Source organism: Rhizobacter sp. (assembly GCF_046595475.1).
Lineage (GTDB): Bacteria > Pseudomonadota > Gammaproteobacteria > Burkholderiales > Burkholderiaceae_C > Rhizobacter.
In genome coordinates this window covers 1-55411 of sequence record NZ_JBKJOQ010000115.1, presented here as the reverse complement: position 1 = coordinate 55411, position 55411 = coordinate 1, and the positions used below count along the sequence as shown (strand labels likewise).

General features: G+C 64.6%; 59 protein-coding genes and 2 tRNA genes (1 of these 61 cut by a window edge). 43 read left to right on the top strand and 18 right to left on the bottom strand.

The features are described from left to right. A protein-coding gene (locus AC30QB_RS21365) for an MFS transporter (RefSeq protein ID WP_489548290.1) crosses the window boundary here: on the top strand, positions 1-838 show its 3' portion. It extends 449 nt beyond the left edge of the window; 838 of the gene's 1287 nt are visible here — the last part of the coding sequence; the start codon falls outside the window, past its left edge; its stop codon occupies positions 836-838. A gap of 24 nt (positions 839-862) precedes the next feature. Here AC30QB_RS21365 and AC30QB_RS21360 read toward each other — a convergent pair whose 3' ends face one another. The 3 genes from AC30QB_RS21360 to AC30QB_RS21350 form a co-directional block, all read right to left on the bottom strand. Then, positions 863-1264 (bottom strand): FKBP-type peptidyl-prolyl cis-trans isomerase, encoded by a 402-nt coding sequence (locus AC30QB_RS21360; protein WP_489548296.1) that lies wholly within the window; start codon positions 1262-1264, stop codon positions 863-865. Positions 1265-1356: 92 nt separating this feature from the next. Then, positions 1357-1899 carry a methylated-DNA--[protein]-cysteine S-methyltransferase gene (locus tag AC30QB_RS21355; RefSeq protein ID WP_489548289.1) on the bottom strand — a complete coding sequence of 181 codons (543 nt, stop codon included), beginning with the start codon at positions 1897-1899 and terminating at the stop codon, positions 1357-1359. After that, complete coding sequence (locus tag AC30QB_RS21350) at positions 1892-2431, bottom strand: DUF1697 domain-containing protein (RefSeq protein WP_489548288.1); 540 nt, start codon at positions 2429-2431, stop codon at positions 1892-1894. The genes AC30QB_RS21355 and AC30QB_RS21350 overlap by 8 nt, the downstream gene beginning before the upstream one ends. Before the next feature lie 46 nt (positions 2432-2477). Between AC30QB_RS21350 and AC30QB_RS21345 the strand changes: the two genes are divergently transcribed. Further along, positions 2478-3443, top strand: a complete 966-nt coding sequence (locus AC30QB_RS21345; protein WP_489548287.1) for a tRNA dihydrouridine synthase — start codon at positions 2478-2480, stop codon at positions 3441-3443. Here the strand turns inward: AC30QB_RS21345 and AC30QB_RS21340 are convergent. Beyond that, positions 3417-3890, bottom strand: coding sequence for an SRPBCC family protein (locus AC30QB_RS21340; protein WP_489548286.1), 474 nt, complete (start codon positions 3888-3890; stop codon positions 3417-3419). The two genes, AC30QB_RS21345 and AC30QB_RS21340, sit on opposite strands and share 27 nt — an antisense overlap. A 70-nt stretch (positions 3891-3960) precedes the next feature. Here AC30QB_RS21340 and AC30QB_RS21335 point away from each other — a divergent pair, with 70 nt between their 5' ends. After that, complete coding sequence (locus tag AC30QB_RS21335; RefSeq protein WP_489548285.1) at positions 3961-4554, top strand: TetR/AcrR family transcriptional regulator; 594 nt, start codon at positions 3961-3963, stop codon at positions 4552-4554. A gap of 23 nt (positions 4555-4577) precedes the next feature. Here AC30QB_RS21335 and AC30QB_RS21330 read toward each other — a convergent pair whose 3' ends face one another. Together AC30QB_RS21330 and AC30QB_RS21325 are read right to left on the bottom strand one after the other, a co-directional pair. Continuing rightward, entirely contained in the window at positions 4578-5549 is a 972-nt protein-coding gene (locus AC30QB_RS21330) for a Bug family tripartite tricarboxylate transporter substrate binding protein (RefSeq protein WP_489548284.1), read from the bottom strand. 104 nt (positions 5550-5653) lie between these two features. Further along, positions 5654-6289: a DsbA family protein gene (locus AC30QB_RS21325; RefSeq protein WP_489548283.1), complete on the bottom strand. Its 636-nt coding sequence runs from the start codon at positions 6287-6289 to the stop codon at positions 5654-5656. Positions 6290-6435: 146 nt separating this feature from the next. Here AC30QB_RS21325 and AC30QB_RS21320 point away from each other — a divergent pair, with 146 nt between their 5' ends. The 8 genes from AC30QB_RS21320 (at position 6436) to ylqF (ending at position 13658) form a co-directional block, all read left to right on the top strand. After that, a complete protein-coding gene (locus AC30QB_RS21320; protein ID WP_489548282.1) occupies positions 6436-6660 on the top strand; it encodes a hypothetical protein in 225 nt (74 codons plus the stop codon). A 42-nt stretch (positions 6661-6702) separates the two neighbouring features. Then, complete coding sequence (locus AC30QB_RS21315; RefSeq protein ID WP_489548281.1) at positions 6703-8037, top strand: CaiB/BaiF CoA transferase family protein; 1335 nt, start codon at positions 6703-6705, stop codon at positions 8035-8037. Positions 8038-8240: 203 nt separating this feature from the next. After that, positions 8241-8732, top strand: coding sequence for a Cache 3/Cache 2 fusion domain-containing protein (locus tag AC30QB_RS21310; protein ID WP_489548280.1), 492 nt, complete (start codon positions 8241-8243; stop codon positions 8730-8732). A 40-nt stretch (positions 8733-8772) separates the two neighbouring features. Next, positions 8773-10359, top strand: coding sequence for a methyl-accepting chemotaxis protein (locus AC30QB_RS21305; RefSeq protein ID WP_489548279.1), 1587 nt, complete (start codon positions 8773-8775; stop codon positions 10357-10359). A gap of 65 nt (positions 10360-10424) precedes the next feature. Then, entirely contained in the window at positions 10425-11375 is a 951-nt protein-coding gene (locus AC30QB_RS21300) for a hypothetical protein (protein ID WP_489548278.1), read from the top strand. 247 nt (positions 11376-11622) lie between these two features. Then, positions 11623-11844, top strand: coding sequence for a hypothetical protein (locus AC30QB_RS21295; protein WP_489548277.1), 222 nt, complete (start codon positions 11623-11625; stop codon positions 11842-11844). Positions 11845-11918: 74 nt separating this feature from the next. Then, positions 11919-12731 carry a hypothetical protein gene (locus AC30QB_RS21290; RefSeq protein WP_489548276.1) on the top strand — a complete coding sequence of 271 codons (813 nt, stop codon included), beginning with the start codon at positions 11919-11921 and terminating at the stop codon, positions 12729-12731. A 9-nt stretch (positions 12732-12740) separates the two neighbouring features. Continuing rightward, a complete protein-coding gene (gene ylqF, locus AC30QB_RS21285) occupies positions 12741-13658 on the top strand; it encodes a ribosome biogenesis GTPase YlqF (RefSeq protein ID WP_489548275.1) in 918 nt (305 codons plus the stop codon). A 13-nt stretch (positions 13659-13671) separates the two neighbouring features. Here ylqF and AC30QB_RS21280 read toward each other — a convergent pair whose 3' ends face one another. Further along, the gene (locus AC30QB_RS21280) at positions 13672-15465 is read right to left on the bottom strand and encodes a glutamine--tRNA ligase/YqeY domain fusion protein (RefSeq protein WP_489548274.1); all 1794 of its coding nucleotides are present in this window, start codon (positions 15463-15465) and stop codon (positions 13672-13674) included. Between the two features lie 210 nt (positions 15466-15675). Between AC30QB_RS21280 and AC30QB_RS21275 the strand changes: the two genes are divergently transcribed. Both AC30QB_RS21275 and AC30QB_RS21270 read left to right on the top strand, forming a co-directional pair. Next, positions 15676-16086, top strand: a complete 411-nt coding sequence (locus AC30QB_RS21275) for a hypothetical protein (RefSeq protein ID WP_489548273.1) — start codon at positions 15676-15678, stop codon at positions 16084-16086. Positions 16087-16212: 126 nt separating this feature from the next. Continuing rightward, positions 16213-16692, top strand: coding sequence for a hypothetical protein (locus tag AC30QB_RS21270; RefSeq protein WP_489548272.1), 480 nt, complete (start codon positions 16213-16215; stop codon positions 16690-16692). A 59-nt stretch (positions 16693-16751) separates the two neighbouring features. On the opposite strand, the gene AC30QB_RS21265 is transcribed toward AC30QB_RS21270, so the two are convergent. The 4 genes from AC30QB_RS21265 to AC30QB_RS21250 form a co-directional block, all read right to left on the bottom strand. Continuing rightward, positions 16752-17048 carry a 2TM domain-containing protein gene (locus AC30QB_RS21265; RefSeq protein ID WP_489548271.1) on the bottom strand — a complete coding sequence of 99 codons (297 nt, stop codon included), beginning with the start codon at positions 17046-17048 and terminating at the stop codon, positions 16752-16754. Beyond that, positions 17048-17848 carry a LytR/AlgR family response regulator transcription factor gene (locus AC30QB_RS21260; RefSeq protein WP_489548270.1) on the bottom strand — a complete coding sequence of 267 codons (801 nt, stop codon included), beginning with the start codon at positions 17846-17848 and terminating at the stop codon, positions 17048-17050. The genes AC30QB_RS21265 and AC30QB_RS21260 overlap by 1 nt, the downstream gene beginning before the upstream one ends. Before the next feature lie 8 nt (positions 17849-17856). After that, positions 17857-18918, bottom strand: a complete 1062-nt coding sequence (locus AC30QB_RS21255; protein ID WP_489548269.1) for a sensor histidine kinase — start codon at positions 18916-18918, stop codon at positions 17857-17859. Positions 18919-18989: 71 nt separating this feature from the next. After that, positions 18990-19523 carry a DUF6622 family protein gene (locus AC30QB_RS21250; protein WP_489548268.1) on the bottom strand — a complete coding sequence of 178 codons (534 nt, stop codon included), beginning with the start codon at positions 19521-19523 and terminating at the stop codon, positions 18990-18992. A gap of 179 nt (positions 19524-19702) precedes the next feature. Between AC30QB_RS21250 and AC30QB_RS21245 the strand changes: the two genes are divergently transcribed. Next, the gene (locus AC30QB_RS21245; protein WP_489548267.1) at positions 19703-21403 is read left to right on the top strand and encodes a M14 family metallopeptidase; all 1701 of its coding nucleotides are present in this window, start codon (positions 19703-19705) and stop codon (positions 21401-21403) included. A 14-nt stretch (positions 21404-21417) separates the two neighbouring features. Here AC30QB_RS21245 and AC30QB_RS21240 read toward each other — a convergent pair whose 3' ends face one another. Next, on the bottom strand, positions 21418-22977 hold the full coding sequence (locus tag AC30QB_RS21240; RefSeq protein ID WP_489548266.1) for a helicase HerA-like domain-containing protein: 1560 nt from the start codon (positions 22975-22977) through the stop codon (positions 21418-21420). Positions 22978-23092: 115 nt separating this feature from the next. Here AC30QB_RS21240 and AC30QB_RS21235 point away from each other — a divergent pair, with 115 nt between their 5' ends. The 19 genes from AC30QB_RS21235 (at position 23093) to AC30QB_RS21145 (ending at position 40396) form a co-directional block, all read left to right on the top strand. Next, the gene (locus AC30QB_RS21235) at positions 23093-24511 is read left to right on the top strand and encodes an ethanolamine ammonia-lyase subunit EutB (protein ID WP_489548265.1); all 1419 of its coding nucleotides are present in this window, start codon (positions 23093-23095) and stop codon (positions 24509-24511) included. After that, on the top strand, positions 24508-25281 hold the full coding sequence (eutC, locus tag AC30QB_RS21230; RefSeq protein ID WP_489548264.1) for an ethanolamine ammonia-lyase subunit EutC: 774 nt from the start codon (positions 24508-24510) through the stop codon (positions 25279-25281). The genes AC30QB_RS21235 and eutC overlap by 4 nt, the downstream gene beginning before the upstream one ends. Positions 25282-25346: 65 nt before the next feature. After that, positions 25347-26072: a YebC/PmpR family DNA-binding transcriptional regulator gene (locus AC30QB_RS21225; protein ID WP_489548263.1), complete on the top strand. Its 726-nt coding sequence runs from the start codon at positions 25347-25349 to the stop codon at positions 26070-26072. After that, positions 26069-27361, top strand: coding sequence for a phosphoribosylamine--glycine ligase (gene purD, locus AC30QB_RS21220; RefSeq protein WP_489548262.1), 1293 nt, complete (start codon positions 26069-26071; stop codon positions 27359-27361). The genes AC30QB_RS21225 and purD overlap by 4 nt, the downstream gene beginning before the upstream one ends. Before the next feature lie 23 nt (positions 27362-27384). Continuing rightward, positions 27385-27987 carry a 1-acyl-sn-glycerol-3-phosphate acyltransferase gene (locus AC30QB_RS21215; RefSeq protein ID WP_489548261.1) on the top strand — a complete coding sequence of 201 codons (603 nt, stop codon included), beginning with the start codon at positions 27385-27387 and terminating at the stop codon, positions 27985-27987. After that, positions 27984-28901, top strand: a complete 918-nt coding sequence (gene hemF / locus AC30QB_RS21210; protein WP_489548260.1) for an oxygen-dependent coproporphyrinogen oxidase — start codon at positions 27984-27986, stop codon at positions 28899-28901. The genes AC30QB_RS21215 and hemF overlap by 4 nt, the downstream gene beginning before the upstream one ends. A 93-nt stretch (positions 28902-28994) precedes the next feature. Then, complete coding sequence (nadD, locus tag AC30QB_RS21205) at positions 28995-29588, top strand: nicotinate-nucleotide adenylyltransferase (protein ID WP_489548259.1); 594 nt, start codon at positions 28995-28997, stop codon at positions 29586-29588. Beyond that, complete coding sequence (gene rsfS, locus AC30QB_RS21200) at positions 29589-30299, top strand: ribosome silencing factor (RefSeq protein ID WP_489548258.1); 711 nt, start codon at positions 29589-29591, stop codon at positions 30297-30299. It begins immediately after the preceding gene. Then, positions 30296-30763 carry a 23S rRNA (pseudouridine(1915)-N(3))-methyltransferase RlmH gene (gene rlmH, locus AC30QB_RS21195; RefSeq protein ID WP_489548257.1) on the top strand — a complete coding sequence of 156 codons (468 nt, stop codon included), beginning with the start codon at positions 30296-30298 and terminating at the stop codon, positions 30761-30763. The genes rsfS and rlmH overlap by 4 nt, the downstream gene beginning before the upstream one ends. Positions 30764-30768: 5 nt before the next feature. Continuing rightward, a complete protein-coding gene (locus AC30QB_RS21190) occupies positions 30769-31371 on the top strand; it encodes a Maf family protein (RefSeq protein WP_489548295.1) in 603 nt (200 codons plus the stop codon). A gap of 37 nt (positions 31372-31408) precedes the next feature. Continuing rightward, positions 31409-32911, top strand: a complete 1503-nt coding sequence (gene rng / locus AC30QB_RS21185) for a ribonuclease G (RefSeq protein ID WP_489548256.1) — start codon at positions 31409-31411, stop codon at positions 32909-32911. Positions 32912-32931: 20 nt separating this feature from the next. Continuing rightward, positions 32932-33702 (top strand): glucose-1-phosphate cytidylyltransferase, encoded by a 771-nt coding sequence (gene rfbF, locus AC30QB_RS21180; protein ID WP_489548255.1) that lies wholly within the window; start codon positions 32932-32934, stop codon positions 33700-33702. Further along, positions 33702-34760, top strand: a complete 1059-nt coding sequence (rfbG, locus tag AC30QB_RS21175; protein WP_489548254.1) for a CDP-glucose 4,6-dehydratase — start codon at positions 33702-33704, stop codon at positions 34758-34760. Before rfbF ends, rfbG begins: the two co-directional genes overlap by 1 nt. Further along, a complete protein-coding gene (locus AC30QB_RS21170) occupies positions 34757-35317 on the top strand; it encodes a dTDP-4-dehydrorhamnose 3,5-epimerase family protein (protein WP_489548253.1) in 561 nt (186 codons plus the stop codon). The genes rfbG and AC30QB_RS21170 overlap by 4 nt, the downstream gene beginning before the upstream one ends. Continuing rightward, the gene (locus AC30QB_RS21165) at positions 35314-36543 is read left to right on the top strand and encodes a methyltransferase domain-containing protein (protein WP_489548252.1); all 1230 of its coding nucleotides are present in this window, start codon (positions 35314-35316) and stop codon (positions 36541-36543) included. Before AC30QB_RS21170 ends, AC30QB_RS21165 begins: the two co-directional genes overlap by 4 nt. Further along, positions 36540-37370, top strand: coding sequence for an NAD-dependent epimerase/dehydratase family protein (locus tag AC30QB_RS21160; protein WP_489548251.1), 831 nt, complete (start codon positions 36540-36542; stop codon positions 37368-37370). The genes AC30QB_RS21165 and AC30QB_RS21160 overlap by 4 nt, the downstream gene beginning before the upstream one ends. 152 nt (positions 37371-37522) lie before the next feature. After that, on the top strand, positions 37523-38263 hold the full coding sequence (locus AC30QB_RS21155) for a cephalosporin hydroxylase family protein (RefSeq protein ID WP_489548250.1): 741 nt from the start codon (positions 37523-37525) through the stop codon (positions 38261-38263). A gap of 1 nt (position 38264) precedes the next feature. Beyond that, complete coding sequence (locus tag AC30QB_RS21150) at positions 38265-39173, top strand: hypothetical protein (RefSeq protein WP_489548249.1); 909 nt, start codon at positions 38265-38267, stop codon at positions 39171-39173. 110 nt (positions 39174-39283) lie between these two features. Beyond that, positions 39284-40396 carry a glycosyltransferase family 9 protein gene (locus AC30QB_RS21145; protein WP_489548248.1) on the top strand — a complete coding sequence of 371 codons (1113 nt, stop codon included), beginning with the start codon at positions 39284-39286 and terminating at the stop codon, positions 40394-40396. A gap of 39 nt (positions 40397-40435) precedes the next feature. Here AC30QB_RS21145 and AC30QB_RS21140 read toward each other — a convergent pair whose 3' ends face one another. Genes AC30QB_RS21140 through msbA form a run of 5 tightly spaced genes read right to left on the bottom strand, consistent with a single transcriptional unit; the run spans position 40436 to position 45680 of the window. Next, a complete protein-coding gene (locus AC30QB_RS21140) occupies positions 40436-41239 on the bottom strand; it encodes a hypothetical protein (RefSeq protein WP_489548247.1) in 804 nt (267 codons plus the stop codon). A 23-nt stretch (positions 41240-41262) separates the two neighbouring features. Next, positions 41263-42144, bottom strand: a complete 882-nt coding sequence (locus AC30QB_RS21135; RefSeq protein WP_489548246.1) for a glycosyltransferase family protein — start codon at positions 42142-42144, stop codon at positions 41263-41265. After that, positions 42128-43090, bottom strand: a complete 963-nt coding sequence (locus AC30QB_RS21130; RefSeq protein ID WP_489548245.1) for a glycosyltransferase family 2 protein — start codon at positions 43088-43090, stop codon at positions 42128-42130. The genes AC30QB_RS21135 and AC30QB_RS21130 overlap by 17 nt, the downstream gene beginning before the upstream one ends. 5 nt (positions 43091-43095) lie before the next feature. Continuing rightward, positions 43096-43902, bottom strand: coding sequence for a glycosyltransferase family 2 protein (locus AC30QB_RS21125; RefSeq protein WP_489548244.1), 807 nt, complete (start codon positions 43900-43902; stop codon positions 43096-43098). Further along, entirely contained in the window at positions 43899-45680 is a 1782-nt protein-coding gene (msbA, locus tag AC30QB_RS21120) for a lipid A export permease/ATP-binding protein MsbA (protein WP_489548243.1), read from the bottom strand. Before msbA ends, AC30QB_RS21125 begins: the two co-directional genes overlap by 4 nt. A 72-nt stretch (positions 45681-45752) precedes the next feature. On the opposite strand from msbA, the gene AC30QB_RS21115 reads away from it, so the two are divergent. From AC30QB_RS21115 to AC30QB_RS21075, 9 genes are all read left to right on the top strand, one after another. Continuing rightward, a complete protein-coding gene (locus AC30QB_RS21115) occupies positions 45753-46532 on the top strand; it encodes a glycosyltransferase family 2 protein (RefSeq protein WP_489548242.1) in 780 nt (259 codons plus the stop codon). Positions 46533-46554: 22 nt separating this feature from the next. After that, positions 46555-47838: a Tol-Pal system beta propeller repeat protein TolB gene (tolB, locus tag AC30QB_RS21110; protein WP_489548241.1), complete on the top strand. Its 1284-nt coding sequence runs from the start codon at positions 46555-46557 to the stop codon at positions 47836-47838. Between the two features lie 56 nt (positions 47839-47894). Next, the gene (pal, locus tag AC30QB_RS21105; protein WP_489548240.1) at positions 47895-48428 is read left to right on the top strand and encodes a peptidoglycan-associated lipoprotein Pal; all 534 of its coding nucleotides are present in this window, start codon (positions 47895-47897) and stop codon (positions 48426-48428) included. Positions 48429-48438: 10 nt separating this feature from the next. Next, positions 48439-49230 (top strand): tol-pal system protein YbgF, encoded by a 792-nt coding sequence (gene ybgF, locus AC30QB_RS21100; RefSeq protein WP_489548239.1) that lies wholly within the window; start codon positions 48439-48441, stop codon positions 49228-49230. Positions 49231-49237: 7 nt separating this feature from the next. Beyond that, complete coding sequence (locus AC30QB_RS21095; protein ID WP_489548238.1) at positions 49238-50008, top strand: tRNA threonylcarbamoyladenosine dehydratase; 771 nt, start codon at positions 49238-49240, stop codon at positions 50006-50008. 38 nt (positions 50009-50046) lie between these two features. Further along, a tRNA-Lys gene (locus AC30QB_RS21090) sits at positions 50047-50122 on the top strand. Between the two features lie 24 nt (positions 50123-50146). Then, positions 50147-50222, top strand: a tRNA-Lys gene (locus tag AC30QB_RS21085). A gap of 178 nt (positions 50223-50400) precedes the next feature. After that, positions 50401-50898 (top strand): hypothetical protein, encoded by a 498-nt coding sequence (locus AC30QB_RS21080; RefSeq protein WP_489548237.1) that lies wholly within the window; start codon positions 50401-50403, stop codon positions 50896-50898. 5 nt (positions 50899-50903) lie between these two features. Further along, a complete protein-coding gene (locus AC30QB_RS21075; RefSeq protein ID WP_489548236.1) occupies positions 50904-51257 on the top strand; it encodes an ArsC family reductase in 354 nt (117 codons plus the stop codon). Between the two features lie 6 nt (positions 51258-51263). On the opposite strand, the gene acnA is transcribed toward AC30QB_RS21075, so the two are convergent. After that, positions 51264-53984, bottom strand: a complete 2721-nt coding sequence (gene acnA / locus AC30QB_RS21070) for an aconitate hydratase AcnA (RefSeq protein ID WP_489548235.1) — start codon at positions 53982-53984, stop codon at positions 51264-51266. Between the two features lie 233 nt (positions 53985-54217). On the opposite strand from acnA, the gene AC30QB_RS21065 reads away from it, so the two are divergent. Beyond that, positions 54218-55411 (top strand): O-linked N-acetylglucosamine transferase, SPINDLY family protein (locus AC30QB_RS21065; protein ID WP_489548234.1); only part of this gene is annotated, 1194 nt, incomplete at its 3' end.

The window sequence follows — 55411 nt, the reverse complement described above, 5'->3', positions numbered from 1 at the left end:
GCAGGCCCTGGGGCGGCTGTTCGGGCCGGTGATCGGGGGCGCGTTGCTGGCGCTTGCCGGCACAGCCAACGCGCTGTCGGTGAATGCGGGGCTGCTGCTGCTCGCCTGCTTGCTGGCCTCGCGCATTGCGCTGCCTGCGCGAGCGCATGGGTCGCGCTCACTCGCCAGCTGGGTGGCCGATCTGCGCGCCGGCTTGGCCGCCAAATGGAAGATCCCGACCGAGCGGGGCTGGACCTTCGTTTCGTTTCTGGTGATGGTCTTCTTCGGCCCCGGCATCGGCATGCTGGTGCCGTTGAAAGTGCAGTCTCTTTCCTTGTCGGGCGCGTGGCTGGGCGCCTGCGAGGCCGGGCTCTCGGTGGGCATGCTGGTGGGCTCGCTCGGCGGCTCGGGCTGGGTGGCCGACAAGGTGGGGCGCTTTCGGGCGAGCTTCGGCGCCATCTTGTGCGAAGGGCTGATGCTGGCGCTGCTGGGCTTCACCCATCAACCGTGGCTGATGGTGGCCGCGCTGACCGTGATCGGGGGCTGCGTGATGACGGTTCAAACCGTTGGCCACACGCAGCGCATGTTGGCGATCCCGCAAGACTTTCGGGCCCGCATGATCTCGGTGAACATGATGGTGATGCAAGTGGCCGCGGTGCTGGGGCCAGGGCTGGCTGGCGTGGGCCTGGCCCGCCTGCATGTCGACCAGCTGTACATGGCGTTTGGCGCGGGGCTGTTTCTCGTGGGGCTGGGCTACCAACGCGTGCCGGGCTACAGGCGCTTTCTTGAGCTGCCGCACAACGAAGCGGCCGGCTTCTATGGCCGCGAGCACCCTGACTTGTTCAAGCCAGGGGCTTAGGGGCTAGGGGCCGGGTGCGCTGATTCAGCGCTTGGGCGCGATGTCGAGCAGCTCGACTTCGAATTGCAGGGTGGCGTTGGGTGGGATCAATCCGCCGCCCGCCCCGCGCTCGCCATAGGCGATAGACGACGGGCAGGTGAGCTTTGCTTTGCCGCCAACCTTCATCTTCTGCACGCCTTCGGTCCAGCACTTGATCACGCCGTTGAGCGGGAACGAGATCGGCTCGCCGCGCTTGTACGAGCTGTCGAATTCCTTGCCGTCAAGGAAGGTGCCACGGTAATGCACTTTCACCGTGTCGGTGGCGCTGGGGCTTGCGCCTTTGCCGTCTTTCAGCGAGCGGTAGACCAAGCCGCTGGGCGTGACCACGGCGCCGGCTTCCTTGGCAGCCGAGGCCGCGGCGTCGGCTTGTGCTTGCGCCAGCGGCAGGGCCAGGGCGGTGAGGGATGCCAGCGCGATGGCGCAGACCACGTTTGTTTTCAAGAGCGTCTCCGATGAAGTGAAGGAAAAACCGGCCGATCCTAGAACAAGCCCGGCTCGTTGCCGAATTGAGCCCGCTCGATGAGCAAAATGCGCAGCTTGGTCGACACCCCGCCGCCGGCCGAGAAGCCACCCGAGCGGCCACCCGCGGCCAGCACGCGGTGGCAGGGCACGATGATGGCAAAAGGGTTGGCGCCCAGCGCCTGGCCCACCGCACGCGATACATTCATGTCACCCATTTCAGTGGCGATCTCGCCGTAGGTGCGCGTCTGGCCCGCCAGGATCTCGCGCGAGATGTCGTACACGCGGCGGTGAAACGCGGGGGTGTCGCTGAAGTCGAGCGCCACGTCGCGCAGGTCGGCGGCTTCGCCTTGCAGCAGCGCCACGATGCGGGCCATGGCATCTTGCACGGCGGGTGGCGGCGTGCCCTGCAGCATGACGGAGCCTTGGCGGAACATGCGGCGCAGCGTGCCTGCGTCGGTGTGCTCGGGCAGCTGAAAAGCCGTGATGCCGCGTGGGCCCCAGGCGATGCCGCAGCGGCCGATGGGGGTGTCGAACAGCGCGCAAGCGGTGGTTTCAGGCATGTTTTTCGACCAGGCGGACCACGGTCTTCCAGGCGCGCGTGCTGGCGGGTTGGCCCAGCAGCTTCTCCAGAAATGCATTGGGGCTGCCTGGCGAGCCGCCAAGCTTGCGGCTCACGCTCAAGGCTTCACCGTCGGTGAACATCAAGACCTCTACATCGCCACGCTTCGATTCGAGCGGCAAAGCCGGCAAACACCTGTTATCGGTTTGCAGGAAGGTGATGCAACGCTCGTACACGCTGTCGGGGTCTACGCACGAGAAAGGGCCTGCCTCCACCAGCTCGCCCAAATAGTCGAGCGTGCGCAGAAAAGCCGGCTCGACGAGGCCGCAGCTCTTGTGCATGCGTTGGCTGGCGCCGGCAAGCACCTTGTGCGCCCGGGCGGCTGAGCCAGCCTCGAACACCAGGGTGCCGTTGGTGAGAAAGGAGCTTGCCGACGCGGCGCCGGCCTCCATGAACGCCACTTCGAACTGCGCCTTGCTGGGGCTCTTGGGCCGACCCAAGTTGAGGTTGCGGAAGAAGGCGGCGTATTTCACAGGTCGAAAGAATACCGACAATGCGCGACCTGCACTGCACTTCACCATGACGCTCCTGCTCGCTCCGATGGAAGGCCTGCTCGACTACACCTTGCGCGACATCCTCACGCGCGTGGGGGGCATCGACCGTTGCGTTTCCGAGTTCATCCGCGTCACCGGTACCTTGCTTCCCGACCGCGCCTTCCTGCGCGTGGTGCCTGAGCTGCGCAACGGTGGGCGCACGCCCGCGGGTGTGCCGGTGCGGGCGCAGCTGATGGGCTCCGACCCGGTGTGCCTGGCAGAAAACGCGGCCAAACTGGCGGCACTCGGCCCTGCCGGCATAGACCTCAACTTCGGCTGCCCGGCCAAGGTGGTGAACCGCCACGGGGGAGGTGCTGCGCTGCTGGTCGACCCGCCGCTGTTGCACGCCATCATGTCAGCCGTGCGCCGCGCGGTGCCCGCCGGCATGCCGGTGTCGGCCAAGATGCGGTTGGGCTTCAACGACGCCTCGTTGGCGCTCGAATGCGCGCAGGCGTTGCACCGCGGCGGCGCCGAAGAGCTGGTGGTGCATGCGCGGACGCGAGCCGACGGCTACCGCCCGCCGGCCTACTGGGACCGCATTCAGCAGATACGCGAGGCGCTGCCCATCCCCGTCATCGCCAATGGCGAAATCTGGAATGCCGACGACGCGCGCCGCTGCCGTGAAGCGTCGGGTTGCCACATGCTGATGCTTGGCCGCGGCATGGTGAGCGACCCGGGGTTGGCCCTTGCGATTGCCGCGCCGGGGCGCGTGGTGTCGTGGCCAGAGCTGTTGCCCTTGATGCAAGACTTCTGGCAACTCGTGGGCGAGCATGTGGTGCCGCGCCACTGCCCGGGCCGCCTGAAGCAGTGGCTCAACTACCTGCGCCGCCGCCACCCCGAGGCCGAGATCGCCTATGCGGCACTGCGCACCGTCAACGACCCGCGCGAAATGGAACTGCGCCTGCAAGGCATGACGGGTTGCGGGTCAGCCGCGATGGCTGTCGCCCGCTAGAAGCTCAAGCTTCTTCTTGAGACGCGCCAAGCCTATCGCTGCGCGTTTGTCCATCACGAGCTGTGCCAGGGGAAGCAGCAGCCACTTCAACCAAACGCCCCGGCCGCGGCTGAGCATGCGCAACCTGATCTGGCAGGAGGCGGGCCCTGTGCTCCTAAAGTTGATCTCCATCCTGGGAAGCAATGGTGCAAAGGCTCCCTCGGTGACGAACCGCTGGTTGAGTTCGGACTCCACGACGGTAAGCATGATGCTGCGTTCGCCGCGCAGAGGCGTGGCGACGGTTTCCAGGTATTTCTTCCCCGGTCGAGCGTGCTCGAAATCATTTGCAGAGTGGATGACCCGCACCGCGGGAAACCATTCACCAAAACGCTCCATGTTTGACACGTAGGCGAAAGCAGTTTCGATGGAGCAGCCGATGTCTGCGGTGCGCTCAGTGATCAGGTGCAATTTGATATTCCTCGGAAGATTTACACGTGTAAACTACCACGCAAGTTGACGCGTGTAAAGTGCCGTTTCCATGGCCAACGAAGACACCCTCCCCGATGTGCGAAACCGGATCCTGGAGGCCGCCTGGCGGCTGATCGAGGAGCGACAGGACGCCTCGGTGTCGCTGGCCGACATTGCCAAAGAGGCCGGCCTTTCGCGGCAGACGCTCTATGTGAACTTCGGCAACCGGGTGGGCTTGCTGCTGGCCATGGTGGAGCACCGCGACGCCACGTCACCCGAGCTTGCGCGCATGAGGAAGGCGCGGCCCGAACAAGCCGTCGACGAGGTGCTCGAAGCCGTGGTGCGTGCGTGGTTCAAGTACGTGCCGGTGATCTTCACCGTGGCGCATGCGCTGACTGCCGCTGCGGCCACCGATGCCGATGCCCACCAAGCCTGGGAAAGCCGCATGCAGATCTTGCGCAGCGGATTGCTGTCGCTGATGAAGCGGCTGCACTCAGAAGGCCGGCTGGCCAAAGGCTGGACGCCCGAGACCGCCAGTGACTGGTGCTATCACCTCGTTCACATCGACACCTGGCAGCACCTGGTGGTCGAGCGCAAGTGGAAGGCCGGCGATGCGGTTCAGGCCACGGTCAACACGCTCAAGGCGGTGCTGCTAAGCCCCTGAGCGGGCACAACGATAGAAGTGGGTCATTCCGGCTCGATCTTTGCGTCTTTCACCACTTTGCCCCAGCGTGGCGCTTCGGCCTTGATGAGGGCGGCGAACTCTTCCGGTGTGCCGCCCACCACGTCGTTGCCCTGGTCGAGGATGGTCTTGCGCAGGGCCGGGTCTTGCAGTGCTTTGTTGCCCACGCTGTTGAGCAGCTTCACGATGTCGGCCGGCAAGCCCTTGGGGCCGACGATGCCTTGCCAGTTCAACACCTCCACGGCTGGGAAACCCCCTTCGGCCATGGTGGGCAGGTCGGGGTAGAGCGGCGAGCGTGCCTTGCTGGTGATAGCGATGCCGCGCAGGCGCCCGCTCTTGAGCGAAGGTGCGGCGGCGTACATCTGCTCGAACATCATGTCGACCTGGCCACCCATCAGGTCGGTGGCGCCAGCGGCACCGCTTTTGTACGGTGAATGGATCATGTCGATGCCCGCCGCATGCTCGAACAGCGCGCCGCTCAGATGATGGGTGCCCCCGATGCCGCCCGAGGCGTAGCTGAGCTTGCCCGGCGAGGCCTTGGCGGCGGACACGATGTCTTGCACTGTCTTGTAGGGCGACTCACTGCGCACCATCAGCACCAGCGGGCCGCGCTCGATGAGCATGATGGGCACGATGTCGTTGAAGGGGTCGAAGTTGAGCTTCTTGAAGAGCGCGTGGTTGACGGCTAGGGGCGCGAAGTTGCCCATGCCAATGGTGTAGCCGTCGGGCTTGGCTCGTGCGATGGCGTCGGTGCCGATGTTGCCGCCGGCGCCCGCCTTGTTGTCGATGATGATGGTCTGGCCCAGCAGCGTTTGCATCACGCGCGCCACCTGGCGCGAGCGGTTGTCTGCATTGCCACCCGCCGCGTAGGGGCAGATCCAGGTGATGAGCTTGCTGGGGTATTTGTCTTGCGCAATGGCAAGGCGCGGCAGCAGCGCGGCAGCGCCGGCCGATTGCAGAAGTGTGCGGCGTTTCATGCTTGTCTCCTCACAGGTGAAGGCCGAGGATAGGCCGGCAGGCCGCTGCGCCGCCAGTCAGGGAAAGCACGGCTACAGCAGCGCTCGGTGCGGCTTTATCGGGCTCAATGATGGGCAGCGCCTGCCGCTTGCAAGCGCTCGCGCAGCGCATCAATTGGCATAAAGCCCTGGCCCACCAGGTGCAGGTGGTCGCCGTGCTCGGCGATCAGCGCCGGGAAGCCGCGTATGCCCCAGCTTTGCGACTGTGAAAAGTCGGCCAGCGTGGCGTCACGCATTTCTTGCGAAGCGAAGGCCTGGGCGAAATCGGCCCGTGGGATGCCCATCGATTCGGCCACGTCGGCCAGCACCTCGGGCTGCACCACGTTCTTGCCTTCTGCATAGAACGCGTGCTGCACCGCCTTGAGGTAGCGCCACACCAGCTTTGGCCAGAGCATGCGCACCGTGACGGTGGCGCGGCTGGCGGGCTCGGTGTCGTAGATGAAGCCGGGAATGTGCAGCGCGGTGTTGGGTGCTTGGGCAAACGGCTGGCCGCTGGCCTCGGCCACGTGGTGCCAATGACCCGCAAGCTCGTCGGCGCGCGCTGGCGCCATGGCGTCGGTGGTGAAAGGGCGCAGGCCGCCCATCACCAGCGCCAGCTGCAAAGGTGCCGCGCTGCCGGGTTGCGCGAGCAGCTCGTCCAGTGGCTTGGCAAAGCCGTAGCACCAGGAGCACATGGGGTCGGCGACGTAGATGAGGTTCATGGGGCGAGATGCTACCCAGCTTCGATAGGCTTTGTCGGCGCCAGGTGTTCCCGGCGGCCCTGTTCCGTTTCTGCTGTCATGGCGGCGTCAGACGCGGGCGCGGCCTTGCAGTAACCTGCGGGCTTCCCATCCCCAGGAGGCCCCCTGTGAAGACCTTCCAGATCGAGCTGCAAAAAGTCAAGTCCATGGCCAACCGCAACGGGCTGGTCGAAGCCCGCATCGACGCACTGGTTTTGCCCACCAACGCCCGCGGCGACGACACCCCCAGCACCACGCTGAGCTTCAGCGAAGAAACGGCCCGTGTGCTGATGCTGCTGCTCAAGCAGCAACTGGCCGAGGTGGATGGGCGCAAGGCGCGCAGCCAGCGCTGACCCTCAATCAAGACGCGACAAGAAGCGACCGGGGGAGACACCATGAATGCTTTGCTGAGCGGCGTGACCGTGCTTGATTTTTCCGAGTACATCGCCGGGCCCTACTGCGGTTTTCTGCTCGCCGACCTGGGCGCGCGCGTGATCAAGATCGAGCCACCCGACGGGGCCGAAGAGCGCCGCATGGGCAGCGTCAAGCGCTACCAGGGCAACACCCGCATGTCGCTCGCGATGAACCGCGGCAAGGAAAGTCTGAGCGTCGACCTGCAGCAGCCTGCCGGCCGCGACATCATTTACAAGCTGGTGGAGCAGGCCGACGTGGTGGTGCAAAACTTCGTGCCCGGCGCTGCCGAGAAGCTGGGCATTGACTACGAGACGCTCTCTCGAATCAACAAGCGCATCGTTTTTCTGTCTAGCACCGCCTTTGGCGAGGTGGGGCCGTACCGCAAGCGCAAGGGCTTCGACATCATTGCCCACGCAGCGTCGGGTGTGATGTCGAACTACGCCGACGAAGACGGCGCGCCCCGCGGGCCGGGTGGCATTCCGTACATTGACATCGGCACCGGCATGCTCAATGCGCTGGGCATCGTGAGCGCGCTCTACCACCGCAATGCCTCTGGAGAAGGCCAGAAGATCGAGACCTCGCTCTTCAGCACCGGCATGGCGCTGCAATCCATCGGCACGCTGCACGTTGATTCGCTAGATGCGCAGCAGCACGAAGAAGAAAAGCAGATCTTGAAGACCGCCCATGGCGAGGGCAAGAAGCACACGCAGATCATCGACCAGTTCGCCGAGATGCGGCTGCGCAAGGAGCTGCCCGACACGGCCCGCGCGATTGAGGTGCCTGACTGCCTGCACCGCCCGACCGACCGCCAGACCAACCCCTACTACCGCGTGTATTCGACGGGCGATGGCTACATCAGCATCGCGGCACTCAACCGCAAGCTGCGCGACAAGTTTTGCGCGGCCATCGGCGTGGTCGATGAAGACTCACATGTGGAAGCGGGTGATGTGTCCGACGAGGTCTACTTCAAGCAGAAGCTGATGATGAAGACCATTGAGCAGAGCCTGAAGCAGCACGGCAACGACCACTGGATGCAGGTGCTTGAGGCGGCAGGCGTGCCGTGTGGCCCCGTCCACTACCGCTCCGACCTCTACACCGACCCGCAAGCCCAGGCGCTGGGCCTGGTATGGCAGCTGAACAATCGCGACCTTGGGCCCTACAAGGTGACCGGCCACCCGATCCGCTTCCAGAAGACGCCCGTGGTGGCAGGGCTGGGCGCGCCCTCACTGGGCGAACACACCGACGCGGTGCTAGCCCAGCAAGGCTACAGCGCACAAGAGGTGGCGCAGCTGAGGGCCGACCGGACCGTTCGGTAGTCCACAACATCTCCGGCAGACGGCTGGCAGACGGCCGGCAGCGCGCTAGGGCTGCCGCCCACAGCGTGCGAGTTGCGGCGACGACTTCTCGGCCTGGGCGAACATTTCCAGCGCGAGCACTCAGGTTTCGACCAATGTTGCCGAAACCCAAGCATCCCCGGCTCGTCTGCCGACCTCAACCCCTCGTCCATCGGAGTGTGCCCGTGAAGATCCATCCCCGCGCCCTGGCCACTGCGGCCCTCATCGCCGTCTCGCTGTCTGCCTACGCGGCCGACCCCAAGGCCACCATCGCCGACCTCGACACCCGCCTCGCCAAGATTGGTGCGCCCAAGCTGGAAGGCACCGAAACTGTGGCCGGTAAGACCGTACCCGCGATCTACTTCGGTGACCGCAAGATGAACAACAACTACGACGTCGTCGACGCCGTGCGCAAGGCCCACAACGCCACCGCCACCGTGTTCGTGAAAGACGGCGACGAGTTCGTGCGCGTCAGCACCAATGTGCTCACCCCCGAAGGCAAGCGCGGCGTGGGCACCCAGCTCGCACGCAACGCCGCTTACGAAGCGGTGAGCAAGGGCAACCAGTTCTGCGGCCCGATCGACGTGCTGGGAACGGCCTTCGATGCTTGCTACAACCCCATCAAGGATGCGAGCGGCAAGATCATCGGCGTGAGCTACATCGGCCACAAGAAGTAACGGCCCGCCGTACCGCCCTGCCGCTTCAGTAAGCCTGACGATGAAACCCGTGCACCGTGTCACCCGAGCCCTGGGCGCTTTCTCTCGCATGAGCGTCGCGCGTCAGCTGACCCTGGCCTTTGCATTTGCGCTGGCCATCACAGCTCTGCTGGGCGCCGTGGCGCTGGTGTCGCTCGCCAAGGAAGACGCCAGCGCCCGCGAGCTGTCAGACAAATGGCTGGCTGGCGTGGGCCACTTGGCGCAAGCGCGTGCCGCGGTGATCGAGATGCGCGAGATGGAAGTCAAGCACAGCCGCACCGAAGACCGCAGCTACCACAGCGAGTACGAAGAGAAGATCGCCGGCTCGACCAAGACCACCACCGCCGCGCTTTCGGCCTACCGCGACATCGCGATGGGCGAAGAAGACACCAAGCTGCTGGCCGCGGTCGACAAGGGCTGGGCCGACTACCAGAAGTTCGTCCAGCGCGTGATCTCGCTTGGCCGCGAGAAGAAACAAGCCGATGCCGCCGACATCAGCGATGGTGCCGCTGCCATGGCGCTCGACGAAACTGTCGGTGCCCTGGGTGCGATCACCAGCTTCAATTTCGCCGGTGGGAGCCAAGCCGCCGAGCGTGCGAGCGCCGCCTACACGCAGGCCAAGACCCTGGTGATGAGCTTGCTGGCCGCCGCGCTGGTGCTGGTGACGGTTCTGGCCACGGTGATCACCCGCGGCTTGCTGAGCCAGCTGGGCGGCGAGCCACGCGAAGCCGTGCGTGTGGCGCGGGCTGTGGCGGCCGGTGACCTGAGCACCCCGGTGACCTTGCGCGCCGGTGACAGCACCAGCCTGATGGCCAGCCTGCAGGCGATGCAAGCCGGCCTGACCGATGCCGTGCGCCAGGTGCGTGAGGGCTCGGAGAGCGTGGCCACTGGCAGCACTCAAATCGCCGAAGGCAACCAGGACCTGTCGGGCCGCACCGAGCGGCAAGCCGGTGCGCTGCAGCAGACCGCATCGACCATGGACGAGCTGGGCGTCACCGTGCGCAACAACGCCGACAACGCGCGCCAGGCCAATCAGCTGGCGCAGGGCGCGGCGCAAGTGGCCACCAAGGGCGGCCAGGTGGTGGGCGAGGTGGTGCACACCATGAAGGGCATCACCGACAGCAGTCGCAAGATCGCCGACATCATCTCGGTCATTGATGGCATCGCCTTCCAGACCAACATCCTCGCGCTGAACGCGGCCGTCGAAGCCGCCCGGGCCGGCGAGCAAGGCCGTGGCTTTGCCGTGGTGGCCGGCGAAGTGCGCAGCCTGGCGCAGCGCAGCGCCGCAGCGGCAAAGGAAATCAAGATGCTGATCGGCGCCAGCGTCGAGCGCGTCGAACAAGGCACGGCGCTGGTCGACCAAGCCGGCCGCACCATGGGCGAAATCGTAGTCGCCATCGACCGCGTGAGTGCCATCGTGGGCGAGATCAGCGCGGCCACAGTCGAGCAGAGCGCGGGTGTCACCCAGGTCTGTGAAGCGGTGACGCAGATGGACCAGGCGACTCAGCAGAACGCTGCGCTGGTGGAAGAAAGCGCGGCCGCTGCCGAAAGCCTGAAAGACCAGGCGCAACGCCTGGTTCAGGCCGTCGCAGTATTCCGCCTGGCTTGACACCAGGGGGGTGCTTTCCCGGCGATTTGCCAGTCGCGCGACAATCGTGCGCTTGCCCTCCCCCGATGCCAAACCTCACCGCCCCTGTCAAGACGCCATCCGGCCAAGATGAACTGCGCCGCCGCACGCGCGGTCTGGGGCAGCGATATCGCACGGTTTTGCTGCTGGTCGATGGCCGCCGGCCGCTGGGCGAGGTGCTGGGCATGGCGCACAAGGCGGGCGCGCAGACCAGCCACTTCGAAGAGCTGGTGCGCATGGGGCTGGTGGAGATTCCCGACGACATCGCCGCGCCCGAGCCCGTCGAGACCATGCCCGGCGCGCTCGACACGCCGCGGCTCACGAGCGTCGAAGTCGACGTGTTTGCAACCGAAGGCGCACTCACCCCCATGGGCGAGCTGTTGCCGGAGACCGATGACGACGACGCTCCGTCCACCCGGCCAGGTGCGCTGAGCGCGAGCGGTGATGAAGCATTCGACCGCGACGACGAGCCGATTGCACGCGTGGCCGAGGTGCGGCTGGGCCAGATGCCGATGAGCGCAGGCACCGTGTTGCCGATCATCGAAGTGAGCTCCATTGCCCCGCCCCCCGCAAGGATCAGCCCGCCCCGCGCTCAGCCCGCTGCGCGCTATGTCGAGCCCACGATCGCGATCTCTGACACGCCGCGTGTGCCTGATTGGGTGCAACAGGTGCGCGAAACGCCGTTCAAGGTGGCCGACCACGCGCGCGCCGCTCCGCGCATGACCGATGAAGAACGGCTGCAATACGTGCGTGACCTGTTGCTCGACACCCTGCGACGCGACTCTCTCTTTGCCACCTTCTCTCTTGGACGCGTGCGCAACGCACTCACGCCCAAAGAGCTGATCAAGCTGGTGTGGGAGATCGAACGCGATCGCGCCCACGCCCGCCGCACGCGTGACCAACTGCTCAACCTGCAACGCGCGCGCGAGCTTCTCGGCATGGGCAATACGCTAGTGGCTGGTGACAGCCAGCCGGGGTCTGCACCTTCGGGCTATTAGAGCGCCTCCAGAGCGCACAGCCCGACATTTGACCGACCATTGCGCGCCTCGCGCTCCCCGCGCCCACGCGAATGAGGGGCCCCCTAATGGTCATAAGTCACATGAAACTTGTCAGGCGATTTCCTACAGTTGTCTCATCCCATTTGGGACATGACGCAGAGGCAGTCGCTTAGGGACACGAACCCTGTCAACTCCTAAGCTTCGTTTCACGTTGTCATGACGGGTAGTGCAGCAGGAGATCGTTGCCATGAACACCAGCTTTGGTTCCTTCCAGTCAGCCGCTCAGTACGAGTTGCGCTTCCAGTCGCTCTTTCATGAGGGCCGTGCGTTGACATTCCCCTGCGATGCAGGCGGGCATGTACTGCTGGACTCGCTCAGCGACAGGGCGCGCCACAACTACCTGTACGCCCGTGCGGTGGTGGGCCGCGAGTACTCTGCACCCGCAGTGCAGCTGAGCGACCTGCACTGAGCCGATACCCCCCGACCCTCTGAGACAATCACGCCGCAATTGCGGTGTCGTGTTGAGAACTGAGGGTGGTGCACATGGGTTCGGGTTCGGATTTGGGTTTGTTTTTCGGGGCATTGGGGCTGGCGGTTATTTCCCAGATCTGGTTGTCTCTTCGGGTGGGTCGCTCCAACACGCCGTTGGCCATCGCGACCTTCTTCATCGGTTTTCCTGCCGCCGTTTACACCTTCTTTCGGTACCGGGCCGACCCAGAAAAGACCGTCTCCCGTGCCTTCATTGCCAACATCTTCTTTCTGCTGCTGCTCGCCGCCAGTTGGCTGCTGATCGTGGTTCCATTGCTCGATGCGCAAGCCGCCGCGTTTGACAAATCGCTGCGCGTGACGGGCGCGGCTCGGCCTGGCGAGCGTGTGTCGGCCGTGGCGTCTGCTTCTGCCATCGCCAAGTCTGCTGCCGCATCTGCCCTCGCAGCAGCTTCTGCTCCCGCGCCAGCGGCATCCGCCGTGGTCGCCAACCCGATCGAAGCGTTCTCAGCGGCCTTGCGCGAAAGCGGCCTGAAGCACTCGGTGACGCGCATGGCCGCCGCTGCGGCCTTGCCTAGCGGGGTGATCGATGCGGCGCTCTTCTCGGTAGAGTCCATGTCCTTGGTTGCCGGCGCCGCCAGTGCCGCAAGCGCGGCTGGCACACCGATTCCCGACATTCCAGTGACCCTCTTTAGCTGCGAGTCGGCCGAGGCCTGCCGCAGCCTGGCTGGTGCCTACCTGCAGCTGAGTGGCGCAGGCAAGCGGCGCATTCTGCAAAACGGCCTGATGCTGCTGTCCTTGCCCCCGGTGAACGTGAACGATGCCGACCTCACCCCCGCCGCCGTGGCGAGCGTGTTTCGCAAGCTCTGAGGCCGCCAAGTGACCATCCAGTGGTTCCCGGGGCACATGCACCTGACGCGCCAGGCCATTGCCGACCGCATCAAGGAAACCGACGCTGTTATTGAGCTGCTCGATGCCCGCCTGCCAGGCTCCAGCGCCAACCCGCTGCTGGCCGAGCTGACGGGCAGCCGTCCCAAGCTCAAGCTGCTCAACAAGCAAGACCTGGCCGACCCGAGCCGCACGGCCGACTGGCTGGCGCACTACAACGCCATGCCCGCCACGCGCGCCATCGCGCTCGATGCCTCTGAAACTGCGCCCGCACAGCGGCTGATCGACGCTTGCCGCGTGCTGGCGCCGCTGCGCGGGGGCATGGCCAAGCCGCTTCGCGTGCTGATCTGCGGCGTCCCCAACGTGGGCAAGTCGACGCTCATCAACACCATCACCGGAAAAAAAGCCACCAAGACAGGCGACGAAGCCGGCATCACCAAGGTCGAGCAGCGCATTGCGCTGGCGAGCGACTTCTACCTCTTCGACACCCCGGGCATGCTGTGGCCGCGCATCGTGGCCGAAAAGACCGGCTACAACCTGGCGGCCAGCGGGGCAGTGGGGCGCAATGCCTTTGATGAAGAAGAAGTGGCGCTCGACTTGCTGGGCTACCTGAAGCTGCACTACGCGCCGGCGCTGGCCGAGCGCTACAAGCTCGCCGAGGTGAGCAGCATGGCCGACGAAGACTTGCTGGCTGAGATCGGCCGAAAACGAGGCGCGCTGCAAAGCGGCGGCCGCATCAATCTGCAAAAAGCCGCCGAGGTGGTGGTCTACGACTTTCGCGCTGGCAACCTGGGGCGCGTCACGCTGGAAACGCCGGCCGAGTTCGCCGCGTGGCTGGCGGCGGGCGAGCTGGCCGACGCGCAGCGCCAGGCGGCCAAAAAGAAGAAGCGGGCCGGCCCGAGCGCCTGAGGGCGGTCGGCGGCTACTTGCTCCAGGCGTCTTTCAGCGTGGTGGTGCGGTTGAACACCAGATGGCCAGGCGCGCTGTCGTGCCGGTCGACCACGAAGTAGCCGTGTCGCTCGAACTGAAATTTGTCGTCGGCCTTGGCAGATGCCAGCCCCGGCTCCACATACGCCGTCACTGTTTTCTTGCTGCCCGGGTTGAGCACGCTCAAGAAGTCACGCCCGCCTGCATCGGGTTGGGCCTCGGTGAACAAGCGGTCATACAAGCGCACCTCGGCCGCCACGCCGGTGCTCACGCTGACCCAGGTGATCACGCCCTTGACCTTCACCGCATCGGCGCCGGTCGTGCCGCTCTTGGTGTCGGGCACGAGTTGCGCGAGCACGGCGGTGATGTTGCCCTGCGCGTCTTTCTCGCAACCGGTGCACTCGATCACATAGCCGTACTTCAGGCGTGTCTTGTTGCCGGGGTAAAGACGGTGGTAGCCCTTGGTCGGCACTGCCATGAAGTCTTCGCGCTCGACCCACAGCTCATGCGTCAGCACGAAATCGCGCTGGCCGCGCTCGTGGTGGCCGGGGTGTACAGGAGCGTGGCAGGGCTCTTGGTGCGCTTCGCTGCCGAACACGTAGTCAAAGTTGGTGAGCTTGAGCTTGAGCGGGTCAAGCACAGCGCAGGCGCGCGGGGCTTTCGGGTCGAGGTCGTCGCGCAGGGCGATCTCGAGCGAGCTGTAGTCGATCCAGCCGCCGGCCTTGCTCACACCGCTGCGCTCGGCCAGCAGCTGAATGCTCTCAGGCGTGTAGCCGCGGCGGCGCAGGCCCACGATGGTGGGCATGCGGGGGTCGTCCCAACCGTTGACATGCTGTTCGTCGACCAACTGCTTGAGCTTGCGCTTGCTGGTGATGATGTAGGTGATGTTGAGCCGCGCAAACTCGTACTGGTGCGGGCGGGGCTGGGCCAGCAGGCCCAGTGTGCACAGCTGGTCTAGCAGCCAGTCGTAGAAGGGGCGCTGGTCTTCAAATTCGAGCGTGCACACGCTGTGGGTGATGTTTTCTAGCGCGTCTTCGATCGGGTGTGCGTAGGTGTACATCGGGTAGATGCACCAGGTGTCGCCAGTGTTGTGATGCGTGGCGCGCTTGATGCGGTAGAGAGCCGGGTCGCGCAGATTGATGTTGGGCGAGGCCATGTCGATCTTCGCCCGCAGCACCATGGCGCCATCGGCATGCTTGCCGTCGCGCATCTCGCGAAAGCGGGCCAGGTTGTCGGCCGGTGTGCGCGAGCGGTACGCGCTGTCTTTGCCGGGGGTGGCGAAGTCACCGCGGTTGGCGCGCATCTCGTCGGCCGTTTGCTCGTCTACATAGGCGAGGCCTGCCGTGATGAGCGCTTCGGCCGCGCGGTACATGAAGTCGAAGTAGTGGCTGGCGTAGTACAGATGGCGGGTGCCCTGCGACTCCCAGCCAAAGCCCAGCCACTTCACGGCGTCGAGGATGGAGTCGACGTACTCCTGCTCTTCTTTCTCGGGGTTGGTGTCGTCGAAGCGCATGTGGCACACGCCGCCGTAGTCGCGTGCCAGGCCGAAGTTGAGGCAGATGCTCTTGGCATGCCCGATGTGCAGGTAGCCATTCGGCTCTGGCGGAAAGCGTGTGCGGATCTTGGCGGGGTCGAGCGGGCCGGCGGCGTGGTGCGCTGCGTCGCCCGGTGTGCCCGCAAAGTGGCGGCTCGCGTAAGTGCCCTGGGCCAGGTCGCGCTCGATGATTTGCCGCAAGAAATTGCTGGGCTTGTGGTCGTCGGTGGGCGTTTGGCTTTTGTGGTCGCTCATGCAGGGCGCTTCGAATTCAAGGGGGTGGGGCGGCGGGCAGACAGCCGCTAAAACAGCGAAAAATGATTGTAGACCGCACCCTCAGCGAGGGCCCGCTTTCGCAGGCGCGTGACGCTTCGCACAGGGCCGGTGTTCGCGTTCGCGGCGACCCCCATGGCTGAAGGGGCGCCAGGCCTATCGCACAGGCGTGCTGTCTCGAACAATGACGAGATGAACCAGCCTCCTCCGCCCGACGACAGAGCCCTCAAGAGCGTGCACAGCGCCTGGGCGACGACCACGCCGTCCAAGTTTCTGGACGACCCCATACCGCCCCGCCGTGTGCCGCCACAGCCTCACCCACAACGCAAGCCGCAGGCCCAGGCGCTGACCCCCAAGACGCATGTGTGGCTGGCGCGCCTGCCACCGCGCTACCAGCCTCTGGCCACCGCTCGTCGCCACCCGCACCTTGTCAACCGGCTGTGTGAGCTGTGGCAGACCCCGGCCCAGCTGCCGGCCCACCTGAGCGAGTTGATGCTCAGCACCCGGCTGGGCCAGCGGGAGGGTTTCACTTTTGAAATTTTGACCGAATTGGCTGACCTGCAAGCCATGGTGGAGCTGATGCAAAGGGGCGAGAAGTTTTAGTTGTCAGCGGGGCTTTACGTTCAGCAACATGAGTTTTACCAACTCTGTGTGAACGGGCAGGGGGCGCAGCCCGTTGTGTGCTCAGACCGGCCAATTTGCCGCCGGCTCTGACAAGGAGAGCACGCCATGTTGAACCGCAAATCCGTTTTCGCCGCCACCCTGTTGGCCCTGGGGTCTGTCTGCGCTGGCACCGCTCAAGCATCTGATGTGCACTGGTCCGTCGGCATCAACCTGCCCCAGGTAGGCACCGTGATTTCCAATGCGCCGGTGTACCGAGCCCCGGCGCCCGTGTATGTGGAGCCTGCTCCTGTGTATTGGGAGCCGGCACCTGTGTATTGGGAGCCGGCACCCGTGGTCGTGTATCGACCGGCGCCACCCCCAGTGGTGTACCGCCCTGCGCCGGTGTATGCGCCGGGCTACTACTACGGCCCGAGCGTGGTTCGCGCCAACTGGGTGGGGCCTCGCCACGGTGGCTGGCACGACGCCCGCTGGCACCATGACCGCGATGACCGCGATGACGACCGTCGTGACGACCACCGAGACCGCGATGACCGCCACCACGGTGATCGCAGCGGCCCGGTTCCGCGTGACAACCATCACCACTGATCTGCCGATCTGCTGACATCAAAAGGGCCGCTACACAGCGGCTCTTTTTCATGCAGTGCCTATTTGTCTTCGCCCCTGTCGCGCCGCATGCGTTCGATCTCTTCTCGAATCATGCGTTCGCGCATGCCTTCGCCTTGCAGGCTGATGAAGGTGAACACTCCGTGGATCAGCAGCCCCAGGCCCCAGCCCCAGAACATGCCAAAGCCACGGTGCGGGTGGCCCGTCAATTCGGCGTAGGCATAAAACGCGGCGTTGACCGCCACGAACAGTGCGGCGTGCTTGTAGAAGAAGAGCTTCTTGCGCACGCGCCAATGGGCGCGGCCTTCGATGCTGTCGCGGGGCGGTCGATCACGCATCACATGGCCTTGAAGAGATGGGCGTACAGCCGACTCACGGCCAGCTTGTCGTTGTGGCCGCGCAGGGTGAGGGTGAGCTTGCCGGCTTCGTCTCGTATGGCGGTGGCGACGGCGTCGGCGCGCACCACGGTGCCGCGGTGGATCTGCCAGAAGCGCTGCATGTCGAGCTGTGGCAGCAGCTCACGCAACGAGATGCGAATCAGGTGCTCGCGCTCGGGGGTGACCAGTCGCACGTATTTGTCAGCGGCCTCGAAGTACAGCACCTCGTCGACCTTCACCATGTGGATGGACGCCCCCACGCCGGCCTGGATCACGCTGAGCTTTGGGGCTGGCGGTGCGGGGTGCGCCCCCAGCAGGCTGCGCAACTGGGCCAGTGTGGTGTCCAAGGCGGCATCGGGCAGGGTGTTTTGCTCGCGCTGGCGCAAGGCCAGCTGCAGGCGCGAGCAGGTCTGTGCCAGGCGGTCGGGCGACACCGGCTTGAGCACGTAGTCGACGGCGGCGCGGTCAAAAGCTTCGAGCGCGTACTGGTCGTGCGCCGTCACAAACACCAGCAGCGGGAAGGGCACGCCCCCGGGCCAGTCTTCGGCCAATGCGTGGGCGGCTTCGAGCCCGCTCAGGCCCGGCATGCGGATGTCAAGAAACAGAATCTGCGGGCGCAGCTCCAGCGCCTTTTGCACGGCGGCCTCGCCGTGGCCCACGGTGGCCACAAAGCTCAGCTGCGGCCACAGGCGCGACAGCTCGGCCTTGAGGTGGGCAGCGAGCAGGGGCTCGTCTTCGGCGATGAGGGCGGTGGCGTTCATCATTAGGTTCACGCGGTGCGGTTGAGGGGGATGCGAACCGTGGCCAGCGTGCCGCCCAGGCCGTCGTCGGGTGTGCTGAGCACGAGCGTGGCGGGCTCGCCGTAAAGAGTGGACAAGCGCTCTCGCACCTGGCTCACGCCGAAGTGCGTGCCGTCGTTGGCGACGGTTGAAAGCCCGGCGCCGGTGTCGCGCACGCTGAGCACCAGGTCGCTGCCCTCGGCACGCGCTGTCACGATCAGGCGGCCGCCGTCCACATGCGGCTCCAGGCCATGCTTGATGGCGTTTTCGACCAGTGGTTGCAGCAACAGCGTGGGCACGGCCAGATCGGCCAGGTCGGCAGAGAATTCGACTTCCGTTTGCAGGCGCTCGCCCATGCGGATTTTCATCAGCGCGAGGTAGTCGGCAATGCGGGCGAACTCTGCCGACAGCGGGTGCAGCATGTGGCGCGAGGCGGTGAGGGTGGAGCGCATGAAGGCGACCAGGTGGTCGAGCATTTGTTGGGCGCGGGGCGGGTCCAGGCTGATCAGCACACGCAGATTGGCCAGTGTGTTGAAGAGCATGTGGGGCTCCAGCTGCGAGGCCAGCAGCTTGAGCTGGTTCTCAGCCGCGTCGCGCTGCGCGGCGGCCACCAGCTGCTGCAGGTGCTGGCCGCGGCCACGCGAATAGAAGAAGTAGCTGATGGCGCTGCTGGCCGTCACCGCGATGAAGAGATAGCCCAGGGCGATGCGGGGCGACTGCGTGAGCTTTTGCAAGGTCGAGCAGCCGCAGTGGAGGTCGCCGATATAGGTGCCCACGGTGTAGCCGCCCAGAATGCTGAGCACCAGCAGCAGCCAGCGCCGCCAGCCCATGGGCCAGCCGCTGACAGGGTCGGGGCTGAACGCGAAGCGGCCAAAGTCGGTGAACGCCCAGATGCTCAGGCCGATGGCCTGCGCGTAGACCATGTGGTTCAGCGGCTCACCGTTGCGCAGCGCAAGGCCGACGCCGATCACCGTGTTGAACGCCACCACGATCAGCGCGTGACGCAGAAAGTCGAGCGCGCTGTGGTCGCGGTGCATCGTCTCGGCCGGCATGGTGATGGCGCTGTGCGGGGTGTAAGTTGGCGTGGACGGCAGTCTACTTGGCACCGCGCTCGTCACCGGGCTCACGCGAGGCGCATCCCGCTGGCCGCCGGCGCGCTGCGCAAGATGCGCAGCGACCGCGCCAGGAACACGCCCGACAGCGCGCCATAGGCCATCGGCATCGTCAGGCTGAACATCGTGTCGTGGGCCCAGCTCGGGTGCATCACCAGCGTGACCGTGCTCACGTAGCGCACGGCAAAGACCGACAGCATGCATGCCAGCGGCCAGACGCTGCCCTGCACAGCGTAGCGGCCACTGCCCAGGTATTGCGCCTTGCTCTGGCCTGCCAGCGCCAGGATGGCCGCCACCACCAGCGCCACACCGATCAGCCAGCCGGCAACGACCTCGGCATGCGCGCCGAAGGCGGTGGCCGCACCCCACAGCGAATACGCCCCCAGCGCCACCGGTGCAAGGGCCAGGGATCGGCTGGTCACGACGCGGTCGGCCACCTGCTTGAGGCCGATGAACGTGATCAAGGCCAGCACGACCCAAACCCAGTGCGGGGTGTGGGTAAGAACTTGGCTGATGACGACACTGAGGGGCAGATCGGTGGGCATGGTGGGCTCCTTGGGTTGAATTCGATGGAGCAACTTTGCCAACCGGTTAGCGCCCAGGCGAGGGCGGTGCGACGAAACAGCGGCGCAGCTCGCCAAGCGCGGCCGGCACGCCGCGAGCGGCAAATCGCAGGGCGGCTTTGGCTGGCTATAGTCAACGCCCCATGGTTGCGGAGACTGGCATGTCGCAGGCCCCCCTGAAGCGTTGGTTGGCATTGGTGCTCGGCGTGGCGGGGCTGGTGGCGTGCAGCAGCACGCCTATGCCACCCGCATCGCCGTCGCCCGGGTCATCGCCGTCGAGCTCGGCTCCGCAAGCCCCTGGCGCTGCGGCCACCGAGCCGCAGGCGACGCCACAAGCCTCCACCCCCTACGGTGCCGCTGTCGCGGCCCGTTTTCCCGACCCGGCGGTGAGCTACAGCACCCCGGCCTTTCAGGATGCGCGCGCCGGCTTCACCACCAATGCCGAGCTGCAAACGCTGCTGCGCAGCCTGGCCGGGCCCGGCGTGCGCCTGCTGAGCCTGAGTGCCTCACAAAACGGCATACCGCTGGAGGCGCTGCTGTTCACCCGCAACGCCGACACCAGCCCGGCGGCGCTGATGCAAAGCGGCCGCCCCACGGTGTTGCTGATCGGCCAGCAGCACGGCGACGAGCCGGCGGGCAGCGAAGCCCTGCTGGTGCTGGCGCAAGAGCTGGCGCGCGGCAAGCTGCATGGCTTGCTCGACCGCATCAACGTGCTGGTGATGCCGCGCGCCAACCCCGACGGTGCGCAGAGCAACCAGCGTGCAGCCGCCAATGGCATCGACGTCAACCGCGACCACTTGCTGCTCAAGACACCCGAAGCGCAGGTGCTGGCACGCCTGATGCGCGACTACCAGCCGCTGGTGGTGGTCGACGCGCACGAGTACACCGTGGCCGACCGCTACCTGCAAAAATTCAACGCTGTGCAGCGCTACGACGCGCTGGTGCAGTACGCGATGACGGCCAACCTGCCGGCTTTCATCACCAAGGCCTCTGAAGAGTGGTTTCGCCAGCCGCTGCTGGCGAGCCTGAAGCGGCAGGGCCTGAGTTCGGAGTGGTACTACACCACGTCGAGCGACCTCAACGACAAGAAGCTCTCGATGGGCGGCACCCAGCCCGACACCGGACGCAATGTGAACGGGCTGAAGAACGCCGTCAGCATCCTGATCGAGACGCGCGGCGTGGGCATAGGCCGCCTGCACCTGAAGCGCCGCGTGTACACGCATGTGACGGCCATGGCCAGCATCCTGCAAAGCGCGGCCGACCGCGGCGCCGACCTGCAGAAGCTACGCCAGTATGTAGACGCCGAGGTGAGCGCGCAGGCTTGTCAGGGCCAGGCGGTGGTGGAGGCCGCGGCCACACCTACCGAGTACTCCCTGCTGATGCTCGACCCCACCACCGGTGCTGACAAAGCCTATGCCGTCAACTGGGACTCCGCCCTCGCGCTGCGCGAAGTGAAGGTGCGCCAGCGCCCTTGCGGCTATTGGCTGGCCGCCGACCAGGCCGACGCCGTGGCACGCCTGCGCACCCTGGGCGTGCGGGTCGAGCAGGCCGTGGGCAGTGGGGTGGCCCAAGGCGAAACCTACGAAGAGCTGTCACGCCAGCAGGTCGCACGACAAGACGTGCGCGGCCCGATGGGCGAGGCGAGCGTGCTGCGGGTGGAGGTGAAGACCGCCTCAGCGCTCATAGACGTGTCGGTGGGCAGCTACTACGTGCCCTTGAGCCAGCCGCTGGCCAACCTGGTGATGGCCGCGCTGGAGCCTGACACCCAGAGCAGCTATTTCGCCAACGGCATCGTCACCGAGCTGGGCAAGCAGGCTCGGCTGACAGCGCTGCCAGGCAACAGGCTGGTGGTGGTGCCTTGAGAAGCTGAAATCGGTCAGCGCTTCTTGCCGCCACCGAAGATGCCGCCCAGCACGCCGCGAATGATCTCGCGGCCCACGCTCGAACCCATGGTGCGGATGGCTGACTTGGCCATGGTTTGCGCGAGGCCGTCGTGCTTGGCGCCGCGCGGGCCGGTGGTGCCGAAGAGCACGTCGTTCAAGCCGCCCAGAATGCCCCCGCCCGGCGCCTCACCCGTGCCCACGGGGGTGTTGCCTGGCTGGGTCTGCCTCTGCGCCTCGGCTGAGCCCGTCACGGCGCGGCCCTTGAGCTTCTCGTAGGCCGACTCACGGTCGACCGTCTTCTCGTACACCCCCGCCACCAGCGAGCTGGCGATGAGCGCCTTGCGTTGCTCCGGCGTGATGGGCCCGATCTGGCTGCCCGGTGGCAGCACGAACACGCGCTCTGTGACGCTGGGGCGCCCCTTCTCGTCGAGCATGCTGATGAGGGCTTCGCCCACGGCCAGCTCGGTGATGGCGGTTTCGATGTCCAGCCCCGGCTTGGCGCGCATGGTGCTGGCAGCCGCCTTCACCGCCTTTTGGTCGCGTGGCGTGAAGGCACGCAGCGCGTGTTGCACCCGGTTGCCCAGCTGCGACAGCACGGTGTCGGGGATGTCGAGCGGGTTTTGCGTTACGAAGTACACACCGACGCCCTTGGAGCGCACCAGCCGCACCACCAGCTCGATGCGCTCAACCAGCGCGGTGGGCGCATCTTTGAACAGCAGGTGAGCTTCGTCGAAGAAGAACACCAGCTTGGGCTTTTCCAGGTCACCCACTTCGGGCAGCTGCTCGAACAGCTCTGACAGCATCCACAGCAAGAAGGTGGCGTACAGGCGAGGGGCGTTCATCAGCTGGTCTGCGGCAAGGATGTTGATGACACCTTTGCCGCCGTCGCCCGTCTGCATGAAATCGGCGATGTTGAGCATGGGCTCGCCGAAGAACTTGTCGCCGCCTTGCTCGCTGATCTGCAGCAGCCCGCGCTGCACGGCGCCGATGCTGGCGGCGCTCACGTTGCCGTACTCGGTGGTGAACTGAGAGGCGTTGTCGCCCACGTGCTGCAGCATGGCGCGCAGGTCTTTCAGGTCGAGCAAGAGCATGCCGTTGTCGTCGGCGATCTTGAACACCAGGTTGAGCACGCCGGCCTGGGTCTCGTTGAGCGCCAGCATGCGCGAGAGCAGCAGCGGGCCCATGTCGCTCACGGTGGCGCGCACTGGGTGGCCTTGCGCTTGTTTGTCGTCGGCGAACACGTCCCACAGCGTGGCAGGGCAGGCGGCGGACTCGGGGGTGGCGATGCCGCGCTCTTTCAGCACCGCGGCAAGCTTGTCACCCACCTTGCCGGCCTGGGTGATGCCGGTGAGGTCGCCCTTCACGTCGGCCATGAACACTGGCACGCCGAGTTTGCTGAAGTTTTCGGCCAGCGTTTGCAGCGTGATGGTCTTGCCAGTGCCGGTGGCCCCGGTGATCAGCCCGTGGCGGTTGGCCATTGCCGGAAGCAGGAAGCATTCCGTCGTCTCTTGTTTGGAGATGACGTGCTTGGCGATCAGGATGGGCTCGGCCATGGGGTGTTCTCGTGGGGGTTGAAGCGCCAGTCTATCGAACACAAAGGCCACGCTCTGCGCTGACGGGCACGCCTGGTGGTTCAATGGCTCTCGTGCCCACAGCCGGTGCAAACACATGGGATACCGCCACACGGTGCAGGGCAAGACATTTGCCTTCGTCGACTTGAAAGACCTGCTGGCCCAGGCCTCGCCCCTGCGCTCGGGCGACATGCTGGCCGGCGTGTGTGCCCAGAGCGCGGCCGAGCGCATGGCGGCGCGCATGGCCTTGGCCGACCTGCCGCTCACCGAGTTTTTGAACCAGGCGCTGGTGCCGTATGAAGACGACGAGGTGACGCGCCTGATCGTCGACAGCCACGATGCAGCCGCGTTTGCCGAGATCGCCAGCCTGACCGTGGGCGAGCTGCGCGAATGGCTGCTGCTGGAGGGCACTGACACGGCAGCACTCACCCGCGTGGCGGCTGGGGTGACGCCCGAGATGGCGGCAGCGGTGAGCAAGCTCATGCGCAACCAAGATTTGATCTTGGCGGCGCGCAAGTGCAGCGTCGTCACCCGCTTTCGCACCACCCTTGGCCTGCCGGGCCACCTAGCGGTGCGCTTGCAGCCCAACCACCCGACCGACGACGCCCAGGGCATTGCCGCCTCCATGCTCGACGGCCTGCTTTATGGCTGCGGCGATGCGGTGGTGGGCATCAACCCGGCGGCAGACAGCGTGCCTGCGCTCAACCGCTTGCTTCAGCAGCTCGACGAGGTGCGCCAGCGCTTCGAGATCCCGATGCAGAGCTGCGTGCTCACCCATGTGACCAACCAGATGGACGCCATGCGCCAGGGCGCACCGGTCGACTTGGTGTTCCAGTCGATCGCCGGCACCGAGAAGGCCAACACCAGCTTCGGCATCAGCCTGGCCCTGTTGCGCGAGGCGCACGACATGGCGTTGGCGCTGCGCCGCGCCACGCTGGGCCGGCCTGAAGACGCCAACGTCATGTATTTCGAAACCGGGCAAGGCAGCGCGCTGTCGGCCGATGCGCACTTCGGTATCGACCAGCAAACCTGCGAGGCGCGCGCCTATGCCGTGGCGCGCGCTTTCAGGCCGCTGCTGGTCAACACCGTGGTCGGCTTCATCGGGCCCGAGTACCTGTACGACGGCAAGCAGATCACGCGCGCCGGGCTTGAAGACCACTTCTGCGGCAAGCTGCTCGGCCTGCCCATGGGCTGCGATGTCTGCTACACCAACCACAGCAAGGCCGACCAGGACGACATGGACAACTTGCTGACCCTGCTGGGCGCGGCCGGCGTGAACTTCGTGATGGGCGTGCCGGGCGCGGATGACGTGATGCTCAACTACCAGAGCACCTCGTTCCACGACGCGCTGTACCTGCGCGAGTTGCTGGGCTTGAAGCGTGCGCCGGAGTTCGAGGCCTGGCTTGCCAAGATGCAGATCACCGATGGCGCTGGCCGCCTGCTCGGTGGTGGTCGCGGTGAAGGCGGCCCGCATCTGTTGCTCCAGAGCATGCTGCATCGCGAGGTGCTCTCGTGACCGACCTGGCCCATCCCGACGCCTGGCAGGCCTTGCGCCGCCACACGCCAGCCCGCATTGCGCTCGGCCGCGTGGGCCACAGCCTGCCCACGGCCGAGGTGCTGCGCTTCGGCCTGGCGCATGCGCTGGCGCAAGACGCCGTGCACCGGCCGCTAGACACCGAAGCGCTTTGCGCAGAGCTGCAGGCCGATGGCTGGGCAACGATTTGTGCTCACAGCCGCGCCCCTGACCGAGAGCAGTACCTGATGCGCCCCGACCTGGGCCGCAGGCTCGCCGCCGACACCGCGGCCCTGCTGCGCGATGCGGCTCCGCCCGAGCCGCCCCATCTCGTGTTCGTGCTTGGCGATGGGCTGTCGCCCTTGGCTGTGGAGAGGCACGCGCCTGCGCTGCTGCGCGCCCTGCGCCCCCGCTTGCCGCCGCAATGGCGCATGGCGCCGGTCGTGGTCGTGCGCCAGGCCAGGGTGGCCGTGGGCGATGAAGTGGGCGAGCTTTGGCGCGCGAAGATGGTGGCGGTTTTGATCGGTGAGCGGCCCGGGCTCAGCTCACCCGACAGCCTGGGTGTGTACGTCACCCATGCACCGGTCATAGGACGGCACGATGCCGAGCGCAACTGCATCTCCAATGTGCGGCCTGAAGGCCTGCCGCCCGCGGCTGCGGCAGCCAAGCTGGCGTGGCTCGTGTTGGCCGCCCTGAAGCGGGGCCTGACCGGCGTGCAGCTGAAAGATGACAGCGAGCTGAGCGCCATCGAGGGCGCGCCGCCGCACCCTTAAAATGGTCGCCTTCCATCCAACAACGCAGCGCTGCCAGCACCGAGCAGCGCCAGGAGATCTCTTTCATGGCGGGTCATTCCAAGTGGGCCAACATCCAGCACCGCAAGGGCCGCCAGGACGAAAAGCGGGGCAAGGTCTGGACCCGCGTCATCCGTGAAATCATGGTCGCTGCCCGCCAAGGCGGCGGCGACGTGAAAGAAAACCCCCGGCTGCGCCTGGCGGTAGAGAAGGCCAAGGCGGCCAACATGCCGTCCGACACCATCAAGAAAAACATCGACAAGGCCACCGGCGCCCTTGAAGGCGTGCACTACGAGGAAATTCGCTACGAGGGCTATGGCATTGGCGGGGCCGCGGTCATCCTCGACTGCATGACCGACAACAAGGTGCGCACCGTGGCTGAGATACGCCACGCCTTCAGCAAGTACGGCGGCAACCTGGGCACCGAAGGCTCGGTGGCCTTCCAGTTCAAGCATTGCGGCCAGCTGGTGTTCGAGCCCGGCACGAATGAAGACAAGGTGATGGAAGTGGCCCTCGAAGCCGGCGCCGACGATGTTGTGACGGGCGACGATGGCGCCATCGAGGTGCTGTCGCCACCGCATGACTTCGAGGCCGTCAAGGCAGCACTCGAAGCGGCAGGGTTCAAGCCTGGCGTGGCCGAGGTGACGATGCGGGCCGAGAACACCATCGAGCTGAGCGGTGAAGACGCGCAGCGCATGCAAAAGCTGCTCGATGTGCTGGAAGACCTGGACGACACGCAAGAGGTCTTCCACAACGCGGTGATCAACGAATGAAAGTTCTCGTCATTGGCTCGGGCGGCCGTGAGCATGCTCTTGCCTGGAAGCTGGCCCAGTCCCCCAAGGTGCAATCGGTGTTTGTGGCCCCCGGCAACGGCGGCACGGCCCTAGACGATCACCTCAAGAACATCGCCATCACCGACGTGAAGGCGCTCGCCGACTTTGCCCAGGCCGAGAAGATCGCGCTCACCGTGGTGGGGCCCGAGGCGCCGCTGGCGGCCGGTGTGGTCGATGAATTTCGCAAGCGCGGGCTGCGCATCTTCGGCCCCACGCGGGCCGCAGCCCAGCTGGAAAGCTCCAAGGCCTTTGCCAAAGACTTCATGAAGCGCCACGCGATCCCCACCGCAGCCTACGACACCTTCACCGACATCGCGGCGGCGCATGCTTACGTCGACAAGATGGGTGCCCCCATCGTGATCAAGGCAGACGGGCTCGCTGCGCGCAAGGGCGTGGTGGTGGCGATGAGCCTGGCCGAGGCGCACGAGGCCGTCGATTGGATGTTGGGTGCTGACGCCGACGCCAACAAGCTCGGCGTGCAACACAACGCCGGCGGCGCGCGGGTGGTGATCGAAGAATTCTTGCAAGGCGAAGAAGCCAGCTTCATCGTGATGTGCGACGGCAAGAACGTGCTGCCGCTCGCCACCAGCCAAGACCACAAGCGCCTGCAAGACGCTGACCTTGGCCCCAACACTGGGGGCATGGGCGCCTACTCGCCGGCACCGGTGGTCACGCCCAACGTGCATGCGCGAGCCATGCAAGACATCATCTTGCCCACCATCGAAGGCATGGCGAAAGACGGCATTCCCTTCACCGGCTTTCTGTATGCCGGGCTGATGATCGACGAAGAGAGCGTGCCCAAGACGCTTGAGTTCAACACCCGCATGGGCGACCCCGAAACGCAGCCCATCATGATGCGGCTCAAGAGCGATTTGTTTGACGTCTTCATGGCCGCCACCGACGGCACGCTAGACGAAGTGACGCTGCAATGGGACCGCCGCGTGGCGCTGGGCGTGGTGATGGCTGCGGCCGGCTACCCGCTTGCCCCGCGCCAGGGAGACGCCATCACCGGCCTGCCCGACGACGAAGCCGATGCCATGGTGTTCCATGCCGGCACCGTCATGCAGGGCAAGAGTGTGCTGACCTCAGGCGGCCGCGTGCTGTGCGTCACCGCACTCGGCGACTCGGTGAAGATTGCGCAAACGCGGGCCTACGATGCCTTGCAAGGCATTCAGTTCGACGGCGCCCAATACCGCCGCGACATCGGCTACCGCGCCATCAAGCGCTGACGGCTTTTTGTGATGACACGCTGATGGTCTTGACTGAACGGCCGGTGCAGCTTCGCGGCAGCGCCTTGGCCCGCGGGCTCTTGCGCCTGGCGGGCTGGCGGCTGCAGTTCACCGGCTTGCCGGCGCAGCAGGGCGTGATCATCGTGTACCCGCACACCTCGAACTGGGACTTCCTGCTGGGCCTGCTCACCAAGTGGGGCGCAGGCGTGCCGGTCACGTTCTGGGGCAAAGACAGCCTCTTCAAACTGCCCATGCTCGGCCGCTGGGTGCGCTGGGTCGGTGGCTTGCCGGTAGACCGCCGGGCTTCGCACGGCATCGTCGGACAGATGGGCGAAGCGCTCAAGGCAGCACGGCGCGAGGGGCGCTTCATGTGGCTGGCGCTGTCACCCGAGGGCACGCGCAGCCACCAAGACGCGTGGCGCTCGGGCTTCTACCATGTGACACTGGCCGCGCAGGTTCCTCTAGGTCTGGCCTATTTCGACTATGTGAACCGCGTGGTGTCTGCAGACCGCTTCATCACGCTGAGCGGCCACGCCGATGCCGACATGGCCGAGATTGCCGCTTACCTCGGACACCGCGTGGGCAAATGGCCACAGCTGGCCACACCCATACGACTCAAGCCATGAACACGAACGACGTTCGCACCTACCTGCTGGGCCTGCAAGATCGCATCATCGGCGCCATGGAAGCCGAGAGCGGCGAAGCCTTCGCCACCGACGGCTGGGTGCGCCCGGCGGGCGAGAAGCTGCAAGGCGATGGCCTGTCGCGCCTGATCGAAGAAGGGCGGCTGCTGGAGCGTGGCGGCTGCAACTTCTCGCATGTGAAAGGCGCGGTGATGCCGCCTTCAGCCACGCAGCACCGGCCCGAGCTGGCGGGAGCACCCTTCGAGGCCATGGGCGTGTCGCTGGTCTTCCACCCGCGCAACCCTTACGTGCCCACCGTGCACATGAACGTGCGCATGTTTGCGGCCTTGCCTGAAGGGCGCGAGCCCGTGGTGTGGTTTGGCGGCGGCATGGACCTCACGCCCTACTACGGCTTCGAGGAGGACGCGGCGCACTTTCACCGCAGCAACCGTGATGCCCTGGCGCCATTTGGCGACGACAAATTCCCGCGCTTCAAGCAGTGGTGCGACGACTATTTCTTCTTGAAGCACCGCAACGAGCCGCGCGGCATAGGAGGCGTGTTCTTCGACGACTTCTCCGAAAGCGGCTTTGAGCACAGCTTTGCCATGACGCGCGCCGTGGGCGATGCCTTTGTCGGCGCCTACCTGCCCATCGTGCAGCGCCGCAAAGGCATGGCCTATGGCGAGCGCGAGCGCGACTTCCAGGCCTACCGGCGCGGCCGCTACGTCGAGTTCAACCTGGTCTTCGACCGCGGCACCTTGTTTGGCTTGCAATCGGGCGGGCGCACCGAAAGCATCCTGATGTCGATGCCGCCGGTGGTGAAGTGGCGCTACAACTGGGCGCCGCAAGACGGCACGCCCGAAGCGCGGCTGTACTCAGACTTCTTGCGCCCGCGTGATTGGGCCAATGAACATTGACGCCGCGCCGCGGGCCGAGCGCCGGGCCTCTCCCAAGCCGGCCCGCATCTCCTCGGGGGATCGGCGAACGTACTCGTTCGCCGAGGGGTCGTCATGAAGCGCATCGGGCTCTTTGGGGGCAGTTTCGACCCTGTGCACAGTGCCCATGTCGCGCTGGCACGTCTCGCCTTGTCCGAGATGAAGCTAGACGAAGTGCGCTGGATTCCTGTCGGCCAGCAACCCCAGAAGGCACGCCAGCTCGCGCCACCCGCGCACCGTGAAGCCATGGTGCGCCTGGCCATCCAAGACGAGCCCCGTTTCGTGATTGAGCGCTGCGAGCTGCAGCGCCGCGGCCCGAGCTTCACGCTCGACACCGTGCGTGAGCTGCAGGAGCGCGAGCCCGGCAACGACTGGTTCCTGATGGTCGGGCAAGACCAGTACGCTGGCCTGCACACCTGGCGAGACTGGCGTGAGCTGCTGGGTCGCGTGACGCTGGCTGTCGCCAACCGGCCAGGCGTCTTGCCGCAGCCGCATGCCGATGTGGCAATGGCGCCGCATCGCATGGTGGCCTTGCCCATGATGGATATTTCTTCCACCGAGATTCGAAAACGCCTTGAAACCGGGCGAGGGATAGACAATCTGGTGCCTGCCGCCGTGGCAGGCTATATTGACCAACACCGCCTTTACCAAGGACCTTCTGGGAGCTGAATGGACATCCGAAAACTGCAACGCGCCATCGTCGATGGTTTGGAAGACGTGAAAGCCCAAGGCATTCAGGTCTTTGATACCGAGCACCTGTCGCCGCTCTTCGAGCGCGTGGTCATCGCCTCGGGCACATCGAACCGACAAACCAAGGCGCTTGCCGCCAGCGTGCGCGATGCCGTGAAATCAAAGGGCTTCCCGGTGTTGCGCACCGAAGGTGAAGCCAACGGCGAATGGATCATCGTGGATTGCGGTGCGGCGGTGGTGCACGTGATGCAGCCCGCCATCCGCGAGTATTACCACCTCGAAGAGATCTGGGGCGACAAGCCCGTCAAGCTGAAGATCGACACCACACCGGCCAAGCTGGTGAAGGCGGCAGAGCCCGACAAGCCGACAGCGAAGAAGGCCGCGGCCAAGAAGGTTGCGGGCAAGAAGGCTGCGCCTGCGAAGGCCCCCGCCAAGGCACCTGCCAAAGCGCTACCCAAGAAGGTGGCCGCCAAGGCTGCACCTGCCAGGAAGGCCGCGCCTGGCAAGAAAGCCGCCCCGGCCGCCAAGAAGGCGCCTGCGAAGCGCGCTGCACCGGCCAAGGTCATCACGCGGGTGGTGGGCGTGAAGAAGAGCATCACGGGCTCCAAGAAGGCACCGGCCAAGAAGGCATCGGCAAGCAAGGTGGCGGCCAAGAAGGCGCCCGCCAAGAGAGCGCCCGGTCGGGCGTGAAGCTCCTTCTGGTCGCCGTAGGCCAGCGCCAGCCTGCATGGGCTGAAACGGCTTACGGCGATTACGCCAAGCGCTTCCCACCCGAGATGCGCTTGGAGCTCAAGGCCGTGAAGGCCGAGACGCGCGGCTCCAAGACAGCCGAGCAACTGATGGCGGCCGAGGCCGCCCGCCTCGAAGCCGCATTGCCCAAGGGCGTGCGGCGCGTTGTGCTCGACGAGCGCGGTGACCGGCTCACCACCGTGCAGCTCTCGGCGCGCATGAAGGCCTGGATGCACGACGGGCGCGACGTGGCACTTGTGGTCGGCGGCCCTGATGGGCTTGATGCGTCGCTCAAGCAAACCGCCGACGAAACCCTGCGCCTATCAGACCTCACGCTGCCTCATGCCTTCGTGCGCGTGCTGCTGGCTGAGGCGCTGTACCGCGCCTGGACGGTGATGGTCAACCATCCGTATCACCGCGAATGACGCTGATGTCCGGTTTCATTTACCTCGCTTCGCAAAGCCCGCGCCGCAGTCAATTGCTCAAGCAACTTGGGGTGACGCACGAGCTGCTGCTCGCCGGGCCGGAAGAAGACGCCGAATCGTTGGAGGCCGAACAGCGTGGCGAACTGCCGGCCGACTACGTGGAGCGCGTGACCCGCGCCAAGCTTCACGCGGCCCGTAAACGCTGGAAGGCACGCAGCCTGTTGCCGGCGCCCATCCTCTGCTCAGACACCACGGTGGCCCTCGGTCGCCGCATTCTGGGTAAGCCCGCCGACGCAGCCGATGCCCACAAAACCTTGTCGCTGCTGTCCGGCCACACCCACCGTGTGATCACCGCCGTGGCCGTCGCCTGGGGCCGCAGCGAGGCCTTGGCGGTGAGCGTCTCGCACGTGCGCTTTGCGGAGCTGAGCGACGCGCAGATTGCTGCCTACGTCGACAGCAAAGAGCCTTTCGGCAAGGCTGGCGCCTATGCCATTCAGAGCGCTGCGGCGGCCTGGATTGCCCATATCGAGGGGAGCTACTCCGGTATCATGGGTTTGCCTCTGTACGAGACGGCCCAGCTGCTGAGACAAGCAGGCGTGAAGTTCTGACGCCAGCTTTGTCGGCGCCCACAAGAGACCCGTCCCCATGCAAGACATCTTGATCAACTGGGCGCCCCAGGAAACGCGCGTGGCCGTGGTCGAAAACGGTGCTGTGCAAGACCTCTATGTCGAGCGCACCCTGGAGCGAGGCCTGGTCGGCAACATCTACGCCGGCCGCGTGGCACGCGTGCTGCCGGGCATGCAATCGGCCTTCATCGACATCGGCCTTGAGCGCGCCGCCTTTTTGCATGTAGCCGATGTGCATGTGAATGGCGGCAACGGCGCTCGCGGCGAGCATGGCCCCGGCGTGCCGCCGCCGCTGCCCATCGAGCGCCTGGTGTTCGAAGGCCAGACGCTCACCGTGCAGGTGATCAAAGACCCGATCGGCACCAAGGGTGCGAGGCTGTCCACCCAGATCAGCATTGCCGGGCGCATGCTGGTGTTTTTGCCGCAAGACGACCACATCGGCATCTCGCAGAAGATAGGCTCGCACGAGCTGCGCGAGCAGCTGCGCACACGCATGAACACGCTTGCCGGCAAGCCGGAAGAGGGCAGCGGGGCGCCCTATGCGGGCGGCGGGTTCATCTTGCGCACCAATGCCGAAGACGCCACCGACGAAGAGCTGGGCGACGACATTGCCTACCTCCGCAAGACCTGGGGCGCCATTCGCGAGCGCAGCTTCAAGTCACCGGCGGGTTCGCTGCTGCATCAAGACCTGAGCTTGGTGGAGCGCGTGTTGCGCGACATGGCCAACGATGCCACGCAGTCGATCCGCATTGACTCGCGCATGCAGTACGACCAGCTCGTGGCGTTCGGCGCCGAGTTCACGCCCGGCTCGGTGGCCAAGCTTGCGCACTACAAGGGCGAGCGGCCGATCTTCGACCTCTACAACATTGACGAAGAGATTGCCAAGGCCTTGGCGCGGCGTGTCGACCTGAAGTCGGGTGGCTACCTCATCGTTGACCAGACCGAAGCGCTGACCACGGTCGACGTGAACACCGGCGGCTACGTGGGCGCGCGCAACTTCGACGACACCATTTTCAAGACCAACCTCGAAGCCACCCAGGCGATTGCGCGGCAGCTGCGCCTGCGCAACCTGGGCGGCATCATCATCATCGACTTCATCGACATGACGCGCGAAGAGCACCAGGCCACGGTGCTCGCCGAGCTGCGCAAACAGCTGGCCCGCGACCGCACCAAGATCACGGTGAGCGGCTTTACTCAGCTGGGCCTGGTGGAGATGACGCGCAAGCGCACCCGCGAGTCGCTGGCCCACATGTTGTGCGAGCCGTGCCCCATCTGCGAAGGCAAGGGCCAGGTGAAAACACCGCGCAGCGTGTGCTACGACATCCTGCGCGAGATCTTGCGCGAGGCGCGGCAGTTCAACCCCAAGGAATTTCGCATCATCGCCTCGGCGGCGGTCGTGGAGATGCTGCTCGATGAAGAGAGCCAGCATTTGGCGGGCTTGAGTGATTTCATCGGCAAGCCGATTTCGTTGCAGGCCGAGACGTCGGGGTCGCCGGAGGCTTACGACATCGTGTTGATCTGAGGCATACCTAGGAGCAGTTCTTGAAAGCTGTGATTCTTGCGGGTGGGTTCGGCAGCCGAATCTCTGAGGAAACCAACCTCAAGCCCAAACCCATGGTCGAGATCGGCGGCAAACCGATCCTCTGGCACATCATGAAGATCTATTCGGCCAGTGGCGTGAACGAGTTCGTGATCTGCTGCGGCTACAAGGGCTATGTGATCAAGGAGTACTTCGCCAACTATTTCCTGCACATGTCAGACGTCACCTTCGACATGGCCGACAATCGCATGGAAGTGCATCACAAGCAGGCCGAGCCCTGGCGTGTGACGCTCGTGAACACGGGCGACGATTCAATGACCGGCGGCCGCCTCAAGCGCGTGGCCGAATACGTGAAAGACGAAGAGGCCTTCTGCTTCACTTACGGCGATGGTGTGGCCAACGTTGATGTGGCGGCCACCATCGCTTTTCACAAAGCACATGGCAAGCTCGCCACGGTGACGGCGGTCCAGCCCCCGGGGCGCTACGGCGCCTTGCAGTTGGAGGGAAGCAAAGTGCTGGGCTTCACCGAGAAGCCGCCTGGCGAGGGCGGGCAGATCAACGGCGGCTTCTTTGTGCTGTCGCCGCGCTGCCTAGACCGCATAGCGAGCGACGCCAGCAGCTGGGAAGGCGAGCCTCTGACAAGCCTGGCGCGTGACGGCGAGCTGATGTCTTTCTCGCACACGGGCTTCTGGCAGCCGATGGACACCCTGCGCGAGAAGAACCTGCTTGAAGAACTCTGGCAGTCGGGCCGCGCGCCCTGGAAGACCTGGTGATGCCACCACGCCCCGACTTCTGGCGCGGCAAGCGTGTGCTGCTGACCGGCCACACCGGCTTCAAGGGCGGCTGGCTGGCGCTGTGGCTGGCCCGCATGGGTGCGCAGGTGACCGGGCTGTCGCTAGCGCCGGCCACGCCGCGTAATCTGTTCAGCGTGGCGCGCGTTGGCGAGGCCTGCGACAGCCGAATCGGCGACATCCGTGACCTGGAAACGGTGGCCACGCTGGTGCGTGAGACCCGGCCGGAGCTGGTGCTGCATCTCGCCGCCCAGGCCCTGGTGCGCGCCAGCTACCGCCAGCCCGTTGATACCTTTGCCACCAACGTGATGGGCACCGCCCATGTGCTCGACGCGATGCGCGGCGTCGACAGCGTGCGCTCGGTGGTGGTGGTAACCACCGACAAGGTGTACCGCAACCACGAGACCGCCTACCCCTATCGCGAGCACGATGCGCTGGGTGGGCACGACCCTTACAGCGCCAGCAAGGCCGCTTCGGAGATCGTGGCCGAGAGCTACCGCGAGGCTTACCTGCGCGCGCAAGGTGTGGCGGTGGCCACAGCCCGCGCGGGCAACGTGATCGGTGGTGGCGATTGGTCTGAAGACCGGTTGATCCCCGATGCCGTTCGCGCGTGGGAATCGGGTGCGGTGTTGGAAATCCGCCGCCCGCAGGCGGTGCGACCCTGGCAGCACGTGTTGGAGCCATTGGCAGGCTACCTGCGCCTGGCCGAGCAGCTGTGGGACGACCCAACAAACGCCGGGCCCTACAACTTCGGTCCGCACACGCACGAGGCGGCCACGGTGGGTGAGGTGGTCGCGTTGGCGCGACAGACGTATGGGCGTGGCGAGAGCGTGCTGTGCGATGGCTCACAGGGGCCGCACGAGGCTGGCTGGCTGGCACTCGAGGTGGCGCACGCCCGGGTTTCGCTGGGCGTGGAGCCGCGCTGGAGCTTGGCCGAGGCAGTGGCGCGCACCATGGGTTGGTACCGGCAGCAGGCGCAGGGCGGCGATGCGCGGGCGCTGTGCCACGACGACATGCTGGCGTTCGAGGCGCGCGCGTGAGTCGCTTCAAACTCAGCGACACGGCGCTGGCCGGTGTTCGGGTCGTCGAGCGGCAACGCGTGGGTGATGCACGAGGGTCGCTGACGCGGCTCTTTTGCGCCGACGAGCTGCGCGAGGCGGGGTGGATGGGGCCCATCGCCCAGATCAACCACACCGTTACCACGCGAGCAGGAGCGGTGCGCGGCATGCACTTTCAGCGCTCGCCGCACGCCGAGATCAAGCTGGTGAGCTGCTTGCGCGGCGAAGTTTTCGACGTGGCTGTCGACCTGCGCCCGGCGTCGCCGACGTATCTGCACTGGCATGCCGAGCGTCTGTCTGCCGACAACGGGCGGGCGCTGCTCATCCCCCAGGGTTTTGCGCATGGCTTCCAGGCGCTGGCCGACAATGTCCAGCTTTTGTACTGCCATTCGGCCGCTTACGCGCCGGGGGCAGAAGCGGGGTTGAGCCCGACGGATGCGCGGCTTGCGATTGCCTGGCCGCTGGGCATTTCGGAGCTGTCGCCGCGCGATGCTGGCCACCCGCAGATCAATGATGAATTCAGAGGAGTAAACGTTTGAAGTGCCGCCATTGCAGCGCAGCCTTGAGCCTGCCTTTCCTGGATCTCGGCAGCGCGCCGCCCTCCAACGCCTATTTGTCTGAAGCGGCCTTGCGCGCGCCGGAGATGTGGTTCCCGTTGCGCCTGCTGGTGTGCGGCAGCTGCTGGCTGGTTCAGACTGAAGACCACGCAGGCCGCGAGGCGCTGTTCACCGACGATTACGCCTACTTCAGCTCGTTCTCGTCATCTTGGTTGGAGCACAGCCAGCGCTATGTGAGCGCCATGACCCAACGCTTCCAGCTGGGCGGGGCCAGCTTGGTGTCGGAGATCGCGGCCAATGATGGCTACCTCTTGCAGTACGTAAAACAGGCTGGCATCCCTTGCTACGGGGTAGAGCCGACCGCCAGCACGGCGGCCGCGGCCCGCGTCAAGGGCATCGACATCGTCGAGCGCTTCTTCGGTGTGGCCTTGGCCGATGAGTTGGCTGTGCAAGGCCGGCAGGTCGACTTGGTGGCAGCCAACAACGTGCTCGCACACGTGCCCGACATCAATGACTTCGTGAGCGGTTTCGCGCGTCTGCTCAAGCCACGAGGGGTTGCCACCTTCGAATTTCCGCACCTCATGCGCATGGTTCAAGAGAACCAGTTCGACACCGCTTATCACGAGCACTATTCGTATCTTTCGCTCACGGCCGTGCAGCGGGTTTTCGAGGCCAACGGCTTGACTGTGTTTGATGTCGAGGAGCACGGCACCCACGGTGGCAGCCTTCGCGTGTTTGCCCAGCGCAGTGACGGTGGCCGTCACACCACCACGCAACAAGTGAGTGCCGTGCTGGAGCGTGAGGCCGAGGCGGGCGTCGCCACCGCGATTTTCTACGCCGGGTTTCAGGCAAGAACCGACCGCGTGAAAGACGATTTCTATGCTTTCCTGATCGACGCCAAGCGACGTGGCAAATCGGTGGCGGCCTACGGCGCAGCGGCCAAGGGCAATACGCTAATGAACTACGCCGGCATTCGCCCCGACCTCATTGATTTCGTGGTCGACCGCAACCCCGCCAAGCAGAACAGGTACATGCCGGGCAGCCGCATCCCCATCGTGGCCGAAGAGCGGCTGAAGGTCGAGCGCCCCGACTATGTGGTCATCCTGCCCTGGAATCTGCGCGCCGAGGTAATGCAGCAGCTTGATTACGTTCGCGCTTGGGGCGGGCAGTTCGTGACCGCGGTGCCCGACCTGCAATGCACGCCATGAAGATCGCCGTGACAGGTTCAACCGGCTTCATTGGTCGCCATGTGGTGACCGAACTTGAACGTCGTGGCCATGCGGTGCTGCTGCTGGTGCGCGCTTCGTCTGTTTTGCCTGAGGGCTGGCAACGGTATGAGCAGCACTCCTGCCATTCAGCCGGAGCAGCGGTGGCCGCCAGCAGCCCCGACGCGATCATTCATTTGGCCTGGGGCGGTTTGCCCCGCTACCAATCTTCTCATCACTTCGAGCAGGAGTTGCCGGCGCAGTATGCATTGTTGAAATCAGTGCTTAGGGCGGGCGGGCCACGCGTCGTCGTGGCGGGCACGTGTTTTGAGTACGGCATGCAATCGGGCCCGCTTGATGAATCTATGGAGGCGCAGCCCAGCAACCCATACGCCTTTGCCAAGAATGCTTTGCGGTGCCAGCTCCAATTTCTTCAGCGTGAAGTGCCGTTCGAGCTGACTTGGGCGAGGCTCTTCTATGTGCATGGCGAGGGCCAGGCGCCGGGATCGTTGTTGCCGCAGCTTCAGGCAGCGGCAGCTCGTGGTGAAGCCGTGTTTCCCATGTCTGGCGGTGAGCAGCTGCGCGACTATCTGCCGGTCACCGAAGTGGCCAGCCATCTTGTGTCGCTGGCCGAATGCGAGGCGGGGCAGGGCATCGTCAATGTGTGTTCCGGTCGACCGACGTCGGTGCGGGCGCTGGTGGAGGGCTGGATTGCAGCCCGCGACTGGCAAATCAAACTGGAGCTGGGCCATTTTCCCTACCCGACGCACGAGCCCATGGCCTTCTGGGGCGACAATCAAAAGCTGAGGCGCTGCGTCGAGCAGCATTGAGCCGCGGTCTCCCGCATGGCCGACTTCAAGATCTTTGTCGCGCCGAGCAATTGCCGGATTTTCACAATCGCATATTCGCGTGCCGAGCAGCAACTACCTGAAACAACTTCAGGAGTCGACGGCGTTCAGATTCAACTATTGATTGGTGAAAAATGGAAAATTTTGACAAGGAAGTCGCTGCCCGCTTGGTGGTCAATGGCGATAACGAAGAACTCAAGGCGGCTGCACAAGCCTTCACTGTTGCGTCGATATTGCCCAAGTACTCGTACAACTTCTCCTGGATGGGGCGGCCTATCATTCAGTATCCGCAGGACATGGTTGCCATGCAGGAGCTGATCTGGACCCTTCAGCCCGACCTGATCATCGAGACGGGCATTGCGCATGGAGGTTCGCTGATTTTCTCGGCCTCGATGCTTGAGCTGAATGCGGCTTGCGGCGGTCCACAAGATGCGGAAGTGATTGGGCTGGACATCGATATTCGCCAGCACAACCGGGAGGCGATTGAGGCGCACCCGATGTTTCGCCGTATCTCGATGATTGAGGGCTCCAGCGTCGCGCCCGATGTGGTGGCTCGGGTGCGGGCTAAAGCGCAGGGCCGCAAGAACGTCCTCGTCTGCCTGGACAGCAATCACACCCACGAGCACGTTCTCGCCGAGCTCTCAGCCTATGCCCCGCTTACCTCAGTGGGCAGTTATTGCGTGGTCTTCGACACGGCTGTCGAAGACCTGCCGAAGGTCTTGAGCGGAGAGCGTCCCTGGGGACCGGGCGATAACCCGAAGACGGCGGTATGGGAGTATCTCAAGACCCACCCTGAATTCGAGAGCGATCGCAGCATCGACAACAAGCTGCTGATTAGCATGGCGCCAAGCGGCTACCTCAAGCGGGTTCGATGAGATGGGCGACCCCGTCATTCCAGGTCTGGTCTACGCCTGTCTGACCCATGTTCCCCTGTCGCTCGAGTTTCCGCCTTACGTCGTGCCCATTTACTTAGGTGACGCGCAAGGCGCAGGCAGGCTGAACCTACGCGATTTGGCACCCGAGTGGGCGCCGCATCACCCTGTGCTGGCGGGTTTGGCCGGCACCTTCGCGCTGCGGAACTACGTGCTTAGTTATCACCCAAGTGCCAGTCGCATTGGTATCTGCCAGTATCGCAAGTTCATCTCTCGGCAACGTATCAGCTTTGCGTCGGAACCGACTTACTCAGTGATGGATTTGGTTCACAAGGGTCTGCTGGAGAACGGGCGCATTGATGACCTGATGCACCCTGGGACTCAAGAGTTTCTGGTGAGTCGCGCGTATCCGTTCGGCAAGCATGGGCGCAAGTGCATGAACTTGTTTGAGCAATACAAACGCGCTCACCACATCGAAGACTTTCTGCGCTTTACGGCGGCCGCGGTTGAGCTCGGCGTGCTCGGCAAAAACGAGGTCGCGGGGTTCTTTGACGAAAAGACTCTTTCCCCAGGGGGCGTGGAGCTGGGTGTCTACGAGGCTGGTTTTTGGCTCAAGAGCGTGAGCCAAATCGAAGCTGTGGTGCGCTTGTGCCTTGCGCAGCATCCCGCTGCGGAGAACCTCACGCCGCGCGACAGCTATCAGGCGCGTCCGTGGGCATTCTGCGCCGAGCGGCTCGGCAGCTACTTGCTGTTGCAGCGGTTCAAGCAGATCGACGGCAGACGGGCGTGGGCTGGTCGTCATTCATTCACCCAGCGGCTGCTCCCGTCGCAAAGCTACATCGGGCAAATGAATCTCATCACCGAGAAGGCCGGTGAAGGCTATGCGCTGGGCAGCGTCAAAGCCACTGCGTGACAAGGCGGGTTGAGCGCGTCAGGTCGCGCTTCATTGCCGGCGGTTAGCCGCGCAAGGGTTTTTGGATTTCGGAACCCTGTTTTGCCAGAAGCTTCATCGAGAGATTCACCATGCTTTGTCTTCGCTTGAGGCAATACGCCGAGGAAACCTGGCTCCCGCCATTTCCGCAGACTCTGCCTTCATCGGTAGACCAGTACGCCCTGCAGGCATCCGTTTGGAAAGCCGCGCGCCGCCGTGCCATGCGGTCACTCAACCTGCGCTTGCATGGGCAGGTGCCGCTTGAGCGAACGCGCATTGATCCAGCTGTCCATCGGCGCGTGCTTTGGATCCACCACGGCACGCCGCAAGTAGGCGATTCGCTCACCGACCTGGCCGCGCGCGTGCTGTTGCGCGGCGACTTCGAGCGCTTCGATCTGCTGACCGACAAGCACCTGGTGCCGCTGTACCGCTCCGATGAGGTTTTCACGCTGGCCTCGTCGTCGCCATCGGAGTTGTCCGGCGATTACGACCTGATCTTGCTGCACAGCGCGTCGTCGCGTTCGGTCAAAGACAAGCTCGCGCATTACCGCAGAGTGCCCTTCGTCCACGTGCATGGCTTCTACACCGGGCCTGAGCTCAACCGCACGCTGTTCGGCTACTACCGCATCGCGCAGCTGCGTGGCATGAGTGTGTCGGAGGCAGAGATTGAGCGAATTGCGTGTACCAGCATGCGTGCCTCGGCTGATGAAGAGGCTGCGGTAGAGCGACTCGGCCTGCCAAGCAATGCGATCATGATGGCCATTGGGGGTGTACGCGACTGGTGCACCTACTTCCAGTGGCCGGAGGTGCTGCGCGGTTTGCACGAGGCCGGCGTGCGACGCCCCGTGGTGCTCATCGGGTCTGACAACGGCTTGGCCATGCGAGACCAGATCCTCGCCAGCGACACGGGCATGACACTCATCGACCGCGTGGCCCAGCACACCTTGGGTGAAGTGCAGGCGCTGATGCGTCGCGGCGCACTTGTGGTGTGTGCCGACGGCGGGTTGTTGCATGTGGCGCACACGGCCCGCGTGCCGGTGGTGACACTTTTTGCTGGTATCAGCGAGCCGCGCTTCAGGTTGACGGCAGCCAACCGAACCACCTGGCGCTATGGCGCGAAATGGGTGAATGATGTGCCGGCAGAGGAGCTGGTGCGGTGCATTGTTGAAGCTCTTGGTGCCAGCGGAAAAGAAGCGACTCCCTGATTTGCTGGCGCCAGACTTGCTGCGCCTGCGGGGTGTGGCTCAAGACTTCTTGCGCCGAAGCTGAGGGTCGCGGGGTGGAAGCGGAGAGGGGGGCACCCAGGTGGGTTGGCACAGGGGAGTTTGCAGCACTTGTTGTGGCGTTACCTGTGCCGCGAAGTCGGCGTCTCGCGGGATCTTTGCCCAGAAGAAATCGTGCTGGAAGATGGGCCAGCCATTGAACCGCGAAGACCTGAAGATGCCTCGGTGCGCACGGAGCTCCCCGTATCGCTCACCCTTGAATTGACGATTGACCTCGGTGAAGGGCAGGATCTTTTCTGCCTCAAGGCCATCCCATTCGTGCAGTGGGCGTCGCTGCAGCTGATCCATCTTTTCGAACTGGTCCTCGCAGATCACTTGAATCGCCGATTCAGGCATGTTGTAGCGAGGGGTCCAGAGAGCCGTCCACCCAGTCGTCAGGCCGGTCAGGTGATCGAGCAATGCTTTCGAAAGCACAAAGGCATCTGATTCGATGTGAATGATCTTATGGGCTCCAATGGCTTTGGCGACGTTTACAGAGTGCAGAAAGCTGCGCCACCAGCCAGGCATCTGATAGGTGGACGATCGCCCCATGTGTTGGTCAAAGCGCAGAAGCTGCGGAAGGTCGGCCGAAGCGCTTAGTGCCTGCGCATCATTGACGAGCCGAACCTGATCGGTAGGTGGCACATACGGGGAGGCGTCATCGACGAGAACCAGGGTCGCTTGATCGATCTCAAGCTGGCTGTAGTAGTCGATCCAGCGGGCATACCTCAGGTGCCATGACTCCGCCGTGCGGGAGTAGCTGGTGCAGAACACAAGTGATTTCATGGCGTGGTGATGCTGAAGATGCCTCAGGCCACCAGCCGATAGTGCTTGCGGCTCAAGTCCCATCCGAACCAACGCTCCAGCTGCATTGATGCGCGGTGCTTGCGCTCGCGGCTTGTGAGCTGGTGTGCGGGGTTGGGGGCGAAGTGGTGCTCGGCCTCGGTTTGCAACCATTGAGCCACCAAAGCCGGGTGCTCACCCGTGTAGGGCTCCAGCGATTGCGGGTCTATGTTGCCGTAGTGCACCTGGGGCGCACCGTGCGACCAGTACTTGCTCACCTGATCCATCTTGGCTTGCATGTAGTCGGTGCGGCGAACATGGCCGTAGTGGTAGATGTGCGCGTTGGCGAGCGCGGCGCGCGGGTGGCGGCCGCGGCGGTGTTTGTCCATCACCACCCAAAACTGCCCATCGGGCGCGTAGGTGCGGATGGTGTTGCGAATGAGCCGGCATTCGCGGCGGTACCACGCGGGGCTGGTGGCCAACCAATGCGGTGAGCCGTAGAAATGCAGGTAGTCAAAGACCAGTGCTTCAACCTGCGGGTTGTCATGGTGCTGCTCAACGGCTGAGCGTATGGCGCCCAGTTCGCTTTCGTGCAGCACTTCATCGCCTTCAAGGTAAAACGCCCAGTCGCCGGTACAGGCGTACTGCGCAATCATCTTCTGCTGTGCGTAGACAAAGCCGCGCTCGGCCATGCGCTCATTCCACACCGTATCGATGAGGCGAATCTTCGGGTCAGCAATGGCCAGCAGGCGCTGGCGAGTCGCGTCTTCACCCTGGCCTACGGCGATCACGAACTCGTCGACCAGAGGCAGCAGCGAGCGTACGGAGGCCTCGAACGGAAAACCGAGCTTTACGCCATTGCGCAAGAAAGTGAAGCCGCTGATGGACGGCTTAGATGGGCTTGGCATAGCGGTGCGGGCTGAAAAGTTGTTTGGTGCGCAGGCCCAAAAGGAATTGAAGCGGCCGGCGCATGCGCCGCAGCGCGCGGTCTTTGTGAAACGCATAGAGACGATCTCGGTGGCGCCATGCAAAGCGCGTGAGTGCCAGTGAGATGAACTGCGTCTCGCGCGCTTGCCAAAGTGCAAGCAGCTCCTGCGCGAGCGCCTGGCCTTTGCCAGGGACGCGCGCAAAGAGTGCCAGGCGCTCGCGGGTTTCTGCCAGTTCTTGCCAACGAAAGCCGGCGGCGCGACCGGTCTTCACGGTCCGTTGCCCGGTGATGTCGCTGACCGTGTTGGTGTGCAGGCGGTAGCGCACCAAACATTCATCAACGTACACGATGCGCCCCAAGGACACGGCGACGTAAGCGAGCCAATGGTCGTGGTATGCGCCACGTGGGAACGGCAGCGCATGCTCCAGCACGCTGCGGCAAATGAGCATGGCATGGCCGGTGGCGTTGTTGCCAAGCAGGTAAGGCAGTGGGTCGTCGGTATTGAAGCGGCTAAAACGGTCGGAGATGCGCTCGTGCATTGGGTTGCCTTGTTCGTCCATCAGGGCCGAGTCGCCATAGGCCAGGAGCGCGTCGGTCGAAGACAGCTCGTGCGCGAGCCGCGAGAGCTTGGTGGGCAACCAGATGTCGTCTTGGTCGCAAGGTGCAATCCAGCGCCCTTGGCACAGCGACATGGTGACTTCAAAGTTCTTTTGGTAGCCGAGATTCACGGCGTTGCGGCTGTAGCGAATGCGTGGGTCGCGTTGCGCGTAGGCGCTCAAGATTGTAGGGGTGTCGTCAGTAGAGGCGTCGTCCACGACCACGATCTCCAGCGCGGGCCAGTCTTGCGCCAGCAGCGAGTCGAGCTGCTCGCGCAAATGGCGTTCGCCGTTGAAAGTGCACAGGGCGATGGAGACCAGCGGATCCACGGGGGTCAAGCCTCGCCCTTGGGTGAGTTGCCCCACTTCTCATCCATCGAAATCAACCGCGCTGCGTCAGCAAAGGCCGGCGGGTTGGCCCGCAGCGTGATGCGAATGTAGTGGTGCACAAACACGTCTAGCGCAATGTGCAAGGGCTTGATGTCGCCATGCTCCACAGCACGCTTCTTGGCACGCAAAAAGAGATCGGCATCTGCTGCTTGAATGCGCTCATCCCATAGCCCCACCAGATCAATGGCGCGGCGGTTCATCAGCACCGAGTTGCCCACATAGCCCTCAAGAATCTGACCCTCGAAGCGCCGCGCTCGATCGGCGCTGAAGCGCTCCCAGTCGCCATACATCCAGCGGTGTGCGAGCTTGAGCCAGGGCTGCTTGGCACCGAACAGGCGCACGGGCAGAGCGGCACGCTTCCAGCGGCGGCGCAAGGCGCGCGTGGCTTCGGGCGTCTCGATGCGTTCGATGCCGCACACGGTGAGCAAGTCCAGGCCATTGCGCGCGGCATTGGCCAGCAAGCGAGTGTCCCAGGCAGGCGGCACCACGATGTCGTTGTTGAGGAAGGCCAGCCACTCGCCTTGCGCCACGGCGATGCCTTGGTTTTGGGTGTAGGGGTAGGAGTAGTTGGCCGAGTTGCGAATGACCTTGGCGCCCACGGATTCGAAGAACTCGGCTGAGCCGTCGGTGGACGCGTTGTCGATGATGATCAGCTCATAGGGCTGCTCGGTGCAGCGCTGCAAGTGCTCAACGAACCAGCGGTTCACGGCCAGTTGGTTGTGCACGGCTGTGATGATGCTCAGCTTGGTCATTTGCGCACCGCTTCCTCAGGCTCCTTGGCGTCGGTCTTGAACTGAAGCGAGTGCAGATGGGCGAACAGGCCATTGAGTGCCAGCAGCTGGGCGTGCGTACCTTGCTCAACGACGCGCCCGCCTTCGAGCACCAGCACGCGGTCGGCGGCTTGAATGGTGGAGAGGCGGTGGGCAATGACGAGGCTCGTGCGCCCTCGCATCAGTGTCTCCAGGGCCTCTTGCACGAGGCGCTCTGATTCAGAGTCGAGCGCCGAAGTGGCTTCGTCCAAGATGAGGATGGGCGCGTCTTTGTAGATGGCGCGCGCGATGGCCAGCCGCTGGCGCTGACCGCCGGAGAGCTGGTTGCCGTTGTGGCCGATCATCGTGTCTAGGCCCTGGGGCAGGCCCTCAACGAACTGGAGCATGTTGGCCGCCTTGAGCGCTTGGCGCACGCCCTCGCGGTCTACGCTTTCACCCTCGCCCGAGCGCAGCGCCACGTTGGCGGCCACGGTGTCGTTGAACAGGATCACGTCTTGGCTCACGAGCGCGAACTGGCGGCGCAAGGCGGCGATGTCCCACTCTCGCACCGGCCGGCCGTCGAGCAGCAGCTCACCGGTGGTGGGCTCCAGGAAGCGCGGCAGCAGATTCACCAGTGTGGATTTGCCCGCACCCGACGGGCCGACCAGCGCCAGCATTTCACCCACGTTCAGCCGAATGTCTACATCAGCGAGTGCGGGTGTCTGATCGCTCTTGTAGCTGAGGCCCACGTTGCGCAGCTCGATCTCGCCGCGCGCTCGCCCGGGGTCGTAGGTGCCGCCCTCTTCGATGGGTGAGTCGTTGATGAGCGCCACGCCGCGCTCCAGGGCCGCCAGCCCGCGGGTGATGGGGCCGGTGACTTCTGACAGGTGCTTGATGGGTGCCAGCAGCATCAGCATGCTGGTGATGAAGGCCACGAAGCCCCCCGTGGACCCGCCTTGCGTGCCGCTTTGCCAAAGGGCTGCCACCACCACGGCAGAGAGCGCGCAGGCCGAAATCAGTTGCGTGATCGGCGTCATGGTGGCTGCCGCCATGGTCGACTTGATGGCCAACACACGCAATGCGTCGCTGCCTTTGTAGAAGCGCCGCACCTGAGAATTTTCGGCGCCGTGCAGACGCACGATGCGCCAGGCCAAGACGTTTTCTTCCACCACATAGGCCAACTGATCGGTGGCTTGCTGGCCTTCGATCGTGAGCCGGTGCAGCCGTCGGCTCAGCTTGCGCATGGCCAGTGCGATGGCGGGGAAGAGCACGCCCACGAACAGCGTGAGTTGCCAGTTGAGGTACATCAGGTAGCACAGCAAGGCCACCAGGGTGAGCGAGTCGCGAACCAAGGTGAGCACCGACCCCACCAGCATGGCCGCGCCTGATTGCGCTTCATAGGTCAATGTGTTGGTGAGGCTGCTCGCGGTGTTTCGTGTGAACAGTGCAGGAGACACCGTCATCAGCCGTTGAAACATGGCCGCGCGCAAGGCCTGTGTGCCCCGGTTGGCCGACCACGACAAACCGTACTGGGCCACCAGCCCCGACAAGCCGCGCACGGCAAAGACCGCGATGATGGCCGCAGGCACCATCCACAGAGGGAAGGGTGCCCCCTTGAACCCGCTGTCGAACAGGGGCTTCATCATGGCTGGAATCAGGGGCTCGGTGGCCGCGCCCACGATGGAGCCGATGACCATCAGCACAAAGCCCCGGCCACTGTTGGCAAAGTAAGGCGCGATGCGCTTTACGCGCTGTTTCAGGGGCAGGGTGGGTGTGCTCATTCAGCGCGGATTATCCAACGCCGGCCCTGCCTACAATCCGGCCACCTTCACCAGGGGGTTCTTGCTCGCCACATGCCCGACATCGCGCTCTCCGTCGTCCTGATCACCCACAACGAAAGCCGGAACATCGCCGCCTGCCTGAAAAGCGTGTCCTTTGCCGATGAATGGTTGGTGGTCGATTCGGGCAGCACCGATGGCACCCGCGAGATTGCTGAGTCTCTTGGCGCCCGGGTGCTGCAGACCGCGGATTGGCCAGGCTTTGGCGTGCAAAAGAATCGCGCCCTCGACATGGCCCGTGGCCGCTGGGTGCTGAGCATCGACGCCGATGAACGCGTCAGTGAAGAACTGGCCGCGCATATTCAAGAGGCGATCAAGAGCGAGCAGGCAGTTGACGGCTATGAGGTGTCGCGCCTCTCGCGGTTTTGCGGCCAGTGGATGCGCCACGGCGATTGGTACCCTGACCGCGTGCTGCGGCTTTTTCGCCGCGAGAAGGGGCGCTTCAGCAGCGACCTGGTGCATGAGCGACTGCAGGTGCAAGGCCGCGTGGCGCGGCTCGTGGGTGACCTGCGGCATGACACCATGCCCACGCTCGACGATGCGCTCGACAAGATGAATCGCTACAGCGGCGGTCGGGCGCGGGACAAGGTGGCGGCAGGGCGCACCGGTGGCCTGGGTGCTGCCATTGGGCATGGGCTGTGGGCTTTCGTGCGCTGCTACCTGGTCAAGCATGGTTTTCTCGATGGCCGCCTGGGCTTCGTCTTGGCCGTGTACCAGGCCGAAGGCACGTATTACCGCTACCTCAAGATGGGCCTGCTGGCGCAGCAGGCGCGCAATCCGATTGAACCAATCTGAAAACCAAAGGTCAGGACACTTCATGCTGATGAACCGACGTTTTTTTGGAAGCTCCATCGCCGCGGCTTCAGGCCTTGCACTTGCCGGCCCCGCACTTGCCCAATTCCGGGTCGAAATTTCAGGCGTCGGCGCCACGCAGGTGCCCATCGCCATCGCGCGTTTTCGCGACGAAGACCGCACCACCCAAGTGCTCTCGGCCATTGTGCGAGCCGACCTCGAACGCGCCGGCGTCTTTCGCGGCCTGGACACCACGGCGGTGATCGACGAGAACGCGTCCCCACAGATGAGCGAGTGGCGCTCGCGCGGCGCTGATGCACTGGTAGGCGGCTCTGTCACGCGCTTGGCCGACGGCCGCTTCGATGTGCGCTTCAAGCTCTGGGACGTGGTCAGGGGCAAGGACATCGGTGGCCAGAGCAACGCGGTGGCGGGGAGTGATCTGCGCTTGGCGGCCCACCACATAGCCGATTTCATCTATGAGAAGCTCACCGGCGAGAAGGGCGTTTTCTCCACCCGCATCGCTTATGTCACCCGCTCGGGCAGCCGCTACGCGCTGCGCGTGGCCGATGCCGACGGTGAAGCCGGCCAGGTGGCATTGAACAGCCCCGAGCCCATCATTTCTCCGGCCTGGTCGCCCAACGGGCAAGAGCTTGCCTATGTGTCCTTCGAGGCCCAGAAGGCGGTGGTCTATGCGCAGGAGATTGCCTCGGGCAAGCGGCGCGTGATAGCCAACTTCCGCGGCTCCAACAGTGCACCGGCTTGGTCACCCGATGGCCAGACCCTGGCCGCCACGCTCAGCCGCGACGGCGGCTCGCAAATTTTTGTGATGGGGCGCAACGGCGAGAGCCCGCGCCGCGTGACCAGCAGCCCGTCGATCGACACCGAAGCAACTTTTTCGCCCGATGGCCGCAGCCTCTATTTCGTGAGCGACCGCAGTGGTGGCCCGCAGGTCTACCGCGTGGCGGTGGCCGGCGGCGCCGTCGAGCGTGTCAGTTTTACCGGTGACTACAACATCAGCCCTGCCTTGAGCCCGGACGGGCGATATCTGGCCTACATTTCGCGGCAGAGCGGTGGGTTCAAACTCTATGTATCAGAGCTGGCCAAGGGCTCCACGCCCCAGGCCATCACCGACACGCGCGACGATGAAAGCCCGAGCTTTGCACCCAACGGCCGCTTGATCATCTACGCCACCCGCAGCGGTGGTCGCGATGTCTTGATGACCACCACGCTCGATGGCAAGATCAAAGCGAAGCTGGTGTCCACCACGGCCGACGTGCGCGAGCCGATGTGGGGCCCTTACGGTCGATAGCCCAGCGTTTCGCCAGGCCCAATTTCTTTTCTTTTCTTACCGCAGGAGATAGACGCATGAACACCATCAAATTCACCGCCCTCGCATGGGTGGCATCCGCTGTCCTGGCAGGCTGCGCTTCGAACGTTCCGCTGGACAACAAGGCGGCGCCTGTTGAATCGCGTACCACCAGCACGGCGGGTGGCGGCAGCGCCTCTGCGGGAAACACGTCGCCCACCCAAGTGGCCAGTGTCGACCTGAGCAAGAATTCAGCGTCAGCCGAGATGGGCCGCGTGGTCTATTTCGACTACGACAGTTTCGTGATCAAAGATGAGTTCCGCCCCGTGGTTGAAGCCCAGTCCAAAGCCCTCTCGGTCGACCGAGCCAAGAAGCTGCAGGTCGAAGGCCATACCGACGAGCGCGGTGGCAGCGAATACAACTTGGCACTGGGCCAGAAGCGGGCCGAGTCCGTGGCCAAGGCACTCAAGCTGCTCGGCGTGAACGATGGCCAGGTCGAAGCGGTGAGCTTCGGCAAGGAGCGTCCCGCGGTGCAAGGCAGCGATGAAGCGGCATGGGCCAAGAACCGCCGCGCCGAGCTGAACAACCGTTGAGATGCTGACCATGCCTCGCTCGTCTCACCCTCACCTTCGGCTTGCGAGCTGGGGGATCGCACTTGCGCTGATTGCGCCAGTGGCGCAGGCCGGCATATTTGATGACGACGAGGCGCGCAAGGCCATCCTCGACATGCGCCAGAGGCAAGAGCAGAGCGAGGCGCGTGTGAAGGCCGCGCAAGCCGAATCGAACACGCAGCTGCTGGAGCAGATCAGCCAGCTCAAGCGCAGCCTCTTCGACCTCAACAACCAGCTCGAGCTCATGCGCACCGAGATGGCCAAGCTGCGCGGGCAAGACGAGCAGCTCACGCGAGACGTGGTCGAGTTGCAGCGCCTGCAGAAAGACGCGCAGCAAGGCGTGGAAGACCGCATTCGAAAACTTGAGCCCAAGAAGGTCGCAGTCGACGGGAAAGAGTTTTTGGTTGACCCCGAAGAAGGCCGGCAGTACGACGAGGCGCTGGCGGTGCTGCGCAAGGGCGATTTCGCCGCGGCGTCTTCGGCGCTGTCGGCCTTCAATCGCCGATACCCGGGCAGTGGCTACAACGCGTCGTCGCTGTTCTGGCTGGGCAATGCGCAGTACGGCATGCGCGACTACAAAGAAGCCATGGCTTCGTTCCGCAGCCTGATCGCCAGCGCCCCCGATCACCCGCGCGCGCCGGAAGCCCTGCTGTCTGTTGCCAACTGCCAGATGGAGCTCAAAGACAGCAAGGGCGCCAAGCGCACACTCGACGAGCTGCTCAAGACCTACCCCAAGTCCGAAGCCGCGCAAGCGGGCAAGGAACGCCTGGCCTCGCTGAAGTAGGGTGAGCGTGAACGCTGCGCTCGACCTGTTGGCCCCCGACCTCGAGCGACGCTTCGGCGGTCTGCGCCGCCTGTATGGCGAAGTGGGTTACCAAGCCGTGCGTGCGGCACGCGTGGGTGTGGTAGGCCTCGGCGGCGTGGGCTCGTGGGCCGTTGAGGCACTGGCGCGTAGCGGCGTGGCCGAGCTCACGCTCTTCGACATGGACCACGTGGCCGAGTCCAACATCAACCGCCAGGTGCAGGCTGTGGGCGCCACGCTCGGCAAGGCCAAGGGCGAGGCGCTGCGCGAGCGCATTGCCGATATCCACCCTGGCTGCAGCGTGCAGTTGGTCGATGATTTCGTATCGGCTGACAACTGGCCCGGCCTGTTGCCAAGAGAAATCGACGTGCTCATTGACGCTTGCGACCAGGTACAGGCCAAGGCGGCCATGGCGCATTGGGCGTTGCAGCACAAGCAGCTCTTCGTCAGCGTGGGCGCGGCTGGTGGCAAGCAGCGCGCGCAGGCGATCGAGGTCGACGATCTCGCCCTCGTCACGCACGACCCTTTGCTTGCATCGCTGCGCCAGCGCTTGCGCAAGCAGCATGGTGCGGTGCGCACCGGCGCGATGGGTGTGCGATGCGTGTTCTCGCGCGAACCGGTGTCGCCTCCGGTCGATGCTTGCGAGACCGATGGCAGCCTCAATTGCCACGGCTACGGCTCGAGTGTGGTGGTCACGGCGAGCTTCGGGTTTGTGGCGGCAGGAGACGCGCTACAATCGCTGCTTCGCCGATTTGTTTGAAGCGACTTTGCGAAGCCCGCTATAATCATGGGCTTTACGGGTTGTTAGCTCAGTCGGTAGAGCAGCGGACTTTTAATCCGTTGGTCGTGGGTTCGAATCCCGCACAACCCACCAGTTTTCGCAAGTGTTAGTCAGAGCGGGCTCCTAGCTCAGTTGGTAGAGCAGCGGACTCTTAATCCGTTGGTCGACAGTTCGAATCTGTCGGGGCCCACCAAAATTTCAGTGAATCTAGCCCTTGGCGCGAAAACGCCAGGGGCTTTTTCACGTCTGGGCCCGTGGTGCAGCCCGTCGAGTTGCTGCGAAATCCATCAGGGAATGTCGGCGGGCACGCGTGCGTAGACTCTCATGACCCCTTCGGGCGCTGTGCCCGGCGGTTCTGTTGAGAGGCACCCATGAACAACTTTCGCCTGTCTGCGCTCGTGGTCTCCGGATTCGTTTCAGCGTGCTCGTCTTACGGCCCGCAATCGCTGGGGCAGGGCGCCAGCCTCGACGACATCACACGTGCCATGGGCGTGCCCACCGGCGAGGCGGCCTTGCCTGGCGGCGGCAAGCGCCTGGAGTACGCCCGTGGCCCCTACGGGCGGCACACCTACATGCTCGAGTTCGATGCGCAAGGCCAGCTTCAACGCTGGGAGCAGGTACTCGACGAACAGCACTTCAACGCAATTCGCAGCGGTATGGACGCCGCTGAGGTGCTGACGCAGATAGGCCGAGCCTCCGAGCAATACGTGGTGGGCTGGCAGGCGAAGCAGACCGTCTGGGCTTACCGCTACGAGACGCCGTTCTGCCAGTGGTTCCAGGTCGGCATCGATGCGCACGGCAAGGTGATGGACACTGCCTACGGCCCCGACCCCCTCTGCGATGTCGGCGACACCAAGGACTCTCTCTGACCCTCATGAGCATCACCCTCTACGGCATTCCCAATTGCGACACCGTGAAGAAGGCACGTGCCTGGCTGGCAGCGCAAAACGCCCCCGTGGCCTGGCACGACTTCAAGAAGCAGGGCGTGCCCGAGCACGAGCTCGACAAGTGGCTGAAAGCCGTGGGCTGGGAAAAGCTTGTCAACCGCCAAGGCACCACCTGGCGCAAGCTGCCCGATGCTGAGAAAGCTGCGGTCATCGATGCGGCTGCGGCCCGTGCGTTGGTGCTGCGTGAGCCCAGCGTCATCAAGCGCCCGGTGGTGCGGTGGGCCGACGACCAGGTGACGGTCGGTTTCAGCGAGGCGCTGTTTTCAGAGCGCCTAGGCTGAGCCTGCTCAAGCTAATAGTTGGCGCAGCACGAAGGGTAAGATGCCGCCGTGCTTGTAGTAATCGACCTCAATCGGTGTGTCGATGCGCAGCGTGAGGCGCACGTCGCGCTTGCTGCCGTCCACCCCGTGGATCACCAGCGTGGCGTCTTGCTGGTGCTTGAGCTCGGTGCCCAGCAGCACGTCGAAGGTCTCGTCACCCGTGATGCCCAGCGTCTGCCACGAATCGTGTCCCTTGAACTGCAATGGCAGCACGCCCATGCCCACCAGGTTGGCGCGGTGTATGCGCTCGTAGCTGCGCGCCACCACAGCCTTGATGCCCAGCAGGGCCGTGCCCTTGGCCGCCCAATCTCGTGACGAGCCGGTGCCGTACTCTTCACCTGCAAACACGATGGTGGGCGTGTTGGCCGCCATGTACTTCATGGCCGCGTCGTAGATGAAAATCTTCTCATTGCCCGGCTGGTACAGCGTCACGCCGCCTTCCTCGCGGCTGCCGTCGGCGGCGGCGGGGATCATCAGGTTTTTGATGCGCACATTGGCAAAGGTGCCGCGCACCATCACGTCGTGGTTGCCGCGGCGCGAGCCGTAAGAGTTGAAGTCGGCCTTCTGAACCTTATGCTCCTTCAGCCACTGCCCGGCAGGTGACTGCTCCTTGATCGAGCCCGCCGGCGAGATGTGGTCGGTGGTGATCGAGTCGCCAAACAGCGCCATGGCGCGCGCGCCCTTCACGCCCGAGTCGGCCAGCCCCGGCTCCATGTGGAAGTGGTCGAAGAACGGGGGCTTGGCGATGTAGGTGCTCTTGGGCCAGGTGTAGGTCTCGCCCTTCACGCCCTTGATGTTTTCCCACAGCTTGCCCGGGTTGGTTTTCACCTGCGCGTAGTTGGCGCGGAAGGCCGGGCCATTCATCGCGTACTTCATCAGCTTGTAGATCTCGTCGCTGCTCGGCCAGATGTCGCCCAGGTAGATGTCGCGCCCGTGTGTGCCTTTGCCGACGGGCTCGGTCATCAGGTCAATGTTGGCGTTGCCGGCGATTGCGTAGGCCACCACCAGCGGTGGCGAGGCCAAGAAGTTAGCCTTCAGGTTGGGGTGGATGCGCGCCTCGAAGTTGCGGTTGCCCGAAAGCACGGCCGCGCAGATGAGGTCGTTCTGGGTGATCACATCGTTGAGCTCGGCCGTCAGGTCGCCGGCGTTGCCGATGCAGGTGGTGCAGCCATAGCCGGCGAGCGTAAAGCCGAGCTGGTCGAGGTACTGCGTGAGGCCGGCCTTGTCGAGGTACTCGGTGACCACGCGCGAGCCCGGCGCGAGCGAGGTCTTGATGTGGGGCGCCACCTTCAGGCCCGCCTCCACTGCCTTCTTGGCCAGCAGGCCTGCGGCCAGCAGCACGGCAGGGTTTGAGGTGTTGGTGCACGAGGTGATGGCAGCGATCAGCACGTCGCCGTTCTTCACCTCCAGGCCGCTGGCGGTCTTGAACACCTGGTGCAGCTTCTCGGCCGGTTGGTTGAAACCGTTGGCCGCTGTGGGCTTGCTGAAAAGCTCGGTGAACTCAGCGCGCATCTTGCCCAGCTCAATGCGGTCTTGTGGGCGCTTGGGGCCGGCCAGCGAGGGTGTCACCTTGCTCAGGTCGAGCGAGACTTCCTTCGAGTAATGGATGTCGCCCGACTTGGGCACGCCGAACATCTTCTGCGCGCGGAAGTAGGCCTCGAAGGCCTCGATTTCGCTCTTGGTGCGGCCGGTGCCCACGAAGTACTCGATGGTCTTCTCGTCGACCGGAAAGAAACCCATGGTGGCGCCGTACTCGGGCGCCATGTTGGCGATGGTGGCGCGGTCGGGCAGCGAGAGCGTGCTCGTGCCTTCGCCGAAAAACTCGACGAATTTACCGACCACCTTCTCCCTGCGCAGCAGCTCCGTCACCGTGAGCACCAGGTCTGTGGCCGTCACACCTTCGCGCAGCTTGCCGGTGAGTTCGAAGCCCACCACGTCGGGCGTCAGGAAGTACACCGGCTGGCCCAGCATGCCGGCCTCGGCCTCGATGCCGCCCACGCCCCACGCCACCACGCCTATGCCGTTGATCATGGTGGTGTGGCTGTCGGTGCCCACCAGAGAATCGGGGTAGTACACGCCACCCTTGTCGAACACGCCGCGTGCCAGGTACTCCAGGTTCACCTGGTGCACGATGCCGAAGCCCGGTGGAACCACGCCGAAGGTCTCGAAGGCCTGCATGCCCCACTTCATGAACTCGTAACGCTCGTTGTTGCGCTCGAACTCCAGCTTCATGTTCAGGTCGATGGCGTCTTTGGTGCCGTAATAGTCGACCATCACCGAGTGGTCAACCACCAGGTCCACCGGCACCAGCGGCTCGATGGTGCGCGGGTTCTTGCCCGTCGCCACGGCCACGTTGCGCATGGCGGCCAGGTCGGCCAGCAGCGGCACGCCGGTGAAGTCTTGCAGCACCACACGGGCCACCACGAAAGGGATCTCGTCGACGCGATCGGCCGTCGGGCTCCAGTTGGCCAGGCGCTCCACGTGGTCGGCGGTGACCTTCTTGCCGTCGCAGTTGCGCAGCACCGACTCCAGCACGATGCGCATGGAGATCGGCAGCTGGTTCACGTTGGGGTACTTCTTGGCCAGCTCGGGCAGCGAAAAGTAGCTGCCGCTCTTGCCCGAAGGCGTCTTGAAGGTCTTGAGCGTGTTGGCAAAAGCGTGTTCGGCTGGCTTCTTGGCGGTGGCCATGGCGTGCTCCTGGGTGGGGTATGCCTTTGATTGTGCCCCCCGAGCCAGCCGCAAGCGTGACAGAAGTCCGCATTTCCCTGGGCTGTGCCGTGTTGTTGCCGGCGCGTGGCCGCATCCTGTGACCAGCGTCGAAATGACCCTGAAAAGCAGCTGATTTGCCCCGTTAATGCCCGGACTGCCGCCGCAAGTGCCTGCCCACAATGGGCTGGAGTCAATCTGCCCATGTTCTCTCTATGAAAAAGTCGACAGCAAAGCCCCCGGTGGCGGCGGCAAGCCAGGCTGCGAGCGGCCTGTCTGCGCTGGATCGCGAGCTGGCTGCGGCCCGCTCGGGGGGCATGGCGCTGGCCGACCTGATGAACCACGCCCAGGCCGCAAGCCAGGCAGGCCGCCCGCAAGACGCCGCCGTGCTGTATGAGGCCTGGATCACCCACACCGTCTCGCCGCTGCAGCACGTGGCGTGTTTCAACTGGGGCACCATCCTGGGCGCGATCGGCCGCAATGCCGACGCCGAAAAGGCCTACCAGCGTGCGCTGGCACTTGCGCCCGGCTTTCTGCAGGCGCGCCTCAATCTGGGCCACCAGCTCGAGCACCTGGGCCGGCCCGACGAGGCCATCGCCCAATGGCAGCTCGTGCTCGACCGGAAAGACGCCGAGCTTGAGCTGCACCTGCATGCCCTGAACAACATGGCCCGGCTGCACGAAATGCAGCGCCGCTACGACGAGGCTGAGCGCTGCATGCGCGACAGCCTGCTGCGCAAACCCGCGCAAAACGACGTGATCCAGCATTACGTGCACCTGCGTCAGAAGAAGTGCGCGTGGCCGGTCTACGAGCCCGTGGGCGCGCTCACGCACAACCAGATGCTGATGGGCACCTCGGTGCTGGCCATGCTGGGTGAGAGCGACGACCCTGCCATGCAGCTGCTGGCTGCGCAGCGCTTCGTGCACGAGCGCACGCCCAAGCCACCGGCCGTGCCCTTCCACGAAGGCCAGCCCAAGCGCCAGGGCAAGATCAAAATCGGCTACCTCTCGGGTGACCTGCACATGCACGCCGTGGGCTTGCTCGCGGTTGAGCTGCTTGAATTGCACGACCGCGAGCGTTTCGAGATTTACGCCTTCTCGTGGAGCCGCAACGACGGCACACCGCTGCGCGCGCGCATCCGCAAGGCCATCGACCATTACATCCCGCTGACCGGCGTTGACGACGTGACCGCCGCTCGCGTGATCGCTGAAGCCGGCATCGACATCCTGGTCGACCTGCAAGGCCTGACCAACGGCGCCCGCCCTGCGATCGTGGGCATGCGCCCTGCGCCTGTGCAGGTGAGCTACCTCGGCCTGCCCGGCACCTGTGCCTTGCCCGGTGTTGACTGGATCCTGGCCGACCGCTTCGTCATGCCCGCCGAGCTGCAGCCGTACATGACGGAAAAGCCG

Bases quoted from the DNA above. Each gene is read 5' to 3' on its own strand.
- AC30QB_RS21355 (WP_489548289.1), bottom strand. From the start codon at position 1,899: ATGCCTGAAACCACCGCTTGCGCGCTGTTCGACACCCCCATCGGCCGC.
- AC30QB_RS21345 (WP_489548287.1), top strand. From the start codon at position 2,478: ATGACGCTCCTGCTCGCTCCGATGGAAGGCCTGCTCGACTACACCTTG.
- AC30QB_RS21335 (WP_489548285.1), top strand. From the start codon at position 3,961: ATGGCCAACGAAGACACCCTCCCCGATGTGCGAAACCGGATCCTGGAG.
- AC30QB_RS21330 (WP_489548284.1), bottom strand. From the start codon at position 5,549: ATGAAACGCCGCACACTTCTGCAATCGGCCGGCGCTGCCGCGCTGCTG.
- AC30QB_RS21325 (WP_489548283.1), bottom strand. From the start codon at position 6,289: ATGAACCTCATCTACGTCGCCGACCCCATGTGCTCCTGGTGCTACGGC.
- AC30QB_RS21315 (WP_489548281.1), top strand. From the start codon at position 6,703: ATGAATGCTTTGCTGAGCGGCGTGACCGTGCTTGATTTTTCCGAGTAC.
- AC30QB_RS21305 (WP_489548279.1), top strand. From the start codon at position 8,773: ATGAAACCCGTGCACCGTGTCACCCGAGCCCTGGGCGCTTTCTCTCGC.
- AC30QB_RS21300 (WP_489548278.1), top strand. From the start codon at position 10,425: ATGCCAAACCTCACCGCCCCTGTCAAGACGCCATCCGGCCAAGATGAA.
- AC30QB_RS21295 (WP_489548277.1), top strand. From the start codon at position 11,623: ATGAACACCAGCTTTGGTTCCTTCCAGTCAGCCGCTCAGTACGAGTTG.
- AC30QB_RS21290 (WP_489548276.1), top strand. From the start codon at position 11,919: ATGGGTTCGGGTTCGGATTTGGGTTTGTTTTTCGGGGCATTGGGGCTG.
- AC30QB_RS21280 (WP_489548274.1), bottom strand. From the start codon at position 15,465: ATGAGCGACCACAAAAGCCAAACGCCCACCGACGACCACAAGCCCAGC.
- AC30QB_RS21275 (WP_489548273.1), top strand. From the start codon at position 15,676: ATGAACCAGCCTCCTCCGCCCGACGACAGAGCCCTCAAGAGCGTGCAC.
- AC30QB_RS21270 (WP_489548272.1), top strand. From the start codon at position 16,213: ATGTTGAACCGCAAATCCGTTTTCGCCGCCACCCTGTTGGCCCTGGGG.
- AC30QB_RS21265 (WP_489548271.1), bottom strand. From the start codon at position 17,048: ATGCGTGATCGACCGCCCCGCGACAGCATCGAAGGCCGCGCCCATTGG.
- AC30QB_RS21260 (WP_489548270.1), bottom strand. From the start codon at position 17,848: ATGAACGCCACCGCCCTCATCGCCGAAGACGAGCCCCTGCTCGCTGCC.
- AC30QB_RS21255 (WP_489548269.1), bottom strand. From the start codon at position 18,918: ATGCCGGCCGAGACGATGCACCGCGACCACAGCGCGCTCGACTTTCTG.
- AC30QB_RS21250 (WP_489548268.1), bottom strand. From the start codon at position 19,523: ATGCCCACCGATCTGCCCCTCAGTGTCGTCATCAGCCAAGTTCTTACC.
- AC30QB_RS21245 (WP_489548267.1), top strand. From the start codon at position 19,703: ATGTCGCAGGCCCCCCTGAAGCGTTGGTTGGCATTGGTGCTCGGCGTG.
- AC30QB_RS21240 (WP_489548266.1), bottom strand. From the start codon at position 22,977: ATGGCCGAGCCCATCCTGATCGCCAAGCACGTCATCTCCAAACAAGAG.
- AC30QB_RS21235 (WP_489548265.1), top strand. From the start codon at position 23,093: ATGGGATACCGCCACACGGTGCAGGGCAAGACATTTGCCTTCGTCGAC.
- AC30QB_RS21225 (WP_489548263.1), top strand. From the start codon at position 25,347: ATGGCGGGTCATTCCAAGTGGGCCAACATCCAGCACCGCAAGGGCCGC.
- purD (WP_489548262.1), top strand. From the start codon at position 26,069: ATGAAAGTTCTCGTCATTGGCTCGGGCGGCCGTGAGCATGCTCTTGCC.
- AC30QB_RS21215 (WP_489548261.1), top strand. From the start codon at position 27,385: ATGGTCTTGACTGAACGGCCGGTGCAGCTTCGCGGCAGCGCCTTGGCC.
- hemF (WP_489548260.1), top strand. From the start codon at position 27,984: ATGAACACGAACGACGTTCGCACCTACCTGCTGGGCCTGCAAGATCGC.
- nadD (WP_489548259.1), top strand. From the start codon at position 28,995: ATGAAGCGCATCGGGCTCTTTGGGGGCAGTTTCGACCCTGTGCACAGT.
- rsfS (WP_489548258.1), top strand. From the start codon at position 29,589: ATGGACATCCGAAAACTGCAACGCGCCATCGTCGATGGTTTGGAAGAC.
- AC30QB_RS21190 (WP_489548295.1), top strand. From the start codon at position 30,769: ATGTCCGGTTTCATTTACCTCGCTTCGCAAAGCCCGCGCCGCAGTCAA.
- rng (WP_489548256.1), top strand. From the start codon at position 31,409: ATGCAAGACATCTTGATCAACTGGGCGCCCCAGGAAACGCGCGTGGCC.
- rfbG (WP_489548254.1), top strand. From the start codon at position 33,702: ATGCCACCACGCCCCGACTTCTGGCGCGGCAAGCGTGTGCTGCTGACC.
- AC30QB_RS21160 (WP_489548251.1), top strand. From the start codon at position 36,540: ATGAAGATCGCCGTGACAGGTTCAACCGGCTTCATTGGTCGCCATGTG.
- AC30QB_RS21155 (WP_489548250.1), top strand. From the start codon at position 37,523: ATGGAAAATTTTGACAAGGAAGTCGCTGCCCGCTTGGTGGTCAATGGC.
- AC30QB_RS21150 (WP_489548249.1), top strand. From the start codon at position 38,265: ATGGGCGACCCCGTCATTCCAGGTCTGGTCTACGCCTGTCTGACCCAT.
- AC30QB_RS21145 (WP_489548248.1), top strand. From the start codon at position 39,284: ATGCTTTGTCTTCGCTTGAGGCAATACGCCGAGGAAACCTGGCTCCCG.
- AC30QB_RS21140 (WP_489548247.1), bottom strand. From the start codon at position 41,239: ATGAAATCACTTGTGTTCTGCACCAGCTACTCCCGCACGGCGGAGTCA.
- AC30QB_RS21135 (WP_489548246.1), bottom strand. From the start codon at position 42,144: ATGCCAAGCCCATCTAAGCCGTCCATCAGCGGCTTCACTTTCTTGCGC.
- AC30QB_RS21125 (WP_489548244.1), bottom strand. From the start codon at position 43,902: ATGACCAAGCTGAGCATCATCACAGCCGTGCACAACCAACTGGCCGTG.
- msbA (WP_489548243.1), bottom strand. From the start codon at position 45,680: ATGAGCACACCCACCCTGCCCCTGAAACAGCGCGTAAAGCGCATCGCG.
- AC30QB_RS21115 (WP_489548242.1), top strand. From the start codon at position 45,753: ATGCCCGACATCGCGCTCTCCGTCGTCCTGATCACCCACAACGAAAGC.
- tolB (WP_489548241.1), top strand. From the start codon at position 46,555: ATGCTGATGAACCGACGTTTTTTTGGAAGCTCCATCGCCGCGGCTTCA.
- pal (WP_489548240.1), top strand. From the start codon at position 47,895: ATGAACACCATCAAATTCACCGCCCTCGCATGGGTGGCATCCGCTGTC.
- ybgF (WP_489548239.1), top strand. From the start codon at position 48,439: ATGCCTCGCTCGTCTCACCCTCACCTTCGGCTTGCGAGCTGGGGGATC.
- AC30QB_RS21080 (WP_489548237.1), top strand. From the start codon at position 50,401: ATGAACAACTTTCGCCTGTCTGCGCTCGTGGTCTCCGGATTCGTTTCA.
- AC30QB_RS21075 (WP_489548236.1), top strand. From the start codon at position 50,904: ATGAGCATCACCCTCTACGGCATTCCCAATTGCGACACCGTGAAGAAG.
- acnA (WP_489548235.1), bottom strand. From the start codon at position 53,984: ATGGCCACCGCCAAGAAGCCAGCCGAACACGCTTTTGCCAACACGCTC.